We start from the raw sequence: 57,127 nt of genomic DNA, 5'->3' as shown, positions 1-57,127 counted from the left end.
GCTCGTACGCAGGACCACTCCCCCGCGGGTTTCCAGGGCGATGGCCACCGCGAGCACGGTGGCGAACTCCGCTCCCTGGGATGCTTCGAGGCCGGCCGGGCCCTTCGGACCGCGCTCGGTGTGCAGGACGGCGAGCAACTGCTCGTTGTCGGTCGGGGTGCTGCAGACGAGATGGTGCGTGCCTTCTCCCGCGGTTTCCAGCAGCCGCATCAGCAGGTGCGAGGCCCGGTCGAAGGCGGCGCGGCCGATGTCATGGCCGCAGTCCGCGCATTCGCCGAGGTCGGCCAGCAGGAGCGTGGCGTACTCCCAGGTGGCCCGGCGGACCGACCGGGAGACCAGGAGCGGGATGAGCTCGTCGAGGGCCTGGCCGCTGTAGCGGACGGTGGCGCCGGCTCCCGCGACCTCGGCGGTGAAACGGCTGCGGCTGGCCGGGGCATCGGGGTCGAGGCCGGACTCCGTACAGAATTCCGCGTAGTCCTCGGGGTCGAAGAGGGCGACCGTGGAGTGCATGCCCTGTGCCGCGAGGGACTTGAGGAGACCCTCGACCTGCTGGAGGTAGACGGTGTGGTCGTCGAACGTGAAGGTGCGGTAGCGCCGCATGGCCGCGAAGTCCTGCTCGTCGACCAGGAGGCCGATGGTGCTGGGTGCTTCGCGGCGCAGCGTGCGTCGCATGGATGTGCCGTACTTCGTGTGCGCCATGTGTCCCCCTGTGCACTGTGCGTCATTGCTCACTCAGCGTAACCAGGGGGTCTGACAGCGGGTCCGTCAGCGGCGGGTGCGGGCCAGGTCCGCGTAGAAGTGGAGGAGTTCTATGTTGTCCACGGAGCCCGGGTTGACCGCTTTGGCCAGGTCCGTTCCTTGCAGGAGACGCTTGACCGGAACCTCGATGCGCTTGCCCGTGAGGGTGTGCGGGATGGCGGGGACCTCGATGACCTCGTCCGGTACATGGCGCGGGGAGAGGTTCTCGCGGATCGTCCGTCTGATGCTTTCACGCAGGTCGTCATCGAGGGTGGCGCCGTCGGCGAGGTGCACGAACAGCGGCATCCAGTACCCGCCGTCGGGCTCTTCCAGGCCGATGACGAGGGATTCGCGGATCTCCGGGAGCCGCTCGACGGCCTCGTAGATGTCGGCCGACCCCATCCGTACGCCCTGTCGGTTCAGGGTGGAGTCGGAGCGGCCGTGGATGATCACCGAGCCGCGGTCGGTGAGGGTGATCCAGTCGCCGTGGCGCCAGACGCCGGGATACATGTCGAAGTAGCTGTCGTGGTACCGGCTGCCGTCGGGGTCGTTCCAGAAGTGGATCGGCATGGAGGGCAGGGGCTGGGTGACGACGAGTTCGCCGACCTCGCCGGTGAGCGGCTTGCCCGCCGGATCCCAGGCCTGGAGGTCGGTGCCCAGACAGGGCGCCTGGAGTTCACCGATGTGTACGGGGAGGGTGGGGACCCCTCCGGCGAAGCAGCTGCAGACGTCGGTGCCACCGCTGACCGAGGCGATCCACAGGTCCTCGGCCACTTCGTCGTGCAGCCAGCGGAATCCGTCCGGCGGGAGCGGCGAGCCGGTGGTGGCCACGCACTGGACGCGGGAGAGGTCGAGGTCGCGGCCCGGGTGGATGCCGGCCTTGCGGCAGGCCATGACATAGGCGGCGGAGGTCCCGAAGAAGGTGGCTCCGGTCTGTTCGGCGACGCGCCACTGGGTGCTGACGTCGGGGTATCCGGGGCTGCCGTCGTACAGCACGACCGTGGCACCGGTGAGCAGGCCGGAGACGAGGAAGTTCCACATCATCCAGCCGGTGGAGGTGTACCAGAAGAAACGGTCCTCGGGTCCGAGGTCGCAGTGCAGGCCGATCTGCTTGAGGTGTTCGAGCAGGATGCCGCCCTGGGACTGGACGATGGCCTTGGGGAGGCCTGTGGTGCCGGAGGAGTAGAGGACCCACAGGGGGTGGTCGAAGGGGACCGGTTCGAAGACCGGTTCGGTGTCCGCGGAGGTGAGAGCGGACCATTCGAGGGAGCCTTCGGGGGCGGCCGTGCCGAGCAGGGGGACGTGGACGACGGCCCGCAGGGTGGGGAGTTCGGCGCGCAGCTCGGCGACGGTCCCGGTCCGGTCGTGTTCCTTGCCGCCGTAGCGGTAGCCGTCGACGGCGAACAGGACGACGGGTTCGACCTGCTGGAAGCGGTCGAGGACGCTGCGGGCGCCGAAGTCGGGGGCGCAGGAGGTCCAGACTCCGCCGACGGCCGCGGTGGCGAGAAAGGCGACGATCGCCTGGGGGATGTTGGGGAGGTAGCCGCTGACGCGGTCGCCGGGGGTGACGCCCAGGGCGCGGAGTTCCGCGGCGAGCGAGCCGACCTGACGGCGGAGCTCCGACCAGCCGACCGGCACCTGGGTGTGGGTCTCGTCCACGTGGAGCAGGGCCGGGGCGTCGGCGCGGGAGGCGTCCTCGGCGGCGCGCAGGGCGTGCTCGGCGTAGTTGAGGGTGGCGCCGGGGAACCAGGTGGCGCCGGGCATGGCGCGGTCGCCGAGGACCGACTCGTACGGGGTGGAGAAGCGTACGTCGAACCAGTCGGCGAGGGCCTGCCAGAAGGTGCCGAGCTCGTCGACGGACCAGCGGTGGAGCGCCGGGTAGCCGCCTTCCGCCGGGGCTCCGTACCGTTCGGCGGCCCAGCTCTGGAAGCGGGTGACGGCGGCGGCCGCGACGCGGTCGGGGCCGGGCTGCCAGAGGGGGGCGTCGTTCGCGGCTGAGGTCATGGGTCGGCTCCCTGGCTGTACGGGTACGCGGGGTGGGCGTGGTGGCGCACACGAGCTGGGGTGTGCGCGTGAGCACCTGCTACGGACGATGCCATGTGATCGTCCCGGACACCAGGGTTGCCCGCCCATGGTCGCTTGTCCGGCTATGTGCTCCGGCCATGGGTGAACGGAAGTTGAACGGAGAGTTCTCCGGGGTGACCGGGTGGCAGGGTGATCCGCATGGACGGTCGTGACCTGGTGCGCTCGGTGAAATTGCTCGGTTCGGTACGGGGTCTGCGCACGGTGCGCACGGCCTGGCGGCATCGGCGCGCGGACGCGCGGGCGCTCCCCGGGCGCGGTGCGGAGCGGGCCAGGGTTCCCGGGTCGGTGCTGGGCGCGGAGCCCGGCCCCGGCGGGGGTGTGGTGCGGTTCGCCCGTTCGGAGCTGCGGATCCGGGTCGCGGTGGGCGGCGCGGTGTTCTGGGCCTGGGACGGTGCGGAGCCGTTGCCGTCGTACGCGTTGCCGGGTGCGGCCCCCGAGCCGGATCCGCGGGCCGGGCTGGAGCCGGACAAGGACGGTGGCTGGCAGGTCGTCTCGGAGCGGCTGACGGTGGCGGTGTCGCGGAACGGGGCAGTGGAGCTGCGGACGCCGGGCGGGGTGGTGCTGCGGCGGGAGCTGCCGCCGCGCTGGTGGGAGCCGGTGGGCGGGGGGCCGGCGCGGTGGGTGCAGCGCTCCGAGGTGCCGGCGGACGCGCGGTTCTTCGGGCTCGGCGGGCGGGCGTCGGGGCCCCGGCTCCGCGACGGGGTGTACCGGCTGTGGAACACCGACCCGGGCGGGCGCTTCGGCCCCGGCGACGATCCGTTGTCCCTGACCATGCCGGTGCAGGTCGTGGTCTCGGACGCGGGGACCCATCTGGCCTTCCACGACAACACCTGGGCCGGGCGGGTGACGCTGCGCGAGGGCGAGGTGGGGGCGGGTTCCGGGCACGACCGGCAGGGGACCTGCGAGGTACGGATGGACGGGGGTCCGCTGCGCTGCTGGGTGGTCGCGGGGACGCCGGCGCGGGTGCTGCGGGGCTGGACGGCGCTGACGGGGGCGCCCGCGCTGCCGCCGTCGTGGGCGCTGGGGCCGCAGCACGCCCGCTGGGGCTTCGGCGACGAGCGGGAGGTGCGGCGGGTCGTCGCGGGATACCGGGAGCGTGGGCTCCCCCTGTCCGCGATCCATCTGGACATCGATCACTACGACGCGCATCAGGTGTTCACGGTCGATCGCCGGGGGTTCCCCGATCTGCCCGCGCTGGCACAGGAGTTGCGTACGGAGGGGGTCCGGCTGGTGTCGATCGTGGATCCCGCCGTGAAGGCGGAGGCCGGGCTGCCGCTCTTCGACAGCGGCACAGCGGTCGGTGAGCGGGGCGCGTTCGTCCGGGACGCCCAGGGGCGGATGGTGGTCGGGGAAGTATGGCCGGGGGCCAGCGGATACCCGGACTTCACCGATCCGCTTGTGCGGGAATGGTGGGGGTCTCTGTACGGGGAACGGCTCGCCCAGGGCTTCTCCGGCGTATGGCACGACATGAACGAGCCGGTGTCCTTCACGCCCTTCGGGGACCCGACCCTGCCGCGCTCGGCCAGGCACTGTCTGGAGGGCCGCGGCGGCGATCACCGCGAGGCCCACAATGTGTACGCGCTGGCGATGGCGCGCGCCGGCTACGAGGGTCTGCTCCGGCTGCGGCCGGAGGAGCGGCCGTTCCTGTTCTCGCGATCGGGGTGGGCCGGGATGCAGCGGTACGGGGGCACCTGGTCCGGAGATGTGGCGACGGGATGGCCGGGGCTGCGGGCCTCGCTCGCGCTCGTCCTCGGTCTCGGGCTGTGCGGGGTGCCGTATTCCGGACCGGATGTGGGCGGGTTCGACGGCTCGCCCTCGCCGGAGCTGTATCTGCGGTGGTTCCAGCTGGGCGCGTATCTGCCGCTGTTCCGTACGCATGCCGCGATCGACGCGGGCCGCAGGGAACCGTGGGAGTTCGGGCCCGAGGTGCTGGAGCACGCGCGGGCGGCGCTGACGGAGCGGGAGCGGCTGCTCCCGTATTTCGTGACACTGGCTCAGCTCGCCCGGCTGACGGGTGCCCCGTACGCGCGGCCGCTGTGGTGGGGGGCGCCGGGGGACCGCGCGCTGCGGGACTGCGAGGACGCGTTCCTGCTGGGGGACGCGTTGCTGGTGGCACCGGTGCTGGAGCCCGGGGCGGACCAACGGGCGGTGCGGCTGCCGCGCGGGCGGTGGTACGACACGGCGACCGGGGCGGTGTACGAGGGTCCGGGCCAGGTCCTGGTGGATGCCCCGTTGTCCCGGATTCCGGTGCTGGCCCGGGCCGGAGCGGTGATTCCGGTGCGGGGCGCGGACGGCGGGACGGAGCTGGAGGTGTGGGCTCCGCCGCCGGGACGCAGTGGGGGCGGTCTGGTCGTGCCCGATGCGGGCGACGGGTGGGAGGCGGCCGAGGTCGAGCGGTACACCACGCGGCTGGCGGACGGGCGTGTGGTGGTCGAGCGGGACGGCGGGGAGGGCGTGGTGGCCCGGCCCGTGCGGGTGCGGGGTCTGCGGGGCGCGCCCGGCGCGGGGGCGGTGGGTGCGGCGGGCGGGACGGGTCAGCCGTAGCGGCCGGCGAACCAGGCGCGTACCGCTTCGGTGTGCAGGGGGAAGGCCAGCTCCCGCGGAGCGCGCAGGATGTGGTGGCCGGAGGTCTCGTCGGTCGGCACGGAGGGCGGGAGCGCGGCGGCGGGGCGCCGCGGGAGCAGGCCGAGTACCAGGAGGTGTCCGTCCGCGTCGCTGAGGGCGTCCGCGAGGCGGACGTCCTCTTCGCGGGCCTGGATGCCGGTCTCCTCGTGGAGTTCCCGCACGACCGCGTGCCGCCAGTCCTCGGCGTGGTCGATGAAGCCGCCGGGGAGTGCCACGCCGCCCTTCCGGGGCTCGATGGTGCGGGTGATGACGACGAGTCCGGTGCCGTGCCGGTCGGTGACGGGCAGCAGGGCCAGCGCCACGGGCAGCGGGTTGCGGTAGGCGGTGGTGCCGCAGCGGGCGCAGGTGCGGGGCCAGGCATCGGCGGAGGGGAGGTCACGGTAGGGGGCTCCGCAATCGCCGCAGTGGGAGTTCTTCCCGTGCGGGACCGGCTGAGCGGGGTCGAGGGAACTGTTCCTGGGCTCGGACACGGGCGGACTGTATCCGATCGGTCTTCCGCCCGGGGCAGGGAGCTGATAGACGATGTGCCCATGACAGATCTGCGCTCTGTTCTCCGTACCCCGGCAGCCGCTGCCTTCGCACTGTCCGTCGCGACCGCCGCCGCCCCGGTGGCCCGCGCCGCGCCGGAACCGAAGGCTCCCGAGGAGTTCGTCGCGCTGCGGTCCGTCGACCCCACGATCATCCAGGAGATGCGCTACGCGACGGCCCACACCTTCATGGGCGAGCCGGTGGACGGATACCGCCGGCCGGTCTGCATCCTGACCCGGCCCGCCGCCCGTGCGCTGCACACGGCGCAGACACGGCTGCTTCGCCGGGGCTACTCGCTGAAGGTGTACGACTGCTACCGGCCGCAGCGGGCGGTGGACCACTTCGTAAGGTGGGCGAAGGATCCCGGCGACCGGGTCATGCAGGGCGAGTTCTACCCACGTGTCGACAAGTCCCGGCTGTTCGAGGACGGTTATATCGCGGAGAAGTCCGGCCACAGCCGGGGCAGCACGGTCGATCTGACCGTGGTGAGGCTGCCGGCGCTGCCGACCCGGCCGTATCTGCCGGGCGAGCCCCTCGCTCACTGCTTCGCGCCCGAAGACGAACGCTTCCCCGACAATTCGGTGGACATGGGGACGGGTTACGACTGCTTCGACACGCTGTCGCATACGGACGACCCACGCATCCAGGGGGTACAGCGCGCCAACCGGCAGTTCCTGAAGCGGACGCTCACCGGGGTCGGTTTCGTGAATCTGGCCGAGGAGTGGTGGCACTACACCTTCGAACCGGAACCATTTCCGGACACGTACTTCGACTTCCCGGTGGCCCGGCGGTCCGTCGCCGGGCACTGAACGCGGCCACAGGAGGCGCGAGGGGAACGGGCGACCGGGACCACCCCCGTGGGCTCCGGCCGCCCGTTCTTCTTCTCGGACGCGGAACAGCCGTATCCGGTTGCCGCGTCAGCCATTACGGTGCCCGTATGTCACAGCAGACGTTCGATTCGTACGAGGAGTTCTGGCCCTACTACGTGGCGATGCACTCCCGCAGCGCGACCCGCTGGGTCCATCTGACCGGCACGCTGACCGGTCTCACGATCGCCGTCTACGGGCTGGCGCGTGGCCGGAAGCGCTACGCGGCGGCCCTGCCCCTGATCGGGTACGGCACCGCCTGGCCGGCGCATTTCTTCATCGAGAAGAACAACCCGGCCAGCTTCGGGCATCCCGCGTGGTCGCTGCGCGGCGATGTGCGGATGATCCGCATGATGCTCGCGGGCCGGGACCGGGAGCTGGCGGAGACCGCGGAGAAGTGGCTCGCCGAGAACCGCTGAGCGGCGGCAGGCGGCGTGCGGGCAGCAGGCGGCGGGCGGCAAGGACCTGCGCAGGCGACGACGCGGCCTCCCGCCGTGCGGGCCGCGCGTTCCCCCGCCGGACGGCGGGCGGCCCGTACCCCCGCGCTGTCGCCGGAGGGAGGGGCCGCACGCCCCGCGGCTGTCAGGTGGTGACGGGCTCCTTGGGCCGGTCGGCACGGGCCATCGCGTGCTCGACCACCCTGACCAGTACGTCACGCACGGAGGACCGCTCGCGTGCGTCGCACACGAGGACCGGCACCCCGGGGTCGAGGTCGAGCGCCGCCTGCACCGTCTCCGCGGGGAACCGGTCGGCTCCCTCGAAGCAGTTGACGGCCACCGTGAACGGGATCTTCCGGCGCTCGAAGTAGTCGACCGCCGCGAAGCAGTCCGCCAGCCTCCGGGTGTCCGCGAGGACGACCGCGCCCAGGGACCCCTGGGCCAGCTCGTCCCACAGGAACCAGAAGCGGTCCTGGCCCGGCGTGCCGAACAGGTACAGCACCAGGTCCTCGCGGAGCGTGATGCGTCCGAAGTCCATGGCCACCGTGGTGGTGGTCTTGCCCTCGACACCCTCCAGGTCGTCCACCGGACGGCCCGCCTCGCTCAGCCTCTCCTCCGTACGCAGCGGTCTGATCTCGCTGACCGCGCCCACCAGGGTCGTCTTGCCCACACCGAATCCGCCCGCCACCAGGATTTTCAGGGTAACGGGCTCAACGGGCCGCTTCTTGCGGCTAGAGCGCCCGAAGGCCATTGATCACCTCGCGAAGAATGTTCACGTCCGGCAGCTCGGCCGGCGGAACGGGACGGGTTACGTGCACCAGCTCGTCCTCCACGAGATCGCCCACCAGCACCCGGACCACCCCTACGGGAAGGTCCAGGCCGGCGGAGAGCTCGGCGATCGACTGGGGCATGTCGCTGCAGAGTTCGACGATCTCCACGTGCTCCGGGGAGAGCGTCTGGTCCCGGCCGGGATCGTCGGCCGCCGGTTCGGGGACGACGACCGCGATCAGGTCGAGCCGGTGGCGTGACGCGCTGCTGGTACGCCCCCGGGTCATCGCGTACGGACGGACCACCGGTCCGGCGTCCGCGTCGTACCAGCGTGAGGACGGGGGGCCGCCGGGGGCATCCGGAGATCCGGGGACGGTCTCCCGGGAGGAGTCGGCGCTCATGCCATCCCCTCACCCTCCGGCGGACAGACCGGTGGTACGTGGGGCGTTGGCCAGATGGGCGCCCACACGCTTGACCATCAGGGTCATCTCGTACGCCACCTGGCCCACGTCGGAGTCGGCGTCGGCCAGAACGGCGAGACAGCTGCCGTCGCCCGCGGCCGTGACGAAGAGGAACGCCTCGTCGAGCTCGACGACGGTCTGGCGCACCCGGCCCGCGTCGAAGTGCCGGCCCACGCCCTTGGCGAGGCTGTGGAAGCCGGAGGCGACCGCGGCCAGATGCTCGCTGTCCTCCCTGGTCAGATCCTGCGAGGTACCGGTGGCCAGACCGTCGCTGGAGAGCACCAGCGCCTTACGGATACTGGCGACGCGCTGCACGAGTTCGTCGAGCAGCCAGTTGAGTTCGCCGGACTCCTGGCGTACGGAGTCCTGTGCTGCGGCGTTCGGTGCGGTCATCGACCGTCCCCTCCCGGAGTGGTTCCTGGTGCTGTATCGCCGGGGCCGGACGCGTCCTCGGCGTTCTGCCGGCGGCCGCGCTGCCAGCCCCGTTGGAGCGAGGCCATGCGATTGCGTACTTCGTCCGCGTCGCGCTCGACGTCGTCGGCGCCGTCCGCGGGGTCGTGGTGCGGCTGCCCTCCCGCGGATTCCCCGCGGAGCTGGGGGGCGAGGCTCGCCTGCCGGACCCGTCGGGGCAGTCCGCCCACCGTCTCCGGGGCCGCCGGTCCGCCGGGGAACCGCGAGGCGTACGAGGACTCGGGAGGCACCACGGCCTGTGGGGTCTTCGGGGCGCGTGGTGTGCCGGTGTGCGCGACCGGGCCGGTCGTGGTGCGGGCCGGGCCGGTGGGACCGGAACCCGTCCCGGACGGTGCCGGGGCGTCCTCGTCGGTGCGGTGGGCGGCACGGCCGGAGTCGTCCACCCGGCGCCCCCGGTCGGCGACGAGGGTCGGAGGCTTGCGGCGGGGCAGCGGCACCGGACCGGCCGGCCGCATCGGACGGACGTCCGCCGACGGTTCACCACTGTGGTCGCGTGCCTGCTGGTGCTGATCGCGGTCGCCGGCGCGGTGCAGGTCCCGGGAGCGGAAGATGCCGCCGCGTTCGCTCTCGGTGTCCTCCAGGTCGCGGACGCCGTCGAGCACGGGGCCGAGCGCCGGGTCGAGGGACCGGTCGAGCGCGCTGTTCACGAAGTCCAGCGGGCCGACGGGGCCTTCGAGTTCGACGGGCCCGTCGAGCACGGCCGGGTCGGTGAGGCCGGTGGGGACCGGGGAGAGCGCCGAGGACCTGCCGGGGCCGCCCGCCCTGCGGTCCTCGCTCTCCCGTACGCCGTCCTTCCTGGACCCCTCGCCGCTCCGGGCGTCGTCCGCCGGGCGGCCGCCGATGATCGCCCGCTCGGCCCGGCGGTCCAGGCGGAATCCGGTGCCGTGTGTGTCGGGGGCGTCGGTCAGCAGCGCCGCCGGGATGAACACGACGGCGGTCGTCCCTCCGTACGGGGACTTCTGGAGCGAGACCCGGACGTTCTGCCGCTGGGCGAGCCGGCTGACCACGAAGAGGCCGAGACGGTCGGTGTCGGAGAGTTCGAAGTCGGGGGTCTCGGCGAGCCTCAGGTTGGCGTCCAGCAGGATGTCCGGGGCCATGCCGAGCCCCCGGTCGTGGATCTCCAGCGTGAAGCCGTTGGAGACGCGTTCCCCGTGGACCTGGACCGCGGTGTGCGGCGGGGAGAACACGGTGGCGTTTTCGAGGAGTTCCGCGATCAGGTGGGTGAGGTCGGCGACGGCGGGACCGCCGACCCCGATCCGCGGCAGCCGCCGGACCTCGATGCGCTCGTAGTCCTCCACCTCGGCGACCGCGGCCCGGACCACGTCCATCAGCTGGATCGGCTTGCGCCACTGCCGGGACGGGGCGGCCCCGGAAAGGATCACGAGGCCCTCGGCGTGGCGCCGCATGCGGGTGGTCAGGTGGTCGAGGCGGAACAGGTCGGCGAGTTCGTCGCTGTTCTCCGTACGGCGCTCCATGGTGTCCAGCAGCGTCAGCTGACGGTGCAGGAGCACCTGGTTGCGGCGGGCGAGGTTGACGAACACCTCGGAGACACCGCGGCGCATGTCCGCCTGTTTGACGGCGGCCTCGACGGCGGCCCGCTGAAGGGTGTTGAGGGCCTGGCCGACCTGGCCGATCTCGTCCCGTTCGTACTGGAGGCGAGGGGCCTCGGTCTCGACGTCGACCTGTTCCCCGGCGGCGAGCCGGCGCATCACGCTCGGCAGTCGCACACCGGACACCTCATGGGCGTCCTTGCGGAGCCGGGAGAGGTCGCGGACCAGCTCACGGCCGATGCGCACGGAGACGAAGACCGAGATGAGGAGGGCGAGGAAGCCGAGGACGCCCGCGATACCGGCCTGGACGAGCACACGGTAGGCGGCCGGTTCGGCGCGGTCCTGGAAGCGGTTGCTCATCTCGGTGGAGTCGTTGGCCAGCCGGTCCAGTACGGGCGGGGCCACCTGCTGCCACCGTTCGGCGTCGACGGTGCCCGGCTCCTTCGCCGGTCCGGCGTCGATCAGCCGGCTCTCCGCCGTGCGCAGCGGTTCGGTGTCGGGGCTGCCCCAGTACTGTTCGACGCGCCGGCGTTCCGATGAGGGCAGGAGTTCGAGGTTGATCTCGTAGAGGAGCTTCCGGTTGGCGACGAGGTCGGATATCGCGCGCAGTTCGGGAGCGGTGAGACGGCCCGCGCTGAGTCCGGAGCTGATCAGCGCGTCCTCGCGGGAGAGCATTTCGCGCGCCCGCGATATGCCGACCAGGGCGCGGACCTGCTTGTCCATCGATACGTTCTCCATCCTGTGGAGACCGTTGAGGAAGCGGTAGCAGGGGTCCACGAGGCCGTTGTAGAAGTCCAGGGCCTGGGGGCGGCTGATGGTGCGGTTCTCGACCGAGTCGCGCAGGGCGTCGAGTCCGTCGACGGCGCTGAGGATCGAGTCGAGTTCGGCCTCGGCGGCGGGGCGCAGCGCGTCGCGGATGTCCTGCCGCTGTGCGCTGTCCCGGACCTGCGCCACGATGCGGTCGGTGGCGGCGCGTTGACGGCGCAGCAGGGGCAGGGCGTCGGAGGCCCGGGGGTCGGCGAGGAAGGCGAGGGTCTGTCTGCGTTCGCCCTGGACGGCCCGGACGGTCTCCTCCAGGGGGTGGCTGACCTTCTCCACGATGGCGCTCGCGCTCATCAGCTGGTTGGCCTCGCGGCCGGTGAGGAAGGTGGCGAAGACCCAGAGGCCCGTGAGGGATACGAGCGGCACCAGGAGCAACGCCACGATCTTCCTGCGGATGGACTTCCCGCGAAAGCGCATGGCCTCCCCCAGATCGACCCCGCACGCGGGGGTGTGTTCCGTCGGTCCTGCTCGACGTCCGTCGCCCGTGCCCCGACGGTCCGTCGGTCGTTTCTGCGTCGACGACCGTCGGTCCTGCGTCAATAAACGGCGCGAGCCTACTACTGACGCACAGGCAACTCGAAGACACCTCCGGAAGATTTTCGGCCGCCCGCCCGCGAGTTGATCGTGAGTTGTCCTGGTATTCCCTGAGATGAATTTCGCGAAAGCGACAGTGGTTGTGTGACAGAGCGCCGTATACCCGGGCGTGGCACTTGGCTGGAATTCTTCGTTCCATGACCGTCCGGGCGCCCTGGGGCCTTTCTGTGGGAATCTTCACGAGTGTTCATACGTCCCCCTGCTACGGGGGAAGATGGCACTGCGGGGGCCTGCACGGCACGGTGGACTCGCTCCGCCCGCGTAGAGCGGGCACAAGCCGGGCAGCCACCCTGAAGTCGGACAGTGGTGGGGAGTTGAAGGTCCTTGAATACGGACGAGCGCCGGAGATCCGGAAGGCCGGCCAGCGCCGCGGCGGCCGGGGCCACGGAAGGGGCGCGGATTCCGCGGCAGCTGTGGGTGGAGGAACCGGCGTCGAAGCGACGGATGCCCGACGCGGTGCGGACGGCCGCGGTGCGTGCGGTGCTGATCATGTCGCTGACGCTCATCCAGGCCATGGTGGCCTTTCTGTGCACGCTGACGGGTTCCTGGCTCGCCTTCCCGATGGTGCTCAGCTCGGTCGCCAGCACGGTGGTCGCGACCTGGTCGGTGCTGGATGTGTGGGTGACCCGTCAGGTGTGGCATCAGCGCAACGGTGTGGTGTCCGTGCCCAGCAGCACGGCGCGGCGGATGCGCCGCGAGCGTCGCCGGGCACGGCGCGCGGCCCGGACGGCGGAGCTGGACGGTACGGGGATACGGCGGGAGCACCGGGGCGCCAGCGACCTGTCCCAGGCCTGAGGCGCACGGGGCCGGCCCTGATCCGGAGGACCGGCCCCGTGCGCGTACCCGTGCGCGTGGGCAGGCGCCTGTGCGCCTGCCCGGGACGTCAGCCCGCGGCCGGTTCCGGGGCCGGTGCGCCTGCCGCCTCGGGGGCCGCGTTCCGCTTGAACATTCGGGTCGCCGTGATCTCGCCGTGCACCACCTCGCCGTCGGGGTGCTGCTGGGGCAGCCCGGGACGCAGGTGCTCCTCGACACTGATGTATTTCAGGCCCGCCCTGAGGTCCGCGTCATTGCGCAACCGGATGACCAGGGGGAATTCGGCGAGCGCCGTCGTGTCGAACAGGCCGGTCGTGTAGAGCAGCTGAACCCCCAGCGCGTCCGACACCGCGCGCTGGAGCTCCAGCAGATACGTGGCGTTGGCCCGGCCGATGGGGTTGTCGAGGAAGAGCGTCCCCGCGTGCCGGTGCTGGTGGCGGTCACGTCCGCGGTCGTTGCTGCGCAGCGCCGCCATCGTGCAGTACAGGGCGATCGCGGCGGTGAGCAGCTGGCCGCCGGAGAACACGTCGCCCATCTGTCCCACCGGGACCCGCTCGGCGCGGAGCACGGCGTCCGGCTTGAGGATCTCCACGGCGATGCCCTTGGGCCGCAGGGCCGCCTCGACTCCGCGCAGCAGCAGGGACATTCCGTCGCGGCGCAGGTCGGAGTTCTTCTTGAGGGCGGCGTGCGTCGCCTCGTCGATGACCTCGCCGAGGCGTTCGGTGAGGGTGGCCTGGTCGGGTTCCTCGAAACGGATGCGGAGGAATTCCTGCCCCGACCACTCCCCCAGCCCCTCGGGCAGCTGGGAGAGCCGCTGCGCCGAGCGGAGGGTGGTGAGGGCGGATTCCACCAGGCCGCGGAGCCGGTCGACGATGGATTCCCGGTTGCGCTCCAGCTGCACCAGCTCGTCGGTGAGGACGCGCAGCCGGGGGGCGAAGGCGGCGGCCCACTTCTCCGCGTGCTCGGGCAGTGCCGCGGCGGGGAGCTCCCGGATCTGCTGGCGGGCGGGGGTGCGCACCTGCTCGTAGCGGGTGGAGTTGGCGTGCCGTACCAGGATGTCGCTCGCTTCCCGTACGGCGCTCTCGGCCGCCGAGAGGTCGGTGGCGCAGCCGCGCAGGGAGCGGCGGGCCTCGGCGGCGGACTGCCGGGCCTCGTCGAGGCTGCCGGGGTAGGTGTCGGGGGTTTCGGCGGTGTCGTCCGCGGCGTTGTCCCTGAGCAGGTCGCGCAGGAGGGCCGCGGTCTCGTCGAAGCCGCCCGCGGAGTCCTCGGCGGTGCGGTGGGCGTGCAGCAGTTCGGCGTGGGCGGCGCGGGCGGTGTCCAGGGCTCCTTCGGCGGCGGCCCGTTCGGACGTGGCCGTGCGCAGGAGGGCCTGGGCCTGTTCGGCGTCTGCCGGGGACAGGTCCTCGGGCAGCTCGGTGTGGTGCGGTTCGTCGTCGCGCGGTGCGAGCCGTTCCGCCTCGCCGCGCAGCCGGCCTAGCTGCTCGCTGGCGGCGGAGGCACGGGTCTCCAGGATCTGGACCAGCGATTCGGCCCGTGCCGCCGCCGCCTGTCGGGAGGGGCCGTCCGCCCCGTCGGTCCCTTCGAGGAGCTGGGCCGCGCGGGTGCGGACCTTGTTGGTGAGGCGGTCGAGCTCGGCGAGCGCGGCGCTCTCGTCGCTCTCGGCACGGGCCTGTTCGGCGCGCAGGTCGGCGCCGACGCCGACCTTCTCGTACAGCTGGGACGCGGCGCGGTAGGCCTCGCGCAGGGTGGGCAGTGCGGTGCGGACCGTGTCCTTCCCGGGCTCCGGGAGCACTTCCGGGGCACCGGCGATCTCGGCCCGCTCGGCGCGCAGGGCCCGTGCGGTGCGGCGGGCGTCGTCCCCGGCGCGCTGGGCGGCCCTGCGGTCCTCGTCCGCGGCGCGGGCCCGGTCCAGATACACGGTGGCGCGGGCTTCGGACTCGGCGGCCTCGTCGACCAGTTCACGCAGACGCGCCTGCCACCCGGCGCGCTCACGGAGGCGGAAGGCGAGCCCGGCGAGGGCGTCGGCGGCACGGCGGGCGCGCTGTGCGGTCTCCTGGCGCTCGTCGCGCACGCGGGCGGTGTCGGCGGCGGCCTCGTCGGCCTCGGCGCGGACCGAGCGGGCCTCCGCGAGTGCCGCTTCGGCCGTTTCGGCGGCGGTACGGGCGGCTGCGGCGGCGGCCGCGAGCTCGGCGAGCATCCCGGGCGGGCAGTCGGCGCGCCAGGAACCGATCCGGGCGGCGAGCGAGCGGTCACCGGTGAGCCGGGCGGCGAGGGTCCGGATGTCCTCGTCACGGGCGGCGGCCCTGCTCCTGAGCGACTGCCGCTCCTCGTCCGCGGCGTGCTCGTCGTGCATGGCCGGGTTCGGCGGGACGAGGAAGACGCCGTCCGTGTGCCCGTCCGTGCCGGGGGCGGGGACGGGCGCGAGGAGCGCGGCGGCGGTGCCGACGGCGACGGCGGACCGGGGCAGGAGCGCCGCGGCCCCCAGAACCTCACGGGCGCGGGCGTGCGAGTCGGGGTCGGTGATGACGACGCCGTCGACCAGCTCGGGACGGGCGGCGAGCACCGCTGCGTGGTCGGCCGGGTCGACGGCCTGCGCGAGGTAGCGCCAGCCGGGCAGGGCGGGGATGCCGTGCTCGCCGAGGTATTCGACGGTGGCGAGGACGTCGGGGCCGGGCGGGAGCAGGCCGCCGTCGCCGAGCGCGCCGAGGATCCGCGCGTCGTCGGCCGCGGCGGTGCGCAGGTCGAAGAGCCTGCGCTCGGCCGCGGCGATGCCCTGGTCGAGGAGGTCGCGGAGCTCGTCGGCGCTCCGGTCGAACTCCTCGGCGGTCAGCGGCTGCGGTGTGCCGGCGGTGTCCTCGGCGACGGCGGTCGTGATGCCGGCCCGGCGGCCGGCCGCGGGCGTGCCGGGCCGGGCGTCGTCCTCGGGGGCGCCGGCGGGGTCCCGGTGCGCGGTGCCGTAGGGCCCGCCCGGCTCCCCTCCGGTGCCGGTCCCCGCGCCGGGGGTGCGGGCGCCCCGGCGGGGGTGCGGTACTCCGGTGGCCGACGGCAGGCTCAGCAGGTCCGCGAGGCGGTCGTCGGCGGCGATCGACCGGGCGGCCCTGAGCTCGTCCTCGTAGGACTGCTCGGCGGCCTTCGCCCCGTCCGCGCCACGTGCCGCGGCCAGCTCGGCGCGGCTCTCGTCGGCGGCCGCCTCCCTGGCGAGGCCGGCCGCCGCTCGCGCGGCGTCCCGGGCGGTGTCCCAGGCGGCGACGGCCGACTGCTCGGCGTCGCTCGCGGCGAGGGCCGCGCGGGCCGGGTCGGCGTCGGGCGCGGTGTTGTCGAGCCAGCCCGCCCGGACCGCTTCGGTGGTCTCCTGCTCCACCTCGGCCAGCCGCTGGCGCAGGTGTCCGGCCTCACTGCGGGCGCGCTGGGCCTCGGTGGCGGCGATCGTGGCGTCGCGGTGGGCCCGCTCGCCGGTGGCCTGGAGGGTGTCGGAACGCTCCTCCTCCTCGTTGGCCACCCGCTCGCCGTCCTCGGCGGCGGTGTGCAGGGCCCGTACGAGATCGGCGGCGGCCGTGGCACGGGCGGCGAGGGCGGGGGCGGCGTCGCGTTCGGCCTCGCGGATGGCGACGGCGACCCTGGCCGATCGGTCGGCGGCGGCCCGGTGGCGCAGGACCGCTTCGGCGGCCTGCCAGGCGGCGTGCAGGGTCCTGGCCTCGCCCAGCTCGCGGCGCTGGGCCGCGGCGCCCTTCTCGGCGGCGGTCAGGGCCAGCGACGCGTGCCGGTAGGCCAGTTCGGCGGCGATCAGGGCGCGGTGGCTCCGGGTCGCCTCGGCCCCGGTGACGGTGTGGGCGGCGGCGGTGACCTGCTGGGCCAGCTCCGCGGTGCGGCCGCGTTCCTCGGTGGCGCGGGCGGCGAGGCGGCGGGCGAGGGTGCGGGTGCGGCGTTCGGCGCCCGCGTGGATGTCGCGGGTACGGGAGCGGGTGGCGGTGGCCTCGACGATCCGGCCCAGCAGATCGACCGAGCCCTCGGTGAAGTCGCGTTCGGCGGTGAGTTCGGCCCGGCGGCCCAGCTTGTTGCCGAAGCCGCTGACCAGGTCGGCGAGGCCGTCGGTGTCGCGGGTGTCGGTGACGGCGCGCAGGAGCAGGTCGGTGAAGTCGGAGTCCTTCTTGACCGCGAAGAGCCCGGCGGCCTCACCCTCGTCGGCGTTCATCTCGCGCTGGTAGCGGAAGAGTTCGGGGTCCAGGCCGAGGTCGCCGAGGTGCTCGTTCCAGCGGTCGTGGATCTCTTCCCAGTGCACGTCGAGGTGCTGGTAGAACTTGCCCGCGTCCATCAGCGCGTCGCGGAAGCCCTTCATGGTGCGGCGCCTGCCCTGGGCGCCGGAGGCGCCTTCCGCGGGGCGGACCACGGAGGTGGCCTCGGCGACCGGGAGACTGTCCAGGCTGAGTCCGGGTCCGGGGCGGAAGGAGTACCAGGCCTCGGCGAACTTGCGCGGGTCGTTGGAGACCTGACGTCCCCGCCACTCGCTGACCTTGCCGACGACCACGCATTCGCCGGTGAGGGTGTGCTGCCACTCCAGGGCGACGTGGCCGCAGTCGTCGGCGAGCAGGAACTTGCGCAGCACGCCGGAGCTGGCGCCGCCCAGGGTGTTGCGGTGGCCGGGCAGCATCACCGAGAAGATCAGCTTGAGCAGGACGGACTTTCCGCCGCCGTTCTCCAGGAAGAGCACACCTGCTGGCGCCGGACGGCGCGGCGGGCCGACCGGCTCCTCCTCGAAGAACTCGGCCTGGGCCGGCGCGGGGTCGGGTACGGGCTCGCCCACTCCGCGCAGGTCGAGGACGGTGTCGGCGTAGCGCGCACCGGCAGGCCCGATGGAGTAGAGGCGGACCCGGGACAACTCGTACATGGCGGCGGACTCTCGTCGTTCGGAAAGCGGGTGCGGAGCGGCGGTTGCGGGGCGGCTTCAGGCGTGGAAGGGCAGGCCCGCGTCGGCGGCCAGCTCCAGGCTGTCGGGGTCGGGCGGGGGCAGCAGCGTGGGCGTGCCGTCGGTGACGGGGACGACCCCGAGGTCCAGCAGCTCGGCCATGGCGGCGCTGCCCGCCATGTCGCGTACCTGGAGCTGGTAGCGGGCGGTGGTGCGGTAGGCACCGCCCGCGTCGTCCCCGGTGCGCTGGAGGAAGCCGGAGTCGGTGAGGAAGGCGACGGCCTTGCCGATGATGCCGGTGGTGGAACCGGCCAGCCGCCGGGCGTCCTTGGTCGCTCCGGTGGCACTGCGGCGGGCGTAGATCCGCCACCCGGCCTCCAGTCCCGGGGCGTCGGTGGCCGGGTCGCTGTTGTCGCCCTGTTCCTCGGCACGCTCCTCCAGCCGGTGACAGGCCTGCCGTACGAACGCGTCGACCCCGTTGACCGTGATGCGGCCGATGTACGCGTCGTCGGCGAGGTCCTCGGGGCGGGGGAAGGCCATGGCCGCGACGGCGAGGTGGGCGAGCCCGTGCAGGAAGCGGTCGGCGGCGTCGGAGGAGGCGCGGCGGGCGTAGTCGCCCATGCGTACGGCGAAGACCGAGTCCTCGTCCGCCGTCACCGCCATGCCGGCCCGGGTGGACACCTCCAGGACGATGAGTCCGAGTCCGGTGGCGACGGCGTCGGCGAGCCGGGCGAAGGCGGGCTCCTCGCGGTAGCGGCGGAGCAGTTCGGCGTACTCGGCGTCGCGCGCGGGCAGCAGCTTGGGCTGGAGTCCGAAGGAGACCAGCCGTGCGGCGTCGGCGGCGTCGGCCGGGGTGACCGGCGCGCCGGTGGCCGTCTCGGCCGCCGGTGCGGCCTCGGTGCTGTGCGTGGCATGCGGGCCGGACGGCTCGCCCCACACGTCGGTGTGCTCGGCGTGGTGGTCGCTCACGGCCGTGGCTCCTTGCTGCGGAAAGTCATCGGTACGGGGCGGGGCCCGAGTGGTACGGCACGGCGGGGCGCGGGTCGTGGGGGGCGGTGTCCGGGGCCGCATGGCACCCGGCGGGAGGCGGCGGTCACGAGGCTTCCTTCCGGTCGGCGGCCATTCCGGCCGCGTCCAGCAGGGCGGTGCCCACTATCAGGTCGGCGCCGCCGAACTCCGGATCGTCCAGCTCCGTACCGTCGTCGACCGCGAACAGCAGGCGCCGCTCGCCCTGGCGGTAGGCGGTACCGACGGGCGGGCTGGCCGCGTGGACGGCGAGCAGGGCGACCAGGTACGGCAGTTCGGGATCACTGAGCCGGGCCTCGGCGAGCAGTCCGGAGAGCCGGCGCGGTGCGTCGTGCTCCAGGTCGAGCAGGGTCATGGCGCTCGCGAGCTGGTCCTCGCTGAACCGGCTGTCGTCCGGCGTGGCGATCAGATCGGGCTCGGGCATCTCCGCGCCCAGGTGCTCCCGCTCCAGGGGCGGGGCGAGGAGCATGTCGACCAGGTCGCCCACGCGTACGGAGGCGGGGGTGCGCAGTCCGGTCCCGTGCGCGAAGAAGGCGTCGGTGGCGCGGATCGACTGTTCGACGGGGAGCGGGAGCAGCGGGGCGACCAGCTGGCCGTACAGGTCGAGGCCCACCCGGGCGGTGGGGGCGGCGAACGCCTGGCGGTCCTGTTCGGCGCGGAACAGTGGTCCGGCCTCCAGCAGCCGGGACTGGAGCTGGGTGTGGCGGCGGATGCAGTCCTTGACGATGTCGACCAGCTCGGCGGCACGCCGCTTGTGCTCGGGGTCCTCTGCCTCGTCACGCGCCTTGCGGATGTTGGTGAGGATCGCGTTCTCGTGGCGGTAGCGGTCGGCCACGTGGTCCAGGGCTTCGTCGATCATGTCCGGGACCGTGTTGAGCCAGTCGACCGCGCGCACATTGCGCCGGGTCGCCTCCAGGGTCCGCCGGAGCGTCTGCGCGTACTGCACGGTGCGGTAGCGCGCCTGCTCGGCGGCGAGCTGGGCATCGGCGAGACGGCCCCGGCTGATCAGGACCTCCAGTTTCACCTCGGCGGCGATCTGGGCGCTGGTGACGTCGGTGTCCAGGGCGCCGACGAGGACGTTGACCGCCTCGTCGGTGGCGCGGAGGTAGACGGTGCCGCCGTACCCCGGGACCTCCTCGATCAGCTTGAAGTCGTAGTCCCGGCGGACGTAGACGCCGTCCGGTCCGAAGGTGCCGTACACCGCGCGGAATCCGCGGTCGACGCTCCCGACGTTGATCAGGTTCTCCAGGACCCAGCGGGCGACCCGCTCGTGCTCGGCGACGGGGCGCCGCGGGGCCTGCGCGCCCACCCGGGGCAGGAGTCTGGCCACTATCTGGTCATGGTCGGCACCCGTGTCGAAGTCCATGTTGAGCGTGACCAGGTCGATGGCGGCGAGGGCGACCTCCGCCATCGCGTAGACCGTGTATTCGCCGGCCAGGTTCGCCTTGCGCACGTCGAGATCGTGCAGCGGTGCCGTGCAGGCGAGCGCGCGCAGCCGCCGCGAGAGCCCCTCGTCGGCGGCGGGGCCCGGGGCGGGCCGCGGCCCCGCGCTGAGCTGGGGCGCAGCGTTGTCCGTGTAGGCAGGCGAAGTCACGTGGGACAGATTAGGTCCTCGCACGGACAACGGTCGAAACGGCGCAGAAGCGACCGCCCCGGCCCGGGTGTTCCGGGAGCCGGAAGATGCCCGGTGCACCGTACCGGACGGCCGGCACGCACCGCGGAGAGCCGGCCCGCGCACTGTACGGGGACCGCTGCGCGCACGCCGGGGAACCGGCCCGCGTCAGCCGGCGGGCGGCCCGTATCCGCCGCCGCCCGGTGTGCGCAGGACCAGGACGTCCCCGGCGTCCAGTCCGACGGTGTCGCAGCCCTTCAGCTCCGTGACCGTCACACCGTCGGCGCGCTCGATGTGCTGGCTCCCCAGCGCGCCCGGTCCGCCGCCCGCCATGCCGTAGGGAGGGACGCGCCGGTGGCCGGAGAGCAGGTCCAGTGTGACCGGTTCGAGGAAGCGGATCCGGCGCTCCACGCCCCGGCCCCCGTGCCAGTGGCCCGCCCCTTCGCTCCCCTCCCGCACCCCGAAGCTCTCCAGCAGGACGGGCAGGCGCCACTCCAGGACTTCGGGGTCGGTGAGCCGGGAATTGGTCATATGGGTCTGCACGGCGTCGGTGCCGTCGAAGCCCTCCCCGGCTCCGGAGCCGCTCGCGACCGTTTCGTAGTACTGGACACGGTCGTTGCCGAAGGTGACGTTGTTCATCGTGCCGGACCCCTCGGCCTGTTCCCCCAGGGCCGCGTAGAGGGCCCCGGTGATGGCCTGGGAGGTCTCCACATTGCCCGCGACGGTCGCCGCCGGAGGGACGGGGGACAGCATCGAGCCTTCCGGGATCCGTACCTCCAGGGGTTTGAGGCAGCCGCTGTTGAGCGGGATGTCCTCGGTGACCAGGGTCCGGAAGACGTACAGGACGGCGGCCATGACGACGGATCTGGGCGCGTTGAAGTTGCCCGTCTGCTGGGGCGAGGTGCCGGTGAAGTCGAGTACGGCGCTGCGGGCGGCCCGGTCCACTCTCAGCGCCACTTCGATCACGGCGCCGTTGTCGGTCTCGTAGCGGCAGGATCCGTCGTCCAGTCCGGCGACGATCCGGCGTACGGATTCCTCGGCGTTGTCCTGGACGTGGCCCATGTACGCCTCGACGACATCCGCTCCGAACCGGTCCACCATGCGGCGCAGTTCGGCGATGCCCTTCTCGTTGGCGGCGATCTGGGCGCGCAGGTCGGCGAGGTTGGTCTCCGGGGCGCGCGAGGGGTAGGGGGCGGAGGTGAGCAGTTCCCGGGTCTCGGACTCGCGCAGCCGGCCGTCCCGCACCAGGAGCCAGTTGTCGAACAGCACGCCCTCCTCCTGGACGGTGCGGCTGAAGGCGGGCATGGAGCCGGGGGTGATGCCGCCGATCTCGGCGTGGTGCCCGCGCGAGGCCACCAGGAAGCGCAGCGTGGCCCCCGCGTCCCCGGCCCCGCCCCGGCTCTCGCTCCCGCCGTCCCCGCCGCCCTCGCCGTCGATGTCGAACACCGGCGTCACGACCGTCACATCGGGCAGATGCGTGCCGCCGTGGTACGGGTCGTTGATGGCGTACACGTCGCCGGGGCGCATCGTCCTCCCGTTGCGCCGCAGGACCTCCTTGATGGACTCCCCCATCGAACCCAGGTGCACCGGAATGTGCGGCGCGTTGGCGATGAGGTTGCCCTCGGCGTCGAAGAGGGCGCAGGAGAAGTCCAGCCGCTCCTTGATGTTGACGGAATGGGCCGTGTTCTCCAGTCGCACGCCCATCTGCTCGGCGATCGACATGAAGAGGTTGTTGAACACCTCCAGCATCACCGGGTCCACCCGGGTGCCGACCGCGGTCCGGTCGGGGCGCGGGCGTGCCCGGGTCAGCACCAGATGGCCGGCCGGGCCGCCCGCGGCCTGCCAGCCGGGGTCGACGACGGTGGTGGCATCGTCCTCGGCGACCACGGCGGGGCCGGTCACGGTGTCCTCGGGGCGCAGGTCCTCCCGCCGGAACAGCGGGACCCGCTGCCATCGGCCGTCGGCGAACATCCGTACCGTGTCCGCGCGCCGCGGCGCCCCCTCGCGGGCTGCGGCGCCGGGCCTGTACGGGGTGTGCGGCCCGGCCGTTCCGGTCGCCTCCACGGAGACCGCCTCGACGACGAGCGGCTTGTCCATCGTGAAGCCGTAGCGGGCCCGGTGGACGGAGGTGAACTCCTCGGCCATGGCGGCCACGGTGTCCAGGGCGACGGGCAGCGCCGCGTCCGTGCCCGCGTACCGCAGCAGCACCCGGGCCCCGGTGCTGATGGCGGAGTCGGGGACCCCGTCGGCGCGGAGGTCGGCACGGGTCCGGCCGGCCAGTTCGGCACACAGCCGGTCCACCCGCTCGCGGGCGGGCTCGTCCAGTTCGGCCTCGACCGACTGTTCGCGCATCGCGGTGGCGTCGGCGAGGCCGATCCCGTACGCGGAGAGCACCCCGGCGAGCGGCGGTACGAGGACGGTGTCGATGCCGAGCGCGTCGGCGACCGCGCAGGCGTGCTGGCCGCCCGCTCCGCCGAAGGCGGTCAGGGCGTAGCGGGTGATGTCATGGCCGCGTTGTACGGAGATCTTCTTGACGGCGTTCGCCATGTTCAGCACGGCGATCTCCAGGAATCCCGCGGCGGTCCCGGCCGCGGTGGTCCGGTTCCCGGTCGCCTCGGCCACCTCGGCGGCCAGGGCGTCGAAGCGCTCGCGCACGAGGTCCGCGTCGAGGGGCAGATCCCCGTCCGGTCCGAAGACGGCGGGGAAGTGGGCCGGCTGGACCCGGCCGAGCATCACATTGGCGTCCGTGACGGTGAGCGGTCCGCCGCGCCGGTAGCAGGCGGGGCCGGGAACGGCGCCCGCCGAGTCGGGGCCGACCCGGTAGCGGCGGCCGTCGAAGTGCAGAAGGGACCCGCCGCCCGCCGCGACCGTGTGGATGCGCATCATGGGCGCGCGCATCCGGACCCCGGCCACCTGGGTGCCCAGCTCCCGTTCGAACTCGCCCGCGTAGTGCGACACATCCGTGGACGTACCGCCCATGTCGAAGCCGATGACCCGGTCGTATCCCGCCTGCTGCGACGTGCGGGCCATGCCGACGACGCCGCCGGCCGGTCCGGAGAGCACGGCGTCCTTGCCGCGGAAGCGGGCGGCCTCGCGCAGACCGCCGTTGGACTGCATGAACATCAGCCGGATTCCGGGGAGTTCGGCCGCGATCCCGTCGACGTACCGGCGCAGGACCGGCGAGAGGTAGGCGTCCACGACCGTGGTGTCGCCGCGCGGTACGAGGCGGATCAGGGGGCTGACCTCGTGGGAGCTGCTGACCTGGGTGAATCCCGCCTCGCGGGCGGCGTCGGCGACGGCCCGTTCGTGGGCGGGGTGGCGGTAGCCGTGCATGAGGACGACGGCGGCGCTGCGCAGACCGTCGGCGTACGCGGCTCTCAGCCCCTCCGCCACCGGGGCGAGGTCCAGGGGTCTGACGGTCCGTCCCCCGGCGTCGATCCGCTCCGGGACCTCGATCACCCGGTCGTGGACGGCCTCGGGGAGCACGATATGCCGGTCGAAGAGGCGGGGGCGGTTCTGGTACGCGATTCTCAGCGCGTCCCGGAAGCCCTGGGTGATGAGGAGGACGGTGGGTTCACCGCGGCGCTCCAGCAGGGCGTTGGTCGCCACGGTGGTGCCCATCTTGACGGCCTCGACCCGGTCGGCGGGCACCGGGCCGGCGGGGTCCAGACCGAGCAGCAGCCGGATCCCGGCGACCGCCGCGTCGTCGTAGCGCCCGGGGTCGTTCGAGAGGAGCTTGCGCGTGATCAGACGGCCGTCGGGGTGGCGGCCCACCACATCGGTGAAGGTGCCGCCCCTGTCGATCCAGAACTCCCAGCGTCCGGTCATTCCGCCATTCTGACCCGGGGCGCGGAGGGGGGCGGGGAAGGACTTCGCGGGGCGTGGCGCAGTCCTGCCCCGACGCGTCCGGTACCCGGGTCCCCCGTCGGACGACCGGATCCGCCGGACCGGTCACCGCCCGGCGCGTGCGTTCGCGCGTGTCAGACAGCCGGTGCGTCGGGTCCGATCCTGCTGCGTACCGCGGTCTGCACCTCGGCCTCCTCGGCCGGGTCCGCGGCCAGCCGGCGCAGGCGCTCGGCGACCCGGATGTCCCCGGTCTCGGCGTGCAGCGCGGCGAGCTCGCGGGTGGTCTCCTCGCAGTCCCACAGGCACTCCACCGCGAATCCGGTGGCGAAGGACGGGTCGGTGGCGGCCAGCGCCCGCGCGGCCCGGCCCCGCAGGTGCGAGGAGGACGTCTCGCGGTAGACATGGCGCAGCACGGGCGCGGCGCAGACGATCCCGAGGCGGCCGGTGCCGTCGACGAGGGTCCACAGCCGCCGGGCGTCGGCGCCCTCGCCGCGTACGGCTTCGCGCAGGGCACCGAGGACGAGCGGGGCGTCCTGGGCCGTTCCCCGGCAGGCGAGGATCCCGCCGGCCGAGGCGCCGAGGGCGTCGGGCCGGTGGGCCCAGCTCCGCGCCCGGTCCACGGCGGCTTCGCCGGGCATCCGCTCGAACGCGGCGACGGCCGCTTCGGCGACGGTGCGCGAGGGGCTGAGGGCGGCGGCCTCGATGAGGTCGAGCACGGCCGGGTCCTGGGCCTCGACGAGGTAGTGCAGCGCGGCGCAGCGGGCGCCCTCGGGGCCGCTGCGGGCCGCCTCGACGATCACCGGCCGGTCGTCGGGGCCGGCGACGGCGGCGAGGCAGCGGGCGGCCGGGACGTGCAGTTCGCTGCCGCGTTCCAGTGCCTGCTGGGCCCAGTCGAAGACGGCCTGGATGCTCCAGCCGGGGCGCGGGCCGCCGGGGCGCATCTGGCGCTGCCACCGGTCGAACGAGCCCTGTTCGGTGGCCGCCCTGACCCGGGCGCCGACCTCGTCGCGCGGATCGTCGGCCCACAGCCGCCAGGGGCGCGGTTCGAAGGCGTCGCGCACGGCGACGGCCAGTTCGGCGGCGCCCTCCTCGGTGGCCGGGAAGCGGCCGAGGACGGGCACGGCCAGTGAGCGCAGCCCCGCGTCGTCGTCGCGCAGGGCGAGCTCGTCGAGCGCCCAGGCCCAGTTGGCCCCGGTGACCGCGTACCGCCGCAGCAGGGCCAGGGCGTCCTCACGTCCGTAGGAGGCGAGGTGCCCCAGGACCGCGAGCGCCAGTCCCGTACGGGAGTCCTCGGTGTCGAGGTGGTCCTCGGGGTCGCGCAGGTGCCGCTCGATCTCCTCGATGCCGCCGTCGAGATCGAGGTACAGACGGGCGTAGTAGAGGGAGCGGTTCTCGACCTGCCAGTCGTGCCGCGGATCGCTCAGGACGCAGTGGTTGAGGGCCGCGAGGGCCTCGGGGCGTGGTGCGGCGAGTGCGTGGAGCGTGCCGTCGCCGCGGCCCCTCTGCAACAGGCCGAGCAGGGTGCCGCTCGGCGCTATGAACGGATCGAACATGGAAAATGCCTCACATCAAGCTGTCGACGCAACCGGGACTGTGCCGTTCCACGTGCCCGAGGGCACTATGCCGCGCAGCAACATGATCGGCCGACCGCCGTCTTCTGCCTGGTGTAGACCATCTTCCTCTGCCTCTCGTCGGTGGTCCGGAGCGGACCCGCGACGTCATGATGACCCAGCCATTTCGCCACCGCGACCACATTTACGACGGACCGGTCACGGGACATACCGGCGGGCATGCCGCACGGCAGGCCCGCGGGCGCCTCAGCGGGCACCGAAGAGTTCCAGCAGGTCGGCCTTGCCGAACATGCGCGCCGTGTCCAGCGCGGACGGCGTTCCGTCGGCCGGATCGGCACCTGCGGCGAGCAGTGCCTCGATCACGGGCCGCTCGCCCTTGAAGACGGCTCCGGCGAGCGGGGTCTGCCCCCGGTCGTTGGCCCGGCCGGGGTCGGCGCCACGGGTGGCGAGAGCGGTGACCGCCGCCGCGTGCCCGTGATAGGCGGCGAGCATCAGCAGCGAGTCGCCCCGGTCGTTGGTGAGGTTGGCGGGCACGCCCGCGTCGACGTACGCGGCGAGCGCGTCGGTCTCGCCGCGGCGGGCCAGGTCGAAGACCTTGGCCGCCAGCTCGACCACCTCGGGATCGGGGGTTTCACTCATCGGACGGACCGCCTTCCATAACCGTTCATGCTGCCGCTGACCAGGTGGGGTGCACGGCACAGGGCCGTACGAGTGAATCGACAGGGTACTGCTCCGGGTCCGACATGACCCGGCCCGGATGCGGCAACACATCACCGCGAGTGACTCCTGCCCGGCACGGAAGCCGAAATTCCCCTCCGGGCAACCAACTTCCGTCTGCCAATCAGGTGAAAATCCCGTCTTTTCACCTGAATGACCTCTTTATCGTATAGATACTTCCTGTGAGCCTGGAAGGACTCATGGTGACTGTCCCCCCAACCAGGAGAACACTCATGATCCTTTCCATTTCGGGCGTCGTACTGCTCGGCATCATCGTCTTCCTGTTCTTCAAGAAGGACGGACTCAAGGCCTCGCACGCCCTCATCTGCGCCCTGTTCGGCTTCTATCTGGCCGGCACCGCCATCGCGCCGAGCATCACAGCGGGCGGGGCGAGCCTCGCCGGACTGCTGGGCGGGATCAAGTTCTGACGCTCCGCGACCGCTTCCACCCCCTTCAGGAGACAGACGTGGCCCGGCGACCACTCCCCCGCATTCTGACCAGCGGCAGCGCTTCGATCGCTCGCGGCCGAGAGTTCGCGCGCACGGCCGCCGACAACGCCACCGACGTGCTCCAGCCACTGATCACGCTCACCCGTGGTCTGCGGCTGCTGGCCGTGGCGGGCCGGCGGAGGTGGGTGGCGACCCCCAAGGAACGGCGTGGCCCCAAGCTGTTCCTCGGCGCGGCCTGTGTGCTCGTGGTGGCGCTCGTCCCGTACGGGCCCGGAATGGCCCTGATCACCGTGATGGGCGCTGCCGCATGGATGGGCAGGGACCGCACCCCGGTGCGAACCGGGCCGGACGAGGCGGAGACCGGGCGGCTGCAGTCGCTCTACGACGCGCTCGTGCCCTACTTCTCCCTGGCCGACGACCCCGGTCCGCTGTTCTCCCACGGCGGCGACTGGGAAAAGGTCTTCAGCGGCTTCACGTTCGACGGCGACGGGCGCCTCACCCGCCTCCAGGTGTCCTACCCGGCGTACTTCACCGACGGCGAGGAGTCCTCCCGGGCCCGGATCGAGCAGTTGCTGCACGCCAAGTCGGGACGCGGCCGCGAGTACCGCTTCGTCTGGGACGAGGAGGCCAACCAGCTCGTGATGACCGTGCTGGGCCCGCTCCCCACCTCCATCGCCGCCCAGCGTTTCGTCACTTCCCCCGGTGAGACCGTCCTCGGCTTCACCGACGCGGACGCGGTCCGGCGCACCGTGCCGGTGCGGGACGGCGAGGAGACCCGTGACGCCTCCCCCGTCGTGTGGCGGACCGGCGCCCGCTCCACGGAACCGCATCTGCTGGCCGTCGGGCAGCCCGGCAGCGGCACCACCACGCTGCTGCGCTCCATCGCCCTCCAGGCCCTCCAGCACGGCGATGTCCTCGTCGTCGAAGGCAGCGGAACGGGCGAGTACGGCTGTCTGACCGGGCGGGCCGGAGTCCTCGCCGTGGAGTGCGGGCTCTCCGGAGCGCTGGCGGCCCTCGAATGGGCCGCCCACGAGACGGAGCGGCGCCTGATCACCGCCAACCGCGCACGGCAGGCCGGGCATCCCGCCCCCGACGACATCAGGCGCCCGCTCTGGATCCTGCTGGACCGGCCCAGCGCCCTCGGGCCCCTGGCGGCGGCCGACGGGCGGCCCGATCCCCAGGAACTGCTCCAGGTGCCACTGCGGCACGGCCGGGCGGCAGGGGTCATCGTGGTCATGACCGACCAGTTCGACTGTCTGGACAGCCTCACGGAGACCGTACGGACCCACACCCGGGCCCGGGTCGTCCTCGGCCCGGCCTCGCACGAGCAGGCCGCGTCCGTGCTGGGTGTCCGCCCGCACACCACGCCGGCCGCCGAGGTCCCGGCGGGCCGGGGATACGCCCGGCTCGGCACCGGACCCGTACTGCGGCTCCAGGTGCCGGCCACGCCGGACCCGCACGACGACGCCACCAGCGAGACGCACCGCCGGGCGGTGCTGGACCTGCTGCCCGGCCACGGGACGCCGCCGGACGCGGACGGCGCCGGGCCCCTGCCCGTGTCCGTGCCTGTCGAAGCGGTTCCGGCAGAACCGGTCCCGACAGAAGCGGTCCCGGTGGAAGCAGTTCCGGTGGAAGCGGTTCCGGTCGGGACCGGGTCCCCCGGCGCGGTGCCGGCCGGGGCGGTGTCGCGGGATGCCGTGCCGGGGGACGCCAGGACGCCGAAGCCGGTGGGCAAGCCCCAGCCCGCGGTCGCCGAAGGATGACGCCCCCGTCCCGCAGGGCGCCGGGCGGACAGCGGATCTCCGGGTCCGCCGTCCGCCCGGCGCCGTACGGGACACGGCCGGGGCGCTCAGGCCACGAAACTCCGCGGGGTCTCCACCCCGGCGCCGACACCCGACCTCACCAGCTCGGCGGCGGCGGCGAGCCGCACGGCCGCCTCGTCCGCCACCGGGCCCCCCACCGTGAACGGCAGCCGCACATAGCCCTCGAACGCCCCGTCCACGCCGAACCGGGGGCCGGACGGCACCCGGACGCCGACCCGCTCGCCCGCCACCGCCAGCCGGGACCCGGAGAGACCGCCCGTACGCACCCACAGGGTCAGCCCGCCGCGCGGCGTCTCGAACTCCCAGTCGGGCAGCTCCCGGCGCAGCGCGGCGATCAGGTCGTCACGGTTCTCGCGGGCCTGGCCGCGCCGGAGCTCCACCGCCTGCTCCCAGCCGCCGGTCCGCATCAGCCAGTTGATGGCGAGCTGCTCCAGTACCGGTGTGCCCATGTCGGCGTACGCGCGGGCGGCCACCAGGCTGCGGATCACATCCGGGGCGGCCCGCACCCAGCCGATCCGCATCCCTGCCCAGAACGCCTTGCTGGCCGAGCCCACGGTCAGGACCGTGCTGCCCGCGGGATCGAAGGCGCAGACCCGTCGCGGCATCTCGGTATCGGCGTCCAGGCGCAGTTCGTTCATGGTCTCGTCTACGACCAGGACCGTTCCGGCGGAGCGGGCCGCGTCGACCAGGGCCCTGCGCTGCTGTTCGTCGGCCAGCGCGCCGGTGGGATTGTGGAAGTCGGCGACGACGTAGGCGAGCCGGGGGGCCGAATCGCGCAGCACCTGCCGCCAGCGGTTCATGTCCCAGCCGCGCAGCCCCTCCTCCATCGCCACCGGCACCAGGCGGGCGCCGGCCTCGCGCATCAGCTGGAGGATGTTGGCGTAACTGGGCGACTCCACCGCGATGCGCTCGCCGCGCCCGGCGAAGAGGTGGCAGATGGCGTCTATCGCACCCATGGCGCCGGTGGTGACCATGATCTGTTCCGGCATCGTCGGAATGCCGCGCTCGATATAGCGGTCGGCGATCATCTGCCGCAGCGCGGGCAGACCCGCCGGGTAGTCCCCATGGGTGTGCGCGTACGGAGGCAGCTCCTCCAGCGCGCCCTGGACGGCGCGGGTGAGCCACGGCTCGGGGGCGGGCAGCGAGGCGCAGCCCAGATCGATCATCGAGCCGAGCGACTCCGGGGGGAGCGGTTCGAGACCGCGGGCCGGCAGCGGGTTGCCCGCCGGGACCGCGGTCCAGCTGCCGGCGCCGCGGCGGGACTCCAGGAACCCCTCGGCCCGCAGGGCCTCGTAGGCGGCGGCCACCGTGGTCCGGCTGAGGGCCAGGGCCAGGGCCAGTTCGCGTTCGGCGGGCAGCCGGGCGGCGACCGGGACCCGGCCTTCGAGGACGAGCAGCCGCACCCCGTCGGCGAGCGCCCGGTAGGCGGGCGGCCTGCGACTGCCCGGTCCGGCCGGCCGGGGCTGCTGGGCCTGGAGCTGCCGGGCGAGCTGCGCGGCCCCCACCGTCGAAGTCCATTGCACCATCGAAATCAGTCCACCTTCCTCGGATTGGCCATGGTTGGTGGCCAATCCCCCGCCCCAGAGTAACCACGAAGCAGTCCACAACCACCACATCAGGGGGCACCACTTGTTCAGGACCACCACCCCGAGCGGAACCCACCTCACGCGGCGGCTGGTCCAGCTGTACGTCGGTCTGGCGTTGTACGGCGCGAGTGCGGCCCTCCTGGTACGCGCCGGACTGGGCCTGGAGCCGTGGGGCGTACTGCACCAGGGCCTCGCCGAACTGACCGGCATCTCCATCGGCGTCGTCTCGATCATCGTCGGCGCGGTCGTCCTGCTGCTCTGGATCCCGCTCCGGCAGCGCCCAGGGCTCGGCACCGTGTCGAACGTCTTCGTGGTCGGCCTGGCCATGGACGGCACCCTCGCCCTGCTGCCGGAGACGCACGGGCTCGGGGTGCGGATCCCGCTGATGCTCGCGGGCGTCGTGCTCAACGGCGCGGCGACGGGGCTGTACATCACGGCCCGGTTCGGCCCCGGCCCGCGCGACGGACTGATGACCGGCCTGAACCGGGTCACCGGACACTCCATCCGGCTGGTCCGCACGGCGATGGAGGTGGCCGTCGTGGTGACCGGCTTCCTGCTCGGCGGCTCGCTCGGCGTCGGCACGGTCGTGTACGCGCTGGCGATCGGCCCCCTCGCCCAGATCTTCCTGCGGGTGTTCGCCGTCCCCGCGCCCGCCGAGGGCCCCGGGGACGTTGCCGCCACGACACCGGAGCAGTCCATACTGCCGCAGTGAACTCAGGACGCCACCCCTATCTGGACCACCCCACGACGATCCCGTTCGCCCACCGCGGCGGGACGGCGGACGGGGCGGAGAACACCGCGGCCGCCTTTCGCAGGGCGGCCGCCGCGGGTTACCGCTACTTCGAGACCGATGTGCACACCACGGCCGACGGGCGGCTGGTCGCCTTCCACGACGCCACGCTCGACCGGGTGACGGATGGCCGGGGCCGGATATCGCAGCTGCCGTGGAGCGAGGTGAGCAGGGCCAGGGTGGCGGGCAGCGAACCGCTGCCGCTCTTCGAGGAACTGCTGGAGGAGTTTCCCGGGGCCCGCTGGAACGTCGATCTGAAGGCGGAGTCCGCGCTCGCGCCGCTCCTCGCGCTGATCCGCCGGACCGGCGCCTGGGACCGGGTGTGCGTCGGCTCGTTCTCGGAGGCGCGGGTGGCCAGGGCGCACCGACTGGCGGGTCCGCGTCTGGCCACGTCGTACGGCGTGCGCGGGGTCCTGGGCCTGCGGCTTCGCGCGTACGGCATTCCGGCGGCGCTGCGCGCGGGCGCCGTGTGCGCGCAGGTCCCGGAGACCCAGAACGGCATCCGGGTCGTCGACCGGAAGTTCGTCCGCACCGCGCATGCGCGCGGCCTCCAGGTCCACGTCTGGACGGTGAACGAACCCGAACGGATGGCGGCGCTCCTGGACCTCGGAGTGGATGGCATCATGACCGATCACATCGAGACGCTGCGAACGGTGCTGAGCGAGCGGGGGGCCTGGTCCTGACGCCGGCCCGTCCACGTCCGTACGGGGTCGATCGAGGGGGCGCGGGTTGAGTACCGGAACCACAGGGAAGGCCGGTCCGGCGGAGCTGCCGCCGCCGGACACCGGGGCGGCGGCCGCCCGGCTGCGGGAGCAACGCGGCTGGTACTTCTACGACTTCGCCTGCTCCGTGTATTCCACGAGCGTGCTCACGGTCTTCCTCGGCCCGTATCTCACGTCGATAGCCAAGGCCGCGGCGGACCCGGACGGTTTCGTCCATCCGCTGGGCATACCCGTGCGCGCCGGGTCGCTGTTCGCGTATGCCGTCTCGGCGTCCGTCGTGGTGGCCGTGATACTGATGCCGATCGTGGGCGCCGCGGCGGACCGCACGGGCCGCAAGAAGCCGCTGCTGGCGGCCGCCGCCTATGTCGGTGCCGCGGCGACGACCGGGATGTTCTTCCTGGACGGCCACCGCTATCTGCTGGGCGCCTTCCTGCTGATCGTGGCGAACGCGGCGATCTCGGTGTCGATGGTGCTCTACAACTCCTATCTGCCGCAGATCGCCGAGCCGGAGGAGCGCGACGCGGTTTCCTCGCGCGGCTGGGCGTTCGGCTACACCTCGGGCGCACTGGTCCTGGTGCTGAACCTGGTCCTCTACACGGGCCACGAATCGTTCGGGCTCGCGGAGTCCGACGCGGTGCGCATCTGTCTCGCCTCGGCGGGCGTGTGGTGGGGCGCATTCACGATCATCCCCCTGCGCCGGCTGCGCGACCGCCGGGTGGCACCGGACGGCGAGGGGGCCGTCGGCTCCGGCTGGCGTCAGCTCATGGCCACCCTGCGCGACATGCGCCGCCATCCGCTCACCCTGTCCTTCCTGCTCGCGTACCTCATCTACAACGACGGGGTGCAGACGGTGATCTCGCAGGCCTCGGTGTACGGCTCCGAGGAACTGGACCTGGACCAGACGACCCTGATCACGGCGGTGCTGCTGGTGCAGGTGCTCGCGGTGGCGGGGGCCCTGGGGATGGGGCGGCTCGCCCGGGTCCACGGCGCGAAGCGCACGATTCTGGCGTCGCTGGTCATCTGGACGCTGATCCTGATCGCCGCGTACTTCCTGCCCGCCGACGCGCCGCTCTTCTTCTACGCCCTCGCGGCGGCGATCGGCCTGGTGCTGGGCGGGAGCCAGGCACTGTCCCGTTCACTGTTCTCGCATCTGGTGCCGCGCGGGAAGGAGGCCGAATACTTCTCGGCGTACGAGATGAGCGACCGCGGTCTGAGCTGGCTGGGGCCGCTGGTCTTCGGCGTGGCGTACCAGCTGACCGGCAGTTACCGGGAGGCGATCATCTCGTTGGTCGTGTTCTTCCTGCTCGGTTCCGCGCTGCTCGCGAGGGTCCCGGTACGGCGGGCCGTGGCGGCCGCAGGCAATCCTGTTCCGGAGAGGATTTAGACGTTGAAGTCAAAGGCCGGTAGTGTACGCCTTTGGCCTGCCCGGAGGACCGTTACTGCGAGTGGAAACAGCCAAACCGTTGAGTGACACCTTCCGCCAGATGTGACAAACCGGGCAATGGTGGGTACTCAACCCTGAAAAGCAGCGGCACGACGGGCGACGCATGACCGGCAACGGGAATCTTTACCGCCGACCGGACGTTGACCGGATGACGACGACAGCGACACCTGTCCTGTGGGCGACAAGCCCGGGAGGCACGATTCATGAGTGAGCGAGCTCTCCGCGGCACGCGACTCGTGGTTACCAGCTACGAGACGGACCGCGGCATCGATCTGGCCCCGCGCCAGGCGGTGGAGTACGCATGCCAGAACGGACATCGATTTGAGATGCCGTTCTCGGTAGAGGCGGAAATTCCGCCGGAGTGGGAGTGCAAGGCGTGCGGCGCCCAGGCACTCCTGGTGGACGGGGATGGCCCCGAGGAGAAGAAGGGCAAGCCTGCGCGTACGCACTGGGACATGCTCATGGAGCGGCGCACCCGCGAGGAGCTGGAGGAGGTGCTGGCCGAGAGGCTGGCGGTTCTGCGCTCCGGAGCCATGAACATTGCCGTGCATCCGCGGGACAGCAGGAAATCTGCCTGACCGCGCAACACCGCGTTCAAGAGCCGCGGGCCGTGACACAGTTCCTGTGTCACGGCCCGCGGCTTTTCTCTGTGCGCCCGCACCGGGCACGCGATGCACCACGCACCGGCCCGGCTCGGCTTCGGCTTCGGCTTCGGGACAGCTGCCCCCGCGGGGCCGTGCGCCCGGCCCGGCCCGTGGGGGTGTCACGGCGACACCCCCACGGGCACGCGCTACGGCGTCAGGGGCGGGCGCGGGCCCCGGGAGTCGTCGTCGGGCCCCGAGGGCGCCTGGGTGCCGTCCTCCCGGATGACCTCCCCCTGGACGACCTTTCCGTCCGGCTGGTGCATACGGGCCTGCTGGAAGGCGTCGGAGAGGCTGCCGGGCGCGGCGGCCCGCATCCGGCGCTCCAGGGACCGCTCCGCGTACCGGCCGAGCATCGTGCGGACCGGCGGCACCAGGAGGAGCAGCCCGGCCACGTCCGAGATCATGCCGGGGATCATCAGGAGCAGGCCGCCCAGCATCAGGAAGCCGTTGCCCTTGGTGCCCTGGGGAGCCGCGGGCGGGGCGGCCGTGGCGCCGGGCTGCCCCGGCATCTGCTGGAGGGTCTCGGTGAGGTTGCGGAAGGCCCGGCGGCCGGCCCGCTTGATGACCACGGCCCCGAGGAAGGCGCCGCCCACCAGGAGCAGCAGGACGGTGAGCCCGCCCGCCGCGTCGGCCACCACGGTCAGCAGCCAGATCTCCAGCACCAGCCAGGCGGCGATGCCGAGCGGCAGGAAGGTGCGGGCGCGCGAACGCTTCGGACGGGTCGGGGGCGGTGTGCCGGTCGTCATGCTCCCAGTGTGCCTGTACGGGCGTGCGGACGACGTAAGAGGGTGATCATGGCGTCGGGGGACGGCAGGCGCTCCCGGGAGCCGCCGTGGGGCCTCGGGCGGGCCGCGGAGCGGCCCTCAGGAGGACTTGCGGCCCAGGGCCTTGTTCGTCCGGGTGGTGATGCCCCAGCCGGTGACCCGCCAGAGCGCCTCGACGAAGATGTCGCGGCTCATCTTCGAGTCGCCCACCTCGCGGTCCACGAAGGTGATCGGCACCTCGACGACGTGGTAGCCCGCTTCGACGGCGCGGCGGGCGAGGTCCACCTGGAAGCAGTAGCCCTGAGAGGCGACCTCGCCGAGGCCGAGGCCCTTGAGCGTCTCGGTGCGGAAGGCCCGGTAGCCGCCGGTGACATCCCGGACCGAGAGTCCGAGGGCGAGGCGGGAGTAGAGGCTGCCGCCGCGGGAGATCATCTCGCGGCTCTTGGGCCAGTTGACCACACGGCCGCCCGGAACCCAGCGGGAGCCGAGGACCAGGTCCGCCCCCTTCAGCGCGGTGAGCAGCCGGGGCAGCTCCTCGGGCTGGTGGGAGCCGTCGGCGTCCATCTCGACCAGCACGCCGTATCCGTGCTCGGAGCCCCAGTCGAAGCCCGCCAGGTAGGCCGCGCCGAGCCCTTCCTTGCCCTTGCGGTGCAGGACGTGGACCTTGTCGTCCTCGGCCGCGATCTCGTCGGCGGCCTTTCCGGTGCCGTCGGGGCTGTTGTCGTCGGCGACCAGGATGTCGGCCTCCGGCACGGCGGCGCGCACGCGGTCGACGATCGGTTTGATGTTCTCGACCTCGTTGTAGGTCGGAATGATCACCAAGACCTTGCCGAGCGGGCCGTACTGCCTCTGACCGCCGTCGTTCACTGCTGCCCCTTAAAGTCCGTACGCAGACGCACACCATATCGAGCGCGACGCCGTCGGATTCCGACGCGGTGGCACAGCCGCACCCGCAGGCCGGGGCAGACCCGTGGAACTGGGGACAGAACCCACGGACGGAGCGGTCGGCGGAGCCGTGGCGGGGGTGCTGCGGATCGGGGCCCGGCGCCCTTCGGGCCGACCTGGGACCCGCTGGCTGCGGGTCGACCGAGAGCCGTTGTCTACTGAACGTCCGGGCCCCACCCGGGTCACACCCTCCGTCCGGTTCGAACCTTCCCTCGCCCCCGAGGCGCGGACGCTGAACCTGGCTGTCAGGGGTGGTGCGCCGGTGCGGCACACCACCCCATGACCCAGCGGCGTTCGACGACTGCGTGGAGGTTTAACCGGTCGGACGTCCTGTGGTGGACCCGGCCGAACCTACCGGCCCCTGGGCGCTTTCTGTCAACACTCGCTCGACCTGCGGCTTTTGCCCAAATTGCCAGGTCAGTGCCGAAGATCCGCAGGTCGCGGCAGCGGGCGTACGCCCTTCGATCGGCGGTACGAAATAGTCACACGTCACTCGTTCGGCCGTACGTAGACAGTTTGTCCGAACACCACGGTCCGCAGACAGACCGGGAGTTCGGCCCCGGGTGTGAGATCGGGCAGGCCGGGCGTGCCGGACCGGGGGTCGGTCGACCAGCGGGCGACCCGGTCGTCGGGGGCCTGGACCAGCAGGTCATCGGTACGCCAGATCGCGTAGTCGGCCGGGGCCCCGGGCACCAGGAGCCCGGCGTCGTCGCGGCCGATGGCCCGCCAGCCTCCCCGGGTGTGGGCCGTGAAGCCGGCGCGTACGGAGATCCGGTGCTCCGGCGTGCGGTGGAAGGCGGCGGCCCGCACCGTCCCCCAGGGATCGAGCGGGGTGACCGGGCTGTCCGAGCCGAAGGCGAGCGGCACCCCGGCGCGCAGCAGGGCGGCGTAGGGGTTGAGCGTCCCGGCCCGCTCCGCACCGAGACGCTGGGCGTACATGCCCTCCGCACCTCCCCAGGCCGCGTCGAAGGCGGGCTGGACGGAGGCGGTGAGGCCCAGTTCGGCGAAGGCGGCGACGGTTTCGGGGGTCAGCATCTCGGCGTGCTCGACACGGTGGCGGGCGGCCCGGATCCGGGCGAGCCCGAGGGTCCCGGCGGCGGCCCGGACCCCTTCGACGACAGCGGAGACCGCGGCGTCGCCGATGGCGTGGAAGCCGGCCTGGAGCCCCGCCTCGGTGCAGGCGGTCACGTGCGCGGCGATCTGCGCGGCGTCCAGGTGTGCGGTACCCGTGTGCGGGGCGTCCGCGTAGGGCTCGTGCAGGCAGGCGGTGTGCGAGCCGAGGGAACCGTCGACGAAGAGGTCCCCGGCCGCGCCGATCGCGCCGAGCTCACGGATGCGGCGCGCGCTCTTCTCGTCGGTGACCTGCTCCGCCCACAGCCCGAAGACCCGAGGTCCGGGCCGCTCGGCGGCGAGCGCCAGGAGGCCGGTGAGGTCCTCCTCGTCGGAGATGTCGGGCCCGGCGCACTCATGGACGGTGCCGATGCCGAGGGAGGCGGCGTGGCGCAGTGCGGCCCGCTGGGCGTCCGCGCGCTGGCGCCGCGAGAGGGCGCCGTGCGCGGCGGACCGTACGGCGTGGTGGGCGGGGCCGGTCAGCGGGGCGTCGGGGTGGTAGCCGGTCATCCCCGCGACACCCGGGACGAGGTCCAGCAGCGCCGTCGTGACAACGGCGGAGTGCACATCGATCCGGGGCAGATAGAGGGCCCGCCCACCGGCGGCCGCGTCCAGTTCGGCCCGCGAGGGGTGGCGCCGCTCGGGCCAGCGCGCGGCGTCCCAGCCGTGTCCGAGCAGGACCCGCTCGGCGGGGTGGCTGTTCGCGAACGCGCGTACGAGATCGAGGGCGTCGGCGAGCGTGCGGGCACCGGAGAGGTCCAGCCCGGTCAGGGCCAGCCCGGTGGCCGTGGTGTGCACATGGGCGTCCGTGAAGGCCGGTGTGACCAGGGCCCCTTCGAGGTCGACCACGTCGTCGACGCCGCTCGCGAAGGCGTCGGCGGCTCCTTCGGATCCCACCCAGGCGACATGCCCGCGCTCGATGACCATCGCGGTGGCGAACGGATCGGCGGGGCTGTGGACGTCTCCACCGCGCAGCAGCACGGTGCGGTGTTCGGGGGCGCTCTGGGGGGCGGTGCTGTCGGTCATGGAACCAGTCTCGCGCCTGCCGGGAGCCGCTCGCGCCGCGGCCCCCCTCGCAGGGAGCGCCCCCGGTGTCTCAGACGCGCGGCGGGCGCGCCTCGTACGGGGTGGACAGGACGACGGTCGTCCGGGTGGACACCCCGGCCAGCGAACGGATCCGGGTGAGCAGGTGCTCCAGCTCCAGCGGCGTGGCCACCCGCACCTTGAGGATGTAGTTCTCGTCCCCGGCCACGCTGTGGCAGGCCTCCAGCTCGGGCACCCCGGCGAGCCGCTCCGCGATGTCGTCCGGTGCGCTCGGGTCGAACGGTTTCACCGAGATGAACGCGGTGAGGGGCAGTCCCACGGCTTCGGGGTCGACGACCGCGGCGTAGCCGCGGATCACCCCGCGCTGCTCCAGCCGGCGGACGCGCTGATGAACGGCCGAGGTGGACAGGCCCGTGGCCTTGCCCAGGTCGGTGTAGCTCATCCGCCCGTCCTTGACGAGCAACTCCACAATCTGACGGTCCAGCTCCTCCATGCGGATCAACCTATTGCCCCACGTCCCTCCCGGCACACCCATGGGCGCTCAGGAGGGGCACCTGCGGGCGGCATGTGACGAATACCACAGGTTTACGGGTGGGTATCCGACCGGCTCGCGATTACGGCCCGCGCGCGACGGGAAGTGCTTGCTGTGGTCGAGGCCGTGGCGCCTTGTCGGCCCACCCGAGGGGGGAATTTCCATGCAGAGCCTGAAGCTCACCGGACGTACCGAACCTGAGCCCGTCGATCCCGACGAGGACGGCGCGCCCGACGCGTACGACACATTCGAGATGTACCGGGTGATCTGCCCGGACTGCGCGCAGCCGATCGCGCTCCTGGCCGACGAGGACACCCTCCCGGAGCACGCGCTGTGCCCGACCCCGTGGAACCCGTTCGTCCTCACGGTGTGCGCCGGCACCGGACGCGGCGCCTCGGAGTCCCGGCCGGCCGATGAGTCGCTGGAGGCCCAGGAGCAGGAGACGGCCCTGCTGTTGACGCTCCCTCAGGGACTCGACTGGCGGATGCAGCCCTTCTCGCACGCCGGCGGCCCCGGCTCGCGGCCGCTGCAGATGCCCCAGATGCGGCGTCACGCCGCCTGACGCCCCGCCCGCGCGTCGCGCCCCGTCCCGCGCGTCGCGCCTCTTTACCGGGGTCGTGCTTCTTTACCCGGGTCGCGCCTCTTCACCGGGTCGCGCCTCTTCACCGGGTCGCGCCTCTTCTCCTGGCCGTGCTTCTTCTCCTGGCCGTGCTTCTTCTCCTGGCCGCACCCCTTTCTCGCGCCGCACCACGACGGTCCGTCCGGCGTGGTGCCCGCGGTCGACGGCCTTGTGCTCCACGGCGGTGAGCGGGCCGCCCGCGCGGCACGTACCGCGGAGCGCCCGCCGGCGAACCACCCGTCCACCGGGCCCGGCTCCGCCATGGGGAGAGCACCGGCCCCTGCCGGGCCGCCACGACCAAGACTGGAACCGGATCATGGCGACGCCCGCACGGCCGGACCCGGGCCTTCCGGGTCAGCGTGTCTCGGGACCCGCGAGGTGGCGGGCGATGACCATGCGCTGGATCTGATTGGTGCCTTCGACGATCTGGAGCACCTTGGCCTCGCGCATCAGCCGCTCGACGGGGAAGTCCAGGGTGTAGCCGTAGCCGCCGAGCACCTGGACGGCATCCACGGTCACCCGCATGGCCGTGTCCGTACAGAAGAGTTTGGCCATGGCCGCCTGCCGCGAGAAGGACTCCCCCGCATCACGCCGCCGCGCCGCCTCCAGATACAGGGCGCGCCCCGCCTCGATCTGGGTCGCCATGTCGGCGAGCATGAAACGCAGCCCCTGGAAGTCCGCGATGGGGCGGCCGAACTGCCGCCGCCCGGTGGCGTATCCGACGGCCTCGTCCAGCGCCGCCTGGGCGACACCGATGGCGCAGGCCGCGATGCCCAGGCGCCCGGAGTCGAGCGCGGACAGCGCGATGGCGAAGCCCTGGCCCTCCTCGCCGATACGGCGGTCGTCACCGATCCGTACCCCGTCGAAGTTGAGCTGGGCGGTGGGCGAGCCCTTCATACCCATCTTCTTCTCCGGGACGGCCGCGTTCAGGCCCTCGGCGTCGCCGGGGACGAGGAAGGCGGTGATGCCGCGGGGACCCTCGACGCCGGTGCGGGCCAGCACCGTGTAGAAGTCGGCGATTCCGCCGTGGGTGATCCAGGCCTTGGTGCCGGTGATGACCCAGTCGTCACCGTCCCGTACCGCTTTCGTACGCAGCGAGGCGGCGTCGGATCCCGAGGAGGGCTCGGAGAGGCAGTAGGCGCCCAGCAGGCCGCCCGAGAGCATCGCCGGAAGGTGCGCGGTCCGCTGCTCCTCCGTGCCGTATCCGGCGAGCGCGTGGCAGGCCAGCGAGTGGACGCTGACACCGAGACCCACGGTGAGCCGGGCCGCGGCCAGTTCCTCCAGCACCTGGAGATAGACCTCGTAGGGCTGGTCGCCGCCGCCGTACGCGGAGTCGTAGGGCAGTCCGAGCAGGCCGGATTCGGAGAGCAGGGCGAATACCCCGCGCGGGAACGTGCCCGCTTCCTCCTCCTCGGCGGCCCGGGGAGCGATCTCCTTCGACACGATGTCGCGGACGAGCGCGACGAGCTGCCGGGATTCCTCGGTGGGCAGGTGGCGTTCCACCAGCTGCGGGGCACGGTCGGTCATGACGGCGCTCTCCTCCCTGTCGGGCGTTGCGACGGTCGCGCGCGCAGGGGTGTGGGCGGCGCCGCCGGGTGATCTCCCGGGCTGCACCCGGGAATAGTCATACTGCCCAACCGATCCTGCCCTCCCGGATCACGAGAGGCGCTGGCCAGCGGCCGTGGCGCGTTGAGTATGCCCGATCGGAGCGCTTCCGTCACGGGGTGCGCGGCGAGCCCGACGGTCATGGAAATTGGTCCGAACCATTGACCCAACTGGTCTAGTCCTTCTACGGTTCCACCGAACGCCTTACCGCGTTCATGCCAAGTCTCACCATGATCGGCCGCGCACCGGTGCACCGGTGCGCGGAGTCCGACCCCGCACCCCCCACGCTCAAGCCCTCCCCCACGAGGAGCCACGATGTTCAGACTGCACCGTCCCCGCGCCCGTTTCAGGGCGCTCGCCGCAGCCGCCTGTACGGCCGCTCTCGGCGCCACACTTCTCGGCGTCGCGGGTACGTCATCGGCCGGCGCGGCCCCCGCCCCCCAGCAGCAGGCGGCTCCGGCCGCCGAGGCCGCCCCCACGGCGGCCGGCGGCAAGGTGGTCGGATACTTCACCAACTGGGGCGTCTACGACCGGAATTACCACGTCAAGAACATCGAGACATCCGGTTCCGCGGACAAGCTCACGCACATCAACTACGCCTTCGGCAACGTCACCGGCGGCAAGTGCGCGATCGGCGACTCCTACGCCGACCACGAGAAGGCCTACACCGCGGACCAGTCCGTCGACGGTGTCGCCGACACCTGGGACCAGGAGCTGCGCGGCAACTTCAACCAGCTGCGCAAGCTGAAGAAGCTCCACCCCGACCTCAAGATCCTCTGGTCGTTCGGCGGCTGGACCTGGTCGGGCGGCTTCGGTGACGCGGCGAAGAACCCCGCCGCGTTCGCCGAGTCCTGCTACAACCTGGTCGAGGACCCCCGCTGGGCCGATGTCTTCGACGGCATCGACATCGACTGGGAGTACCCCAACGCCTGCGGCCTGACCTGCGACACCAGCGGCCGTGACGCCTACGGCAACCTGCTGTCCGCGCTGCGCGCCAAGTTCGGCACCGGCAACCTGGTCACCTCCGCGATCACCGCCGACGGCTCGGACGGCGGCAAGATCGACGCGGTGGACTACGCGGGAGCGGCGAAGTACCTCGACTGGTACAACCCGATGACGTACGACTTCTTCGGCGCCTGGGATCCCAAGGGCCCGACGGCTCCGCACTCCCCGCTGACCTCCTACACCGGCATTCCGCAGGAGGGCTTCAACACCGACGCCGCGATCTCCAAGCTCAAGGGTCTCGGAATCCCGTCCGAGAAGCTGCTGCTCGGGATCGGCTTCTACGGCCGCGGCTGGACCGGGGTCACCCAGTCCGAGCCGGGCGGTACGGCCACGGGTGCGGCGGCCGGCAAGTACGAGGCGGGCATCGAGGACTACAAGGTCCTCAAGAGCAGTTGCCCGGCGACGGGCACCGTCGCCGGAACCGCGTACGCCCACTGCGGCACCAACTGGTGGAGCTACGACACCCCGGCGACCATCGCCTCGAAGATGGACTACAAGAACCAGCAGGGCCTGGGCGGCACCTTCTTCTGGGAGCTGAGCGGTGACACCACCGACGGCGAGCTGATCAAGGCGATCAGCTGACCGTCACGGACCGTGTGTGAGGGGCGGGGAGCCGGAAGGGCTCCCCGCCCCTTCTCGTGCCGGGTCCTCCGTGCCGACTCCTCCGTGCCGGGTCCTCCGTGCCGGGGTCGCCTCGGGACGGGTGCGGGTGCCGGGCGCCGGCGGTCATCGTCCGGCCGGCACCGGGCCAGCACGTCAGCCGTCCCGCCAGACCCCCGCGAGAGCCATCGACGTGATCTGCTCCATGGAGAGGACGGGGGCCTTGCGTGTGACAGGGGTCCCGAAGGAGGAGCTGTTCAGCTCCGAGATCAGCACCCTGCGTCCGTCGTCGTAGAGGACGTCCACGTCCCACTGCACGATGTCGGGGTGGCTCTGCAGCGGCTCCCTGCGGGTCACGATCTTTCCGCCGCCGGGAAGGCTCTTCCCCTCGCTGAACAAGGGCACGAGTTCCTTCCGTCCGGGCTTCCACTGCTGGATGCTCACGGCCAGCAGGGACTCGCCCCGTCCGTCATCGACCGTGACATCGGCGTACCCCCTGCCGCTGCCCTCCCGCTGCGAAATCCGAAGGTTCCCCGGAATCAACTTCTCCAGGTTGCGCAGGATTTCGCGCTCCGTCATCTTGCCGGTACTGGGCAGCTCGGGAGGGGACGGCGCCCGCGGCACGGCCGCCATGACGGGTTCCCAGTCCTTCGACGTGGCGATTCTTGAGAGGTGCTCGACCGTCAAGGGCAGTGAGGAGCGAGGAGTGGCGCCCGTTCTTTCGGCCGAAGCGTCACGCTGCACGACCGACACCAGCACCCCGTCCCTGGACAGCAGTCGCGCGGACCACTGCTTCGCCCCCTCGGGCTCGAAGGGATCGGCATAGCCTCGGTTGACCACCAGTGTGCGATGACCGTCGACGGTCTTCTTCACACATTGATCAAACGGATTGTACGAGCGCAGCGGGCATTCGGCCGCGAGACGCAGAGCGGAACGGGGCGGGCGTGAGACCGACACTTCGACGAACGATCTGTCACGCCCGTCGTCGAACACCAAGCGGGCGGACGGTTCGGGTGATTCCGCAAGACCCGATCCGGATTCATGCGAAACGCTTCCCTCCGGAAGCAGGGATCGCAGAGTGTCTTTCATCAGATCCCCTGATACCGGCCTGCCCGAGGACCCGTCCACCGTCATGGCGGAAATCATGGCCGCGGACAGCCCCAGCGCCAGGGCGACAGAAAGCGTGATCGTCCGCCTTCCGGAGCCCCGTGTGAACATCTTTGAGGCGCGCCCGGGGAAAGTGTTTCGATTTTCGCGAGTCAAGAGAACCACCGTACCGATATGGATGACGGACGCGGAAATACCATCCTGTGCTTCCTTCGCGGGAGATCCGGCCGGCGCTCCCACGAAGCGTGCGGAGCCATCTGGCTGCCGCCCCCGAGGGGGACCACGGGGCAGCCAGATGGCTTTTCACGCCGTTTTCGCAGACGCAACAGATTCTGTGCCTGCTGTCACGCCGGCCGAGTCATGCTCAGCAGCCGTTCACATCGGCCCAGTTCACCCACATGAGGGGGCTCGCATCGCTGAACGGGCTTCCGACGTAGGACCAGGCACCGCCCTTGAAGAAGCGGTAATTGATGCCATGGTTCCGGTCATTGAAGCCGCACAGGTCCTTGCCGGTGTGGTTGATCACGGAGTTGACCGGCGTCCCGGTGCTCAGAACGCTGTTGTACTTCGTCCACTTCTCCCATTGCTGCCCACCGTAGTTCTGCTGGGCGTAGAGAAAAGCGTAGTCGCCGCGCGCCGCGGACTCGTTGGCCTGGGCCGGCGCCGCCGTCACACCGGTGACAGCCAAACCGGACAACGGAAGAAGGGTGAGGGCGACAGCGGAAAGCAGACGCTTCATGGGGTTCCTCTCTGGGTACGACGGAATATCCGGGACGGCCGATTCACCCGGCGGACAGGGTCCGGCGACCCTGTCCGCCGGGAACGAGGAGGCCGCACAGATGTCGGACTCCTGCGTGGGCCATGCGATGTTGTCGCCGACTAGCACTCAAGGAAGAGCGGGGTCCCCGTGGGATCAACGCCGATACGGATGCCGCTCCAGGCGCTCCCCTGCATCGGGTTGCTGTTCGTGAAGGGCGCCCCGACGTAGCTGTAGGAACCGTTCATGAAGGCGTACTTCTGCCTTCCGTCCCTGGAGATGCCGCAGAGCTTCCCCGGACCGTTGTAGATGACGGAGTTGATGGCTGTCGGGTAACCCTGGATCTCCTTCTGGTTGCAGTCGTGGAAGAACTGGGTTCCGCCGTAGTTCTGCTGCGAGTAGAGCCAGGCGTGCGTACAAGCGGCCGTGCCGCTCATGGTGTTCTCCGACGCGGACGCCGCCGAGGCGGACCCCGCGGTCAGAAGCGGAGCCGCTACGCCGACCATCGCGGTCAGGCACGCGGCGGCCACGGCCGAAGCAATCTTCTTCATGGACGTTTTTCTCCTTCGGAGATGGATGTCATTCGAGAAATCGTGATCAGTGCCACTGGGGCGAAGCGGACGAGGCAGAGGGAAGCGCCGGCCCAGCGGGACCGCGGCGATCGAGCACGCCGCGAGCGAATCTCGTGCGACGGGAAGTCCCGATCCCACTGCCCACCGCCCGCCTCCGCTCAAGCGCGGCAGAACCCGTCGACGGCAAGCCGCACGCCGTCACTGACGAACCTTCGCTGTGACACGTTGTCACACGTTACATACAGAAGCGGGGCGGCGCCAGTGCGGACAGTGGTTCGGCGCGCACTCCGCGTTCCGGCCAGCACCCGTGCTGTGCCGGACAGTTGGCCTGGGGACCACGGTCCTGCCCTCCGCGTGGGTGCAGGACCGCTGGTTGCCAAAACACCGTGTGCCATGGGTAGACAGCTGCTCGCCGGTGCGGGTCGAGCGCAGTTCCGACCGCCCTGTCACAACTTCCCCGGCTGCTCGGTCAATCCGGGTGCGAGGCTGAGCCGTGCATGCTCCAGTACGCCGCACCGCCCGGGATTCGCACGACTCCCGGATCGAGCCCAAGAGAGGTGGCAGACACCGTGTGGAGGGGAAGACGTCCCGGGGCGGGGCGAGGTGTCCGGCACGGGCCGGCCGCTCGCCGAATGAACGCCCGGCCGTCAGGCGCCGGCCAGCGCTCCGCGCAGCTTGTTCCGCGAGTTGACCTCGAGCTTGGTGAACACCTTGTGCAGGTGCCACTCCACCGTACGAGGGCTGATGAACAGCTCGGCACCTATCTCGGAGTTCGTCCTTCCCTCGGCGGCCAGCCGGGCGATCTGGGCTTCCTGCGTGGTCAGCGCCTCGCGTATGTCGGCCGCGCGGTGGCGTACCGACTCGCCGGTGGCCAGGAGTTCGCGGCGGGCGCGCTCGGCGAAGGCACGTGCTCCGAAACCGCGCAGCATGTCGTGGGCGGTGCGCAGTTGCCCGCGCGCGTCGACGCGCCGGTTCTCGCGACGAAGCCACTCGCCGTACACCAGGTGGGCGCGGGCGAGGTCGACGGCGACCCGGCTGCGCTCCAGGCGCTCGATGGCCTCGCGGTAGAGCAGGTCGGCGGTCCGGCCGTCGCGGAGCAGTGCCTTCGACCGGGCCAGAACGCCCAGGGCCCAGTCCGTTCCGCTGGCTTCGGCCCGTTCCTCGAGCCGGCGCAGGGCCGCCTCGGCGGCATCGAGGGCATCACCGCGAGCGCCCGCCTCGACGAGCTCGGCGAGGGAGAACCCGACGACCGCCAGATCCTCGTACTCCCCCGCCCGCTCGGCGCTGGTCAGGGCCTCCTGGTACCGGCCGAGGCCGTTGTACAGCACCGCGAGCAGGTAGTGGGACAGGCCGATCGCCCGGCCTTCCCCCCAGGCGGCCGCGTCCCGGGCGCCGGCCTGGATCAGCTCCGACGCCCGGGCCTCGCCGCGCCAGGCCACGAGCAGCAGCGAGGGGTACCCGAGGGGCGAATTGCCGGTCACCTCCGTGATGTTGTCGGACTCGTTGATCAGTGCCGAGGCGAGGTCGAACTCTCCGGCGTGCACGTGGACGGCGGCCCGGTAGGCGAGGGCCAGTGGAAGGAAGTTGAGCGCGCCGGTCGCGCGAGCCGCCCGGACCGCGTACGTGGTCAGTTCGTACCAGGCCTCGTCGTCCCACATGTCGCCGGCGACCAGCCACGTCAGCCAGAGCCAGCGCATGGCGTCGTCCTCGTTGCGTCCGGCGGCCCGCCGGAACGCCCGCAGCGCGGGCTTCAGCGGCGACGCACCGGGCACGTACCCCTCCGCGAACCGCGTCGTCAGGCCGTCGAGAAGTACGTCCGCCGGGCGTGGAGGCCGCGGTCCGCGCGGTGCGGCGCGGGCGGCCTCGGCCACCTCCCGCACTCCGACGCCTCCGTCGAGGCGGCCTGCGAAGACGGCCGCTCCGACTGCTTCGAGGTAGGCCTCACGGGCCTGTCCGTCGTCGATCCGTTCCAGTCGGCCGGCCGCGTCGAGCAGCAGGGGCAGGGCCTCACCGCCGCGCCTGCGCGCGAAGACGATCTGGGCGCGGAGCCGGGCCAGCCGCGTGTGCTGGACCTCGCCCAACGGGCTCATCTCCGCGGCGGCGAGGAGTTCGAGCGCCGCGTCGGGGGCCCCGGCCTCGAAGGTGGCCTGCGCCGCGGCCGCCGCCCTCGTTCCGCGTCTCGCCGGATCCGGCGTCAGCTCGGCCGCCCGTCTCAGGAACGCCGCCGCGGCCGCGACGCCACCACGGGCCTGGGCCCGGCCCGCCGACCGCTCCAGCTCGCCCGCCACGTCCTCGTCGGGTTCGGCCGCCGCGTGGGCACGATGCCAGGCCCGGCGGTCGGAGTCGAACTCGGGAGCGGTCGCCTCGGCCAGCGCACGATGCACGTCCCGGCGTTCCCCGGGGTCGGCGGCGCGATACGCCGCCGAGCGCACCAGCGGGTGGCGGAACCGCACCCGCGCGCCGAACTCGATCAGCCCCGCCGCCTCGGCCGCTCCTGCGGCGTCCGCCCCGATGTCGAGCCGCTCGGCCACCCGTCTCAGCAACGGCACGTCCCCCACCGGCTCGGCGGCGGCCGCCAGCAACAGCCGGCGCGCCGCATCCGGTAGCGTCCCGATGCGCCGCAGGAAGCGCTGCTCGATCTGACTCGCCAGCGGCCGCGCGTCGGGGCGCCCGAACCCGCCCGCCAGCTCCGCCGCGGTCAGCCCCCGCGTCAACTCCAGCAGCGCCAGCGGGTTGCCGCGGGTCTCGGCGACGATCCGGTCCCGGACGCGTTCGTCCAGCCGCCCGGGGACCACCGAGTCCAGGAGCGCCCGCGCGTCGTCGTCGCGCAGGCCCCGGACCACCAGCTCCCTCAGCGCCGCCAAGGGGTCATCACCCGGGTCGGGCGTCGACGCGCGTACCGCGAACACCAACGCCACCCGCTCCGCGAGCAGCCGCCGGGCGACGAAGGCCAGTGTCTGCGCGGAGACCCGATCGAGCCACTGGGCGTCGTCCACCACACAGACGAGCGGCCGCTCCTCCGCCTCCTCGGCCAGCAGGCTGAGCACCGCCAGTCCGACCAGGAAGCGGTCCGGTGCGCTTCCCGCACTCAGACCGAACGCGATGGCCAGGGCATCACGCTGTGGGCCGGGAAGGCGGTCGAGGTGCCCCATCATCGGCACGCACAACTGGTGCAGCCCGGCGTATGCCAGCTCCATGTCGGACTCGACGCCGGTGGCCCGCAGGATCTGGCATCCTGCCGCGCTCCCCACCAGATACTCCATCAACGCGGACTTTCCGACCCCGGGCTCGCCGCGCAGCACCAGCACCTCGCTCCGGCCCGCCCTGGCACCGGCGACCACCTGATCCAGCGCCCCGCATTCACTGCGCCGGCCACGCAGCCCGCGCCGAGGAGCGCTGCTCGACATCCACCACCACCGCGCAGGTCAGAGGGCCAGACCCTGATCAACTCGGGTCGTCCATATCATGCACCAGTGCGCGCGACCCGGGCAATCGGCCCCTCCGCCGCCTTCAACGCCCGGCCGAGCTCGTGTCCACCGCGGCCGGTGGCACGGTCACCCAGCAGGTCAACGAGGTTGTGGAGCAGGAGGACCGGGCTCCTGGAGCAGGTCGGTCAGGTGCGTCATGTCGCCCGATCGCGCCGCGTCGAGGAAGGCTTCGAGCAGCCTGTCCCGCTGTGCCGGATGGACCGGATTGTGCCCGTGTCCGGCGAGACGCCTGCGGGCCCTGACCGCCAGTTGCCGCGCGTTGGCCTCGCTGAGCCCGAGCAGCTCGGCGATCTCACGGAACGGATACTCGAATGCCTCGCGCAGGACGTACACGGCGCGTTCCACGGGGGACAGCCGTTGCATCATCAGCCGGACCGCGAACGCGAGCGACTCCCGGCGTTCGGCCTCCCCCACCGGATCGACGGATGCGATCCCGCGTTCCGGGCCCCATGCGCCGGCACTGACCTCGCGACGGGCGCGGGCCGAGGTCGCCGCGTTGAGCGCGAGCCGGGTCGTGATGGTGACGAGGAACGCGACCCGATCGCGTACCTGCGCCCGGTCCGCGCCCTGCCAGCGCACCCACACGTCCTGAACGACGTCCTCGGCGTCGGCGGCCCGGCCCAGAGTCCGGTAGGCGATCCCGAACAGCAGGGAACGGACGCTCTCGAAGTGCACTGCCGTCTCGGGCCCGGGACGAACGGCGGTCGCCGTCGCGTTCCCGGTCGTACCCGCGCCCGACGGGCCTGACTCCGACACGTCGTCGATGCTGGACACGTGCATGACGATCTTCCCCACTCCCGGTGGTCCGGACCGCCGGGCCCGGTTCGTCGTGCGCCGAGGCCCGGCTCGGTGACCCAGCCACCGTCGTCCGGAGGGGGTGCCGGGCGCGCCCGTGGAAACCCGGGTGTACCCCCGGGCGGAGGCACGGCCCGTCGTCCGGGCCCGGGTGCGGGGAGGGGCATGCGCCCTGGGACGGGGCGGACACCCTTCACATATGACGCAGGTCACATCGCAGGTCTGTCACAGTTCGCGGGTCAGCCAGGTCATCAGTGCGAATCCGCACTACGGCGAGGAGCACACCATGGATGCGCGTCTCAACTACTTCGGCAATGCGCTGGGGGCCAAGGTCCTGAAGCACATCAACTCGGCAGGCAAGGTGGTCTCGGACTCCACGCTGCCGCACGCGACACAGGAACTGGTGAAGATCCGCGCCAGCCAGATCAACGGCTGCGGCTTCTGCACCGACATGCACACCAAGGACGCCACCCACGCGGGCGAGTCCGTTCAGCGTCTCCATCTGGTGGCGGCCTGGCGGGAGGCCACGGTCTTCACCGACGCCGAACGCGCCGCGCTGGAACTGACGGAGCAGGGCACCCGGCTCGCCGACGCCGCCGGCGGCGTCACCGACGAGGCCTGGGCGAACGCCGCCAAGCACTTCGACGAGGACCAGCTGGCCGCGCTGATCTCCCTCATCGCCGTCATCAACGCCTACAACCGCATCAACGTCATCAACCAGCAGCCTGCCGGGAGCTATCAGCCCGGACAGTTCGGCTGAGTCGCCCGGCACAGCCGAGCATGTGCCTCCCGCCCCCGCCGCACGCCGGGGACGGGAGGCGGGGGCGGGCGGACCTCCGGGCCCGGCCATGACCGCCTTCCCCTCTCCCCTGCACACGGTGTCACACGATTTATGTCACCGGACCGCGCGATCGTCATCCTGCTCAGGCCCCTGCTCCTCCCCGGCGAAACCCGGATGCGGATACCGCACGCCCGGCTCTAGGCTGCGCCCGCGGGTCGCGAGGCGCCGTATCGGCCGTCAGGGAATCGGAGACACACGAGGTATGACCAGTCAACTGTTCGCGATCTGCTTCAACGCGACCCGGCCTTCGGGCCTGGCGCGCTTCTGGTCCGGAGTCCTGGGCTGGGAGTTGGCCGACGGTCCGGACGACGACGCCGCGATCCTGCCCCCCGATGCCGCCGGGTTCCGCATCCGGTTCCTGCCTGGCCAGGAGCCGAAGACCGGCCAGAACCAGGCGCACTTCGATCTGACGAGCACCTCGCCGGAGAATCAGCGGGAGACGGTGACCAGAACGCTGGAACTCGGCGGGAAGCACATCGACGTGGGTCAGCTCCCGGAAGAGGGGCATGTGGTGCTCGCCGACCCGGACGGCAACGAGTTCTGCGTGATCAGGGCGGGCAACGCGTTCCTCGCCGACACCGGCTTCATCGGAGCAGTCGCCTGCGACGGTACGCAGGCGGTCGGCTACTTCTGGAGCGAGGCGCTGCGGTGGCCGCTGGTCTGGGACCAGGACCAGGAGACCGCGATCCAATCGCCGAACGGCGGCACGAAGATCACATGGGGTGGTCCTCCGGTGGCGCCGAAGACGGGTACGAACAGGCTGTACTTCGAGCTGGCGCTCCCCGCCGACGCCGACCGGGAGACGGAGATCGACCGCCTGGTCTCGCTCGGCGCGACGCGCCCCGGCATCGGCGAGGACGACAGCGGCCGGGTGCTGATGCTCGACCCCGACGGCAACGAGTTCTCCGTACGGAGGCCCGGGTAGCGGCGCTTCGCCGCGACGGCTGCGGCCGTGACGGCGTGCGGGAGACGGGGACGAGGCGTCCGGCCACGCCGGGCGGCGCTCATCCCACGGTGTGTCCTCCCACGCGGCGGTCCCCCGCCGGTCGGCCCGCACAGTGGTGCGCGGGGGCACGAGGCGGGCGCGCTGTGGCGGCTCCTCCTCGGGGACACGATCGGACATGGGCCCTCCCCGGAGCGCCCGTCGTGGTCACCTCGAACCGGATACGCGCGTCGTCGAGCGTGTGGTCCGGCGGTTCGCCGCGTGGTTGTCCGGCACGGTGTGCGCCTTCCGTGGGTTCGTCATGGGCCGGGGCAGCACCCTGGCGGTCGCCCGGCCGCGTTTCCCCGGCCGCTCATCAGTGATGACCGGCCAGGGGATGGATCTGTGACAGGTGAGGCGGTCCGCGGCCGGAATCCTGCGATGTCACAACGGCGGCGCGCACGCTGTCTCAAAACTGACCTCGCCGATCCGGGTTCGCCCGGCTGAACCGACGCCGCGTTCCGCCGGTTTGTAGCATGAGGACGATCAAGCGGGAACGGAGCGACCATGCACGCCGGCGACGACGCCTCCCTCGACCGGGCGGCGAAGGACTTCCTCGCGGTGCGGCCGCGGCTGTTCGGCATCGCCTACCGCATGCTCGGCAGCGCGGCGGAGGCCGAGGACATCGTGCAGGACGCCTGGCTGCGCTGGCAGGGGGCCGACCGGTCCCAGGTCCTCGAACCGGCGGCCTTCCTGACCACGGTCACCACACGTCTGGCCATCAACGTCGCCCAGTCCGCCCGGGTACGACGGGAGTCGTACACGGGTCCGTGGCTGCCCGAGCCGGTCAACACCAGCGTGGACCCGCAAGTGGGGGCGGAGCGGGCCGAGGCGCTGGAACTGGCCGTCCTGCTGCTCCTGGAGAAGCTGAACCCGGTGGAACGGGCCGCCTACGTCCTGCGCGAGGCCTTCGAGTACCCCTACCGGCTGGTCGCGGACATCCTGGAGACGACCGAACCCAACAGCCGCCAGCTGGTCAGCCGGGCTCGCAAGCACCTGGCCGCCGAGCGCAGGGAGCAGGTCAGCTCCGCCGACCACCGGCGCCTGCTCACGGTGTTCCTGGACGCCGCTCGGACCGGGAATCTGACGGTGCTCGAACAGGTACTCGCCGCCGATGTCGTCAGCTACTCCGACGGCGGCGGGGTGCGCGGCGCCTCGCGGATCCCGGTCCTCGGACGTACGCACGTCGCCAAGTACCTCGTGGCGTTCGCGCCGCGCTTCTGGCCCCGGGCGCAGCTGCGGTGGACGGAGGCCAACGGCCGGCCGGCCGTGCTCGTCTCCTCCGCCGGGGACGCCGTGGCCCTGCTGTCCGTGGATGTGTCCGCGGAGGGGATCGACCGGATCATGTGGGTCATGAACCCCGCGAAGTTGTCACCCTTCGTGGCGTCCTTGACCGGCTGAAGGCTCGCCCCCGCGCTTCGCGCGCTGCCCGTCGGAGTGAGGAGCGGTCGCGGAACCGCTCACCGCCCATGTGCCCGACGGGCGCCGACGGGCACAGAAGGGCCGTTTCCCGCCGCGTACATCCCCGCGTTCCCGTACGTTCGGCGGGTGCTCACCCCGTGCGTGCGCGCGGGGCCGCCGGCTGACGGAGAAGAAAGTCCAGAGATTCTTCCGGGCGCCTGTCACAGACACAGGGACCCTCCGGTCTTTACTCATTGAAGTCGGAAAGAAGCCGATGCCGAAGCGCTGACAGATCTCGGACCGCGCGGGCGCATCCAAAGAATCTCCCGAGAGGATTCCCCTCATGAAGGTTGTCGTCATCGGCGGTACCGGGCTCATCGGCTCGAAGGTGGTCGCCAGGCTCAACGACCACGGCCACCATGCGGTGCCGGCCGCGCCCAGCACCGGTGTCAACACACTCACCGGTGAGGGTCTCGCCGAGGTTCTTGAGGGCGCCCAGGTCGTGGTCGACGTGTCGAACTCCCCCTCGTTCGCGGACGACGCCGTCATGGAGTTCTTCCGTACCTCGACCACCAACCTCCACAAGGCCGAGGCCGAGGCCGGTGTGGCCCACCATGTCGCTCTGTCGGTGGTCGGCACCGAGCACCTGCAGGAGAGTGGGTACTTCCGTGCCAAGCAGGCGCAGGAAGAGCTGATCAAGGCGTCCGGGATTCCGTACTCCATCGTCCGTGCCACACAGTTCTTCGAGTTCATGAAGGGCATCGCCGACGAGGCGACGGACGGGGACACCGTGCGTCTGGCTCCGGTCGGGATCAGGCCCGTCCACTCCGACGACGTGGCCGCCGCCGTGGGCCGCGCGGCTGTCGGCACGCCTGTCAACGGCCGGGTGGAGGTGGCGGGCCCCGACACGTTCCAGCTGGACGAGCTCATCCGCGAGACCCTCGCCGCGAAGAACGACCCGCGCACGGTGGTGGCGGATCCGCGCGCCAGGTACTTCGGCGCCGTGCTCGGGGAGACCACGCTCCTGCCCGGTCCCGACGCGCAGATCGCCGGCACCCGCTTCACCGACTGGCCGGCCCGGCAGTCCTGAGCTCCCGGGTGGCCCGGTCCCAGGGCCACCCCGGCTTCGGCGGCCGGTCCCTCCCGCCGTACGGATCCCACCGCGGCGGATTTCCCGTCCGCGCGTTTTCGCATTCCACCCCGTTCGACATCCCGCTCACGAGGAAGGGGCTCGCTATGCCCGAAATCGGCAATGCGGCCACGGAATCCCGCGTCGGCCCGTACGGACATCCGACCGGCTCCCACTCCCTGCGTCCACCGTGCACGCGGAAAGGCAGCCCCCTGTGAAACGCTCCGAAACCCCACGCGCCGCCGCGGCCACCGCGCAGTCGCTGGCCGCTGAGGCCTTCTCGCTCCAGTCCCGGATCACCGACCTGCGCCGCTCGCTCGCTCTGCTCAACGTGCAGATGCAGTCCGTGTCCGACACCCTGCTCCGGCTCCGGGCCGTCAGTTCCGGGGACGCGCTCCCCGCGCCGGTTCCCTCCCCCGGGCCCTTACCTCCGCGGACCGGGGCGCCCACGTCCTGAGAGCCCGGGAGGCGTGCGCGAAGCGCCGTGGGGGCGCCTCGGTCTCTCGTCGAAGCGAGGGTGTACCCGCCTATGATGTCCGGCAGTACCCAACGTGGGAACCGGACAACATTTCGAGGGATGCCGGGCGCGGATGCGACCACAACGGGTCGAGGACGAGAGGAAGACATGGTCTCCGTACCCCATAGGGCACATGACATCGAGGTCACCGCGGAGAGCCTGCAGGAGGACCTCGCCCGTCTGATGATCCAGAAGCAGGCCCTGGAGCGGGAACTGGCCGCGGTCGTCGCCCATCTCAGCTCCGTACAGCGGGCTCTCGGCACCCTTCAGACCCTGATGTCCCCTGCCGGATCAGCACCCTCCGACACCGTCGGCCCCGCGCCCGGCCACGGGGCCGGGGCTGCCGCACACCTGGAACCGCTGCCGCGGTCAACGGCTGGACGTCCGGACCCCGGCCCCGGCCCCGGCCCCGGCCGGGAGCCTGAATCCACGGCCACTCCCGAGAAGCACAGCCCGGCACCGGTGTCCTCCCACGAGGCGGGCGGGCACAAGCAGTACGGCAGGCTCACCGAACAGATCCTGGAGTACTTCGCAGGGGTCGGCGATGTCGAGGTACGCGCCCGCGATGTCGCCGCGGCGCTCGGCCGCGCCACGGACAACTCCAGCATCAACGCTGTCCGAAGCACCCTCGACCGCCTGGTCGGCACGTCCCGGGTCCGCCGCACGGGCCGCGGCCTGTACCGCGCCGTGTAGGTACCCCACGATCACTTGGCCCGATCCCGTACACCACCGTGTCACACTCCGGCTGCGCGTCGGGGAGCGGGCGGGGTGCACCCGGCCGGGGTCCGGCCGGACCCCGGCCGGGTGCACCTCACAGCAGGCCGAGCGCCTTGAGAACCCGGCGCTGGCCCGGTGCGGGCCTGGCGGGCCAGTAGACGTAGCAGACCCCGCCCGTACCGCTTCTGACCTTGCCGTTCGCGTCGTAGCGCTTGGTGCGGAGCCAGATGTTCTCCCATTCACGGCGCAGGTAGACGCGGCGCACGGCGGGGTTGTCGGGCGAGGCGGGGTCGTTGGCGATGATGTCGCCCCGTTCGGTGAAGCCGATCACCGTCATCAGGTGGCCCGAGGTCCCGTAGCCCGCCCCGGTCAGCTCCTCCTTGAGGAAGGACTGCGAGGTGATGACGGGGATGCCCGCGTGGACCAGCCGCTCCACATCGGTCAGCGAGCCGAGCCGGGTGACGGCGGCGCTCATGTCCCGGTACGTGGCGGCGTAGGCGGCGTTGAAGGGCCAGTTGCCGCATCCCTCGTACTGGTAGTCGAAGGTGTAACGGGCCGCGTGGCAGATCTGCGGGTCGGCGAGGCCCGGCTTCACCCACGCGAGGTCCTCCGCCGTGGCGCTGCGCCCCCAGTACTCGATGATCATCTGCGAGGAGGTGGGGCTGCACCACGCCTCGCCCCCGTTGTCGTACTCGGGGTACTCCCCCACGTGGACGTTCTGCGAGTAGCGCGGCACCCGCAGCTCGCGGACGAGGCCGGGGGCGGTGGCCGGGACGGTGAACCGGTCGGGGACGTCCGAGGCCATCGCGCCGAGCCGCCACAGCGTCGGGGTGAGCCTGCTGCCCGGGGTGCGGTGGAGCGTCGCCCGCAGCCGGTACGAGGCCAGCCGCAGCCCGCTCGCCGGGTCGTCCACCGAGAACGTGTCGGTCCAGACCGAGCTCCTGCCGTCGGTCTGGTCGTCGACGGAGGTGCGCCGGATGTCGCCGTCGCCGGCCGCCCAGCGCCCCATGACGAACCAGGGCGTCGTGGTTCCGTCCGTGTACTCGCCGCCCAGCTCCACCTGGATCCAGGTGCCCGCCGGGGTGTCGGCGTTCCACGAGGCGATCACCTCGGTGGCCGGAACGGTGGAGCGGTGGACGGGCGAGGTCCAGGTCGCGTACTCCCAGGCGGCGGTCCTCCCGGTGTGCGGGTCGGTGTAGTCGGTGCGCCCGGCGGGGGCGGCGATCACCAGACCCGGCCTGCGGCCGGTCACGGCACGGGTTCCGTCCCCCGAGCCGCAGCGCCAGTCGGTGTATGTGCTCCAGAAACGGTTGTCCACGTCCGAGACTGCCACCGGGGATGCTGGGGAGCGGTTGGAGGAAGGGGCCGCGGCCGTCGCGGAACCCGCGGCGATCACCGGGCCGGTGCCCGCCGCCGCGGCGAGTGCGGCGGTCAGTACGGTTCTGCGTGAAGTCGGTCTGGTCATGGGCGAGACCCCCGGTCGTGAGCGGAATGGGGCTGCGGATGCCGATCGGTGCGCCAACTATCCCGGGTCACCGCCTCGTTCGGCCAGTGATTCGTCCTGTGCCGCACCACCAATATTGGTCTGCTCCACTGGCGTGACCTGCGGCGGCTCCGGACCCGGTGGCGGCCCCTGCGTACGCTGGGCACATGGACGACCTGACCGGCCGGGCCGGAGCCCTGCGCTCCCTGCCCCCTTCCTGCGGGCCGGTGCGGCTGATCGCGATCGACGGACACGCCGGCTCGGGCAAGAGCACCCTCGCGGCCCGGCTCGCGACGGCGCTCGGCGGCGCGCCCGTACTGCACCTGGACGACTTCGCCACCCATGAACAGTTCTTCGACTGGACGGACCGGCTGCGCGAGCAGGTGCTCCGGCCGTTCTCACGCGGAGAACCCGCCCGCTGCGCCCCGTACGACTGGACATCCCGGCGCTTCGGCCCGGCGCGGACGGTGGAGCCCGCGCCCGTGGTGCTGATCGAGGGGGTCGGGGCCGGCCGCCGGGCGCTGCGCCCGCAGCTGGCCGCGCTGTACTGGATGGAGTGGGACCGGGCCGCGTCCTGGGCGCGGGGCAGGCATCGCGACGGGCCGGAGCTCGCGGAGTTCTGGGACGGCTGGACCGCCGCCGAGGAACGGCACTTCGCCGACGATCCCTCACGTCCCTTCGCCGATGCGCTGGTACGCCAGTTGTCCGAGGGATACGAGTGGCTGCCGGGACCTCGCACGGATGCGGGAACGAACCGTTCCGTCACCCACGGTGAATGACTTACGGGATCGTGCTGAGCAGCCGGAAATCGGCCCGGAAGTACCCCAACTCGGCTTGACCGAGGGGCCTTACAGGTCTTACGTTCTCATTGTGCGGCTTTTCGGAGCCCCCACAGACGCGAAGCCCCCGATTGTTCCCCCGTGATCGGGGGCTTCGTTCTGCTCTCATCCCCGCTCCCCTCCTGCCGCACCGGGCGATCCGATCACCCTCGGTCACGGTCTCACCTGCGCCGACGGTCTCTTAACCGCTCACCCTCCGTACCGGTACGATGCACCTCGGTGCGGTCAATTCCCCTCCTCGGCACAGTGATTCAGCGCGCTCCGGTGGGCATGCTGTGCGGGCGGGACATCCTGGGGGCACGGTTTGTGGGGGACCTGATGGACATCGGCACGCAGGGCGCACAGGCCCCGGCCGACCTCGCCTGGCTGCGCGGCGTGGACGCC

45 protein-coding genes (2 of these 45 only partly in view) are annotated in these 57,127 nt (G+C 72.0%); 20 read left to right on the top strand and 25 right to left on the bottom strand.

Going from position 1 to position 57,127, the window contains the following annotated elements:
- Positions 1–699, bottom strand: partial view of a hypothetical protein gene (locus ACIGJO_RS31315; RefSeq protein WP_399963953.1) — the 5' portion only. Its footprint begins 192 nt before the window's first position; the window shows 699 of its 891 coding nt (coding positions 1–699); the start codon lies at positions 697–699; the stop codon falls past the left edge of the window.
- Positions 700–765: 66 nt separating this feature from the next.
- Positions 766–2,742 (bottom strand): acetoacetate--CoA ligase, encoded by a 1,977-nt coding sequence (locus tag ACIGJO_RS31310; protein WP_399963951.1) that lies wholly within the window; start codon positions 2,740–2,742, stop codon positions 766–768.
- 219 nt (positions 2,743–2,961) lie between these two features.
- Here ACIGJO_RS31310 and ACIGJO_RS31305 point away from each other — a divergent pair, with 219 nt between their 5' ends.
- Positions 2,962–5,367 (top strand): glycoside hydrolase family 31 protein, encoded by a 2,406-nt coding sequence (locus ACIGJO_RS31305; RefSeq protein ID WP_399963949.1) that lies wholly within the window; start codon positions 2,962–2,964, stop codon positions 5,365–5,367.
- Here ACIGJO_RS31305 and ACIGJO_RS31300 read toward each other — a convergent pair.
- Complete coding sequence (locus ACIGJO_RS31300; RefSeq protein ID WP_399963947.1) at positions 5,358–5,918, bottom strand: NUDIX domain-containing protein; 561 nt, start codon at positions 5,916–5,918, stop codon at positions 5,358–5,360. The genes ACIGJO_RS31305 and ACIGJO_RS31300 overlap by 10 nt on opposite strands.
- A gap of 60 nt (positions 5,919–5,978) precedes the next feature.
- Between ACIGJO_RS31300 and ACIGJO_RS31295 the strand changes: the two genes are divergently transcribed.
- Both ACIGJO_RS31295 and ACIGJO_RS31290 read left to right on the top strand, forming a co-directional pair.
- Positions 5,979–6,785 carry a M15 family metallopeptidase gene (locus tag ACIGJO_RS31295; RefSeq protein ID WP_399963945.1) on the top strand — a complete coding sequence of 269 codons (807 nt, stop codon included), beginning with the start codon at positions 5,979–5,981 and terminating at the stop codon, positions 6,783–6,785.
- Between the two features lie 128 nt (positions 6,786–6,913).
- Positions 6,914–7,261: an Mpo1-like protein gene (locus ACIGJO_RS31290; protein ID WP_399963943.1), complete on the top strand. Its 348-nt coding sequence runs from the start codon at positions 6,914–6,916 to the stop codon at positions 7,259–7,261.
- 163 nt (positions 7,262–7,424) lie between these two features.
- Here the strand turns inward: ACIGJO_RS31290 and ACIGJO_RS31285 are convergent, their stop codons facing one another.
- The 4 genes from ACIGJO_RS31285 to ACIGJO_RS31270 are packed head-to-tail and all read right to left on the bottom strand — an operon-like array spanning position 7,425 to position 11,768.
- Complete coding sequence (locus tag ACIGJO_RS31285) at positions 7,425–8,030, bottom strand: GTP-binding protein (protein WP_399963941.1); 606 nt, start codon at positions 8,028–8,030, stop codon at positions 7,425–7,427.
- Positions 8,011–8,448: a DUF742 domain-containing protein gene (locus tag ACIGJO_RS31280; protein WP_399963939.1), complete on the bottom strand. Its 438-nt coding sequence runs from the start codon at positions 8,446–8,448 to the stop codon at positions 8,011–8,013. Before ACIGJO_RS31280 ends, ACIGJO_RS31285 begins: the two co-directional genes overlap by 20 nt.
- 9 nt (positions 8,449–8,457) lie before the next feature.
- A complete protein-coding gene (locus ACIGJO_RS31275; RefSeq protein ID WP_399963938.1) occupies positions 8,458–8,901 on the bottom strand; it encodes a roadblock/LC7 domain-containing protein in 444 nt (147 codons plus the stop codon).
- On the bottom strand, positions 8,898–11,768 hold the full coding sequence (locus ACIGJO_RS31270; protein ID WP_399963936.1) for a nitrate- and nitrite sensing domain-containing protein: 2,871 nt from the start codon (positions 11,766–11,768) through the stop codon (positions 8,898–8,900). The genes ACIGJO_RS31275 and ACIGJO_RS31270 overlap by 4 nt, the downstream gene beginning before the upstream one ends.
- A gap of 621 nt (positions 11,769–12,389) precedes the next feature.
- Between ACIGJO_RS31270 and ACIGJO_RS31265 the strand changes: the two genes are divergently transcribed.
- Positions 12,390–12,740 carry a hypothetical protein gene (locus ACIGJO_RS31265; RefSeq protein WP_329941032.1) on the top strand — a complete coding sequence of 117 codons (351 nt, stop codon included), beginning with the start codon at positions 12,390–12,392 and terminating at the stop codon, positions 12,738–12,740.
- 88 nt (positions 12,741–12,828) lie between these two features.
- On the opposite strand, the gene ACIGJO_RS31260 is transcribed toward ACIGJO_RS31265, so the two are convergent.
- From ACIGJO_RS31260 to ACIGJO_RS31235, 6 genes are all read right to left on the bottom strand, one after another.
- Positions 12,829–17,643: a hypothetical protein gene (locus ACIGJO_RS31260; protein ID WP_399963933.1), complete on the bottom strand. Its 4,815-nt coding sequence runs from the start codon at positions 17,641–17,643 to the stop codon at positions 12,829–12,831.
- Positions 17,644–17,700: 57 nt separating this feature from the next.
- Entirely contained in the window at positions 17,701–18,630 is a 930-nt protein-coding gene (locus ACIGJO_RS31255) for a hypothetical protein (protein ID WP_399963931.1), read from the bottom strand.
- Positions 18,631–18,754: 124 nt separating this feature from the next.
- On the bottom strand, positions 18,755–20,281 hold the full coding sequence (locus tag ACIGJO_RS31250) for a hypothetical protein (protein WP_399963929.1): 1,527 nt from the start codon (positions 20,279–20,281) through the stop codon (positions 18,755–18,757).
- A gap of 186 nt (positions 20,282–20,467) precedes the next feature.
- Positions 20,468–24,127, bottom strand: coding sequence for a hydantoinase B/oxoprolinase family protein (locus ACIGJO_RS31245; protein WP_399963927.1), 3,660 nt, complete (start codon positions 24,125–24,127; stop codon positions 20,468–20,470).
- Positions 24,128–24,279: 152 nt separating this feature from the next.
- Positions 24,280–25,698 (bottom strand): HEAT repeat domain-containing protein, encoded by a 1,419-nt coding sequence (locus ACIGJO_RS31240; RefSeq protein ID WP_399963923.1) that lies wholly within the window; start codon positions 25,696–25,698, stop codon positions 24,280–24,282.
- A 264-nt stretch (positions 25,699–25,962) separates the two neighbouring features.
- Positions 25,963–26,355, bottom strand: a complete 393-nt coding sequence (locus ACIGJO_RS31235; protein WP_399963921.1) for an ankyrin repeat domain-containing protein — start codon at positions 26,353–26,355, stop codon at positions 25,963–25,965.
- Between the two features lie 311 nt (positions 26,356–26,666).
- On the opposite strand from ACIGJO_RS31235, the gene ACIGJO_RS31230 reads away from it, so the two are divergent.
- Together ACIGJO_RS31230 and ACIGJO_RS31225 are read left to right on the top strand one after the other, a co-directional pair.
- Positions 26,667–26,861, top strand: coding sequence for a hypothetical protein (locus ACIGJO_RS31230; RefSeq protein WP_073722514.1), 195 nt, complete (start codon positions 26,667–26,669; stop codon positions 26,859–26,861).
- Between the two features lie 38 nt (positions 26,862–26,899).
- The gene (locus ACIGJO_RS31225; protein ID WP_399963919.1) at positions 26,900–28,645 is read left to right on the top strand and encodes a hypothetical protein; all 1,746 of its coding nucleotides are present in this window, start codon (positions 26,900–26,902) and stop codon (positions 28,643–28,645) included.
- 86 nt (positions 28,646–28,731) lie between these two features.
- Here the strand turns inward: ACIGJO_RS31225 and ACIGJO_RS31220 are convergent, their stop codons facing one another.
- Positions 28,732–30,231, bottom strand: coding sequence for a PLP-dependent aminotransferase family protein (locus ACIGJO_RS31220; RefSeq protein ID WP_399963917.1), 1,500 nt, complete (start codon positions 30,229–30,231; stop codon positions 28,732–28,734).
- Positions 30,232–30,334: 103 nt separating this feature from the next.
- Here ACIGJO_RS31220 and ACIGJO_RS31215 point away from each other — a divergent pair, with 103 nt between their 5' ends.
- The 4 genes from ACIGJO_RS31215 to ACIGJO_RS31200 all read left to right on the top strand — a co-directional run bounded on the left by ACIGJO_RS31215 (position 30,335) and on the right by ACIGJO_RS31200 (position 33,825).
- Positions 30,335–31,003, top strand: coding sequence for a YitT family protein (locus tag ACIGJO_RS31215; protein ID WP_399963915.1), 669 nt, complete (start codon positions 30,335–30,337; stop codon positions 31,001–31,003).
- On the top strand, positions 31,000–31,764 hold the full coding sequence (locus tag ACIGJO_RS31210; protein WP_399963913.1) for a glycerophosphodiester phosphodiesterase family protein: 765 nt from the start codon (positions 31,000–31,002) through the stop codon (positions 31,762–31,764). The genes ACIGJO_RS31215 and ACIGJO_RS31210 overlap by 4 nt, the downstream gene beginning before the upstream one ends.
- Before the next feature lie 46 nt (positions 31,765–31,810).
- Complete coding sequence (locus ACIGJO_RS31205) at positions 31,811–33,187, top strand: MFS transporter (RefSeq protein WP_399963910.1); 1,377 nt, start codon at positions 31,811–31,813, stop codon at positions 33,185–33,187.
- Between the two features lie 263 nt (positions 33,188–33,450).
- Entirely contained in the window at positions 33,451–33,825 is a 375-nt protein-coding gene (locus tag ACIGJO_RS31200; RefSeq protein ID WP_003959706.1) for an RNA polymerase-binding protein RbpA, read from the top strand.
- A 212-nt stretch (positions 33,826–34,037) separates the two neighbouring features.
- Here ACIGJO_RS31200 and fxsA read toward each other — a convergent pair whose 3' ends face one another.
- The 4 genes from fxsA to ACIGJO_RS31180 all read right to left on the bottom strand — a co-directional run bounded on the left by fxsA (position 34,038) and on the right by ACIGJO_RS31180 (position 38,247).
- The gene (gene fxsA, locus ACIGJO_RS31195) at positions 34,038–34,637 is read right to left on the bottom strand and encodes an FxsA family membrane protein (RefSeq protein ID WP_399963908.1); all 600 of its coding nucleotides are present in this window, start codon (positions 34,635–34,637) and stop codon (positions 34,038–34,040) included.
- 117 nt (positions 34,638–34,754) lie between these two features.
- A complete protein-coding gene (locus ACIGJO_RS31190; protein ID WP_399963906.1) occupies positions 34,755–35,522 on the bottom strand; it encodes a polyprenol monophosphomannose synthase in 768 nt (255 codons plus the stop codon).
- Positions 35,523–36,089: 567 nt separating this feature from the next.
- Entirely contained in the window at positions 36,090–37,736 is a 1,647-nt protein-coding gene (locus tag ACIGJO_RS31185; protein ID WP_399963904.1) for an amidohydrolase, read from the bottom strand.
- A 70-nt stretch (positions 37,737–37,806) separates the two neighbouring features.
- A complete protein-coding gene (locus ACIGJO_RS31180; protein WP_018490165.1) occupies positions 37,807–38,247 on the bottom strand; it encodes an Lrp/AsnC family transcriptional regulator in 441 nt (146 codons plus the stop codon).
- Positions 38,248–38,449: 202 nt separating this feature from the next.
- On the opposite strand from ACIGJO_RS31180, the gene ACIGJO_RS31175 reads away from it, so the two are divergent.
- Positions 38,450–38,848, top strand: a complete 399-nt coding sequence (locus ACIGJO_RS31175; protein WP_399963902.1) for a hypothetical protein — start codon at positions 38,450–38,452, stop codon at positions 38,846–38,848.
- Between the two features lie 411 nt (positions 38,849–39,259).
- On the opposite strand, the gene ACIGJO_RS31170 is transcribed toward ACIGJO_RS31175, so the two are convergent.
- A complete protein-coding gene (locus tag ACIGJO_RS31170) occupies positions 39,260–40,432 on the bottom strand; it encodes an acyl-CoA dehydrogenase family protein (protein WP_399963900.1) in 1,173 nt (390 codons plus the stop codon).
- 393 nt (positions 40,433–40,825) lie between these two features.
- On the opposite strand from ACIGJO_RS31170, the gene ACIGJO_RS31165 reads away from it, so the two are divergent.
- On the top strand, positions 40,826–42,097 hold the full coding sequence (locus ACIGJO_RS31165) for a glycoside hydrolase family 18 protein (protein ID WP_399963898.1): 1,272 nt from the start codon (positions 40,826–40,828) through the stop codon (positions 42,095–42,097).
- Between the two features lie 174 nt (positions 42,098–42,271).
- Here the strand turns inward: ACIGJO_RS31165 and ACIGJO_RS31160 are convergent, their stop codons facing one another.
- The 5 genes from ACIGJO_RS31160 to ACIGJO_RS31140 all read right to left on the bottom strand — a co-directional run bounded on the left by ACIGJO_RS31160 (position 42,272) and on the right by ACIGJO_RS31140 (position 48,819).
- On the bottom strand, positions 42,272–42,988 hold the full coding sequence (locus tag ACIGJO_RS31160) for a hypothetical protein (RefSeq protein ID WP_399963896.1): 717 nt from the start codon (positions 42,986–42,988) through the stop codon (positions 42,272–42,274).
- A 598-nt stretch (positions 42,989–43,586) separates the two neighbouring features.
- Positions 43,587–43,961, bottom strand: a complete 375-nt coding sequence (locus ACIGJO_RS31155) for a hypothetical protein (protein WP_399963894.1) — start codon at positions 43,959–43,961, stop codon at positions 43,587–43,589.
- Positions 43,962–44,101: 140 nt separating this feature from the next.
- The gene (locus tag ACIGJO_RS31150; protein ID WP_399963892.1) at positions 44,102–44,530 is read right to left on the bottom strand and encodes a hypothetical protein; all 429 of its coding nucleotides are present in this window, start codon (positions 44,528–44,530) and stop codon (positions 44,102–44,104) included.
- A gap of 668 nt (positions 44,531–45,198) precedes the next feature.
- Positions 45,199–47,958, bottom strand: coding sequence for an AAA family ATPase (locus ACIGJO_RS31145; RefSeq protein WP_399963889.1), 2,760 nt, complete (start codon positions 47,956–47,958; stop codon positions 45,199–45,201).
- A gap of 159 nt (positions 47,959–48,117) precedes the next feature.
- Positions 48,118–48,819 carry a sigma-70 family RNA polymerase sigma factor gene (locus ACIGJO_RS31140; RefSeq protein ID WP_399963887.1) on the bottom strand — a complete coding sequence of 234 codons (702 nt, stop codon included), beginning with the start codon at positions 48,817–48,819 and terminating at the stop codon, positions 48,118–48,120.
- 301 nt (positions 48,820–49,120) lie between these two features.
- On the opposite strand from ACIGJO_RS31140, the gene ACIGJO_RS31135 reads away from it, so the two are divergent.
- From ACIGJO_RS31135 to ACIGJO_RS31110, 6 genes are all read left to right on the top strand, one after another.
- Positions 49,121–49,594 (top strand): carboxymuconolactone decarboxylase family protein, encoded by a 474-nt coding sequence (locus ACIGJO_RS31135; RefSeq protein ID WP_399963965.1) that lies wholly within the window; start codon positions 49,121–49,123, stop codon positions 49,592–49,594.
- 283 nt (positions 49,595–49,877) lie between these two features.
- Positions 49,878–50,600: a VOC family protein gene (locus ACIGJO_RS31130; protein WP_399963885.1), complete on the top strand. Its 723-nt coding sequence runs from the start codon at positions 49,878–49,880 to the stop codon at positions 50,598–50,600.
- Positions 50,601–51,164: 564 nt separating this feature from the next.
- The gene (locus ACIGJO_RS31125; RefSeq protein WP_399963883.1) at positions 51,165–52,058 is read left to right on the top strand and encodes an RNA polymerase sigma-70 factor; all 894 of its coding nucleotides are present in this window, start codon (positions 51,165–51,167) and stop codon (positions 52,056–52,058) included.
- A gap of 343 nt (positions 52,059–52,401) precedes the next feature.
- Positions 52,402–53,148, top strand: a complete 747-nt coding sequence (locus tag ACIGJO_RS31120; protein ID WP_399963881.1) for an SDR family oxidoreductase — start codon at positions 52,402–52,404, stop codon at positions 53,146–53,148.
- Between the two features lie 253 nt (positions 53,149–53,401).
- Positions 53,402–53,644: a hypothetical protein gene (locus ACIGJO_RS31115; protein WP_399963879.1), complete on the top strand. Its 243-nt coding sequence runs from the start codon at positions 53,402–53,404 to the stop codon at positions 53,642–53,644.
- A gap of 168 nt (positions 53,645–53,812) precedes the next feature.
- Positions 53,813–54,397, top strand: coding sequence for a hypothetical protein (locus ACIGJO_RS31110; protein WP_399963876.1), 585 nt, complete (start codon positions 53,813–53,815; stop codon positions 54,395–54,397).
- 118 nt (positions 54,398–54,515) lie between these two features.
- Here ACIGJO_RS31110 and ACIGJO_RS31105 read toward each other — a convergent pair whose 3' ends face one another.
- Positions 54,516–55,886 (bottom strand): peptidase C39 family protein, encoded by a 1,371-nt coding sequence (locus tag ACIGJO_RS31105; protein WP_399963874.1) that lies wholly within the window; start codon positions 55,884–55,886, stop codon positions 54,516–54,518.
- Between the two features lie 185 nt (positions 55,887–56,071).
- Between ACIGJO_RS31105 and ACIGJO_RS31100 the strand changes: the two genes are divergently transcribed.
- Both ACIGJO_RS31100 and ACIGJO_RS31095 read left to right on the top strand, forming a co-directional pair.
- Entirely contained in the window at positions 56,072–56,683 is a 612-nt protein-coding gene (locus ACIGJO_RS31100; RefSeq protein WP_399963872.1) for a uridine kinase, read from the top strand.
- A gap of 330 nt (positions 56,684–57,013) precedes the next feature.
- On the top strand, positions 57,014–57,127 hold the beginning of the coding sequence (locus tag ACIGJO_RS31095; RefSeq protein WP_399963963.1) for an AAA family ATPase. It continues 1,827 nt past the right edge of the window; only the first 114 of its 1,941 coding nucleotides appear in the window; its start codon is at positions 57,014–57,016; the stop codon falls past the right edge of the window.

Source organism: Streptomyces sp. NPDC079020 (assembly GCF_044542225.1).
In the GTDB taxonomy this organism is placed as follows: Bacteria; Actinomycetota; Actinomycetes; order Streptomycetales; family Streptomycetaceae; genus Streptomyces.
The sequence above is the reverse complement of the archived record's forward strand: the minus strand, read 5'-3'. Positions and strand labels throughout refer to the sequence as shown.

What these genes read in the sequence shown, in the direction of transcription:
- ACIGJO_RS31200 (WP_003959706.1), top strand. Translation starts at nt 33,451, where the DNA reads ATGAGTGAGCGAGCTCTCCGCGGCACGCGACTCGTGGTTACCAGCTAC.
- ACIGJO_RS31120 (WP_399963881.1), top strand. Translation starts at nt 52,402, where the DNA reads ATGAAGGTTGTCGTCATCGGCGGTACCGGGCTCATCGGCTCGAAGGTG.
- ACIGJO_RS31185 (WP_399963904.1), bottom strand. Translation starts at nt 37,736, where the DNA reads ATGACCGACAGCACCGCCCCCCAGAGCGCCCCCGAACACCGCACCGTG.
- ACIGJO_RS31180 (WP_018490165.1), bottom strand. Translation starts at nt 38,247, where the DNA reads ATGGAGGAGCTGGACCGTCAGATTGTGGAGTTGCTCGTCAAGGACGGG.
- ACIGJO_RS31245 (WP_399963927.1), bottom strand. Translation starts at nt 24,127, where the DNA reads ATGACCGGACGCTGGGAGTTCTGGATCGACAGGGGCGGCACCTTCACC.
- ACIGJO_RS31140 (WP_399963887.1), bottom strand. Translation starts at nt 48,819, where the DNA reads ATGCACGTGTCCAGCATCGACGACGTGTCGGAGTCAGGCCCGTCGGGC.
- ACIGJO_RS31145 (WP_399963889.1), bottom strand. Translation starts at nt 47,958, where the DNA reads ATGTCGAGCAGCGCTCCTCGGCGCGGGCTGCGTGGCCGGCGCAGTGAA.
- ACIGJO_RS31240 (WP_399963923.1), bottom strand. Translation starts at nt 25,698, where the DNA reads ATGTTCGATCCGTTCATAGCGCCGAGCGGCACCCTGCTCGGCCTGTTG.
- ACIGJO_RS31275 (WP_399963938.1), bottom strand. Translation starts at nt 8,901, where the DNA reads ATGACCGCACCGAACGCCGCAGCACAGGACTCCGTACGCCAGGAGTCC.
- ACIGJO_RS31105 (WP_399963874.1), bottom strand. Translation starts at nt 55,886, where the DNA reads ATGACCAGACCGACTTCACGCAGAACCGTACTGACCGCCGCACTCGCC.
- ACIGJO_RS31285 (WP_399963941.1), bottom strand. Translation starts at nt 8,030, where the DNA reads ATGGCCTTCGGGCGCTCTAGCCGCAAGAAGCGGCCCGTTGAGCCCGTT.
- ACIGJO_RS31100 (WP_399963872.1), top strand. Translation starts at nt 56,072, where the DNA reads ATGGACGACCTGACCGGCCGGGCCGGAGCCCTGCGCTCCCTGCCCCCT.
- ACIGJO_RS31295 (WP_399963945.1), top strand. Translation starts at nt 5,979, where the DNA reads ATGACAGATCTGCGCTCTGTTCTCCGTACCCCGGCAGCCGCTGCCTTC.
- ACIGJO_RS31170 (WP_399963900.1), bottom strand. Translation starts at nt 40,432, where the DNA reads ATGACCGACCGTGCCCCGCAGCTGGTGGAACGCCACCTGCCCACCGAG.
- fxsA (WP_399963908.1), bottom strand. Translation starts at nt 34,637, where the DNA reads ATGACGACCGGCACACCGCCCCCGACCCGTCCGAAGCGTTCGCGCGCC.
- ACIGJO_RS31135 (WP_399963965.1), top strand. Translation starts at nt 49,121, where the DNA reads ATGGATGCGCGTCTCAACTACTTCGGCAATGCGCTGGGGGCCAAGGTC.
- ACIGJO_RS31110 (WP_399963876.1), top strand. Translation starts at nt 53,813, where the DNA reads ATGGTCTCCGTACCCCATAGGGCACATGACATCGAGGTCACCGCGGAG.
- ACIGJO_RS31230 (WP_073722514.1), top strand. Translation starts at nt 26,667, where the DNA reads ATGATCCTTTCCATTTCGGGCGTCGTACTGCTCGGCATCATCGTCTTC.
- ACIGJO_RS31165 (WP_399963898.1), top strand. Translation starts at nt 40,826, where the DNA reads ATGTTCAGACTGCACCGTCCCCGCGCCCGTTTCAGGGCGCTCGCCGCA.
- ACIGJO_RS31270 (WP_399963936.1), bottom strand. Translation starts at nt 11,768, where the DNA reads ATGCGCTTTCGCGGGAAGTCCATCCGCAGGAAGATCGTGGCGTTGCTC.
- ACIGJO_RS31290 (WP_399963943.1), top strand. Translation starts at nt 6,914, where the DNA reads ATGTCACAGCAGACGTTCGATTCGTACGAGGAGTTCTGGCCCTACTAC.
- ACIGJO_RS31260 (WP_399963933.1), bottom strand. Translation starts at nt 17,643, where the DNA reads ATGTACGAGTTGTCCCGGGTCCGCCTCTACTCCATCGGGCCTGCCGGT.
- ACIGJO_RS31125 (WP_399963883.1), top strand. Translation starts at nt 51,165, where the DNA reads ATGCACGCCGGCGACGACGCCTCCCTCGACCGGGCGGCGAAGGACTTC.
- ACIGJO_RS31150 (WP_399963892.1), bottom strand. Translation starts at nt 44,530, where the DNA reads ATGAAGAAGATTGCTTCGGCCGTGGCCGCCGCGTGCCTGACCGCGATG.
- ACIGJO_RS31175 (WP_399963902.1), top strand. Translation starts at nt 38,450, where the DNA reads ATGCAGAGCCTGAAGCTCACCGGACGTACCGAACCTGAGCCCGTCGAT.
- ACIGJO_RS31220 (WP_399963917.1), bottom strand. Translation starts at nt 30,231, where the DNA reads ATGGTGCAATGGACTTCGACGGTGGGGGCCGCGCAGCTCGCCCGGCAG.
- ACIGJO_RS31155 (WP_399963894.1), bottom strand. Translation starts at nt 43,961, where the DNA reads ATGAAGCGTCTGCTTTCCGCTGTCGCCCTCACCCTTCTTCCGTTGTCC.
- ACIGJO_RS31265 (WP_329941032.1), top strand. Translation starts at nt 12,390, where the DNA reads ATGCCCGACGCGGTGCGGACGGCCGCGGTGCGTGCGGTGCTGATCATG.
- ACIGJO_RS31130 (WP_399963885.1), top strand. Translation starts at nt 49,878, where the DNA reads ATGACCAGTCAACTGTTCGCGATCTGCTTCAACGCGACCCGGCCTTCG.
- ACIGJO_RS31305 (WP_399963949.1), top strand. Translation starts at nt 2,962, where the DNA reads ATGGACGGTCGTGACCTGGTGCGCTCGGTGAAATTGCTCGGTTCGGTA.
- ACIGJO_RS31280 (WP_399963939.1), bottom strand. Translation starts at nt 8,448, where the DNA reads ATGAGCGCCGACTCCTCCCGGGAGACCGTCCCCGGATCTCCGGATGCC.
- ACIGJO_RS31310 (WP_399963951.1), bottom strand. Translation starts at nt 2,742, where the DNA reads ATGACCTCAGCCGCGAACGACGCCCCCCTCTGGCAGCCCGGCCCCGAC.
- ACIGJO_RS31235 (WP_399963921.1), bottom strand. Translation starts at nt 26,355, where the DNA reads ATGAGTGAAACCCCCGATCCCGAGGTGGTCGAGCTGGCGGCCAAGGTC.